General features: G+C 67.6%; 55 protein-coding genes and 3 tRNA genes (1 of these 58 cut by a window edge). 24 read left to right on the plus strand and 34 right to left on the minus strand.

Translation table 11 applies throughout. The features are described from left to right. Positions 1–604, minus strand: partial view of an ABC transporter substrate-binding protein gene (locus tag ACYVII_RS07405; protein WP_460533344.1) — the 5' portion only. 1,100 nt of this gene lie to the left of the window's left edge; only the first 604 of its 1,704 coding nucleotides appear in the window; the start codon lies at positions 602–604; its stop codon lies beyond the left edge, outside the window. Between the two features lie 177 nt (positions 605–781). Between ACYVII_RS07405 and ACYVII_RS07410 the strand changes: the two genes are divergently transcribed. Together ACYVII_RS07410 and ACYVII_RS07415 are read left to right on the plus strand one after the other, a co-directional pair. After that, entirely contained in the window at positions 782–1,987 is a 1,206-nt protein-coding gene (locus tag ACYVII_RS07410) for an ROK family transcriptional regulator (RefSeq protein ID WP_460533347.1), read from the plus strand. 130 nt (positions 1,988–2,117) lie between these two features. Continuing rightward, entirely contained in the window at positions 2,118–2,948 is an 831-nt protein-coding gene (locus tag ACYVII_RS07415) for a cytochrome c oxidase assembly protein (RefSeq protein WP_460533350.1), read from the plus strand. A gap of 225 nt (positions 2,949–3,173) precedes the next feature. Here ACYVII_RS07415 and ACYVII_RS07420 read toward each other — a convergent pair whose 3' ends face one another. From ACYVII_RS07420 to ACYVII_RS07445, 6 genes are all read right to left on the minus strand, one after another. Then, entirely contained in the window at positions 3,174–4,061 is an 888-nt protein-coding gene (locus ACYVII_RS07420; protein ID WP_460533353.1) for a hypothetical protein, read from the minus strand. A 286-nt stretch (positions 4,062–4,347) separates the two neighbouring features. Further along, positions 4,348–5,907, minus strand: a complete 1,560-nt coding sequence (lysS, locus tag ACYVII_RS07425) for a lysine--tRNA ligase (RefSeq protein WP_460533356.1) — start codon at positions 5,905–5,907, stop codon at positions 4,348–4,350. 94 nt (positions 5,908–6,001) lie between these two features. Beyond that, positions 6,002–7,018, minus strand: coding sequence for a 4-phosphopantoate--beta-alanine ligase (gene panC, locus ACYVII_RS07430; RefSeq protein ID WP_460533360.1), 1,017 nt, complete (start codon positions 7,016–7,018; stop codon positions 6,002–6,004). Positions 7,019–7,027: 9 nt separating this feature from the next. Further along, positions 7,028–7,813, minus strand: a complete 786-nt coding sequence (locus ACYVII_RS07435; protein WP_460533363.1) for a Rossmann-like and DUF2520 domain-containing protein — start codon at positions 7,811–7,813, stop codon at positions 7,028–7,030. Beyond that, positions 7,813–9,387, minus strand: a complete 1,575-nt coding sequence (locus ACYVII_RS07440) for a PH domain-containing protein (protein ID WP_460533366.1) — start codon at positions 9,385–9,387, stop codon at positions 7,813–7,815. Before ACYVII_RS07440 ends, ACYVII_RS07435 begins: the two co-directional genes overlap by 1 nt. Further along, positions 9,384–9,878, minus strand: coding sequence for a PH domain-containing protein (locus tag ACYVII_RS07445; RefSeq protein ID WP_460533368.1), 495 nt, complete (start codon positions 9,876–9,878; stop codon positions 9,384–9,386). Before ACYVII_RS07445 ends, ACYVII_RS07440 begins: the two co-directional genes overlap by 4 nt. A 278-nt stretch (positions 9,879–10,156) precedes the next feature. On the opposite strand from ACYVII_RS07445, the gene ACYVII_RS07450 reads away from it, so the two are divergent. After that, positions 10,157–10,777, plus strand: a complete 621-nt coding sequence (locus tag ACYVII_RS07450) for a biotin transporter BioY (protein WP_460533371.1) — start codon at positions 10,157–10,159, stop codon at positions 10,775–10,777. Between the two features lie 154 nt (positions 10,778–10,931). Here the strand turns inward: ACYVII_RS07450 and ACYVII_RS07455 are convergent, their stop codons facing one another. From ACYVII_RS07455 to tilS, 10 genes are all read right to left on the minus strand, one after another. Continuing rightward, positions 10,932–11,336, minus strand: coding sequence for a VOC family protein (locus ACYVII_RS07455; protein WP_460533374.1), 405 nt, complete (start codon positions 11,334–11,336; stop codon positions 10,932–10,934). Between the two features lie 10 nt (positions 11,337–11,346). Continuing rightward, the gene (locus tag ACYVII_RS07460) at positions 11,347–11,754 is read right to left on the minus strand and encodes a helix-turn-helix transcriptional regulator (RefSeq protein WP_460533522.1); all 408 of its coding nucleotides are present in this window, start codon (positions 11,752–11,754) and stop codon (positions 11,347–11,349) included. Positions 11,755–11,835: 81 nt separating this feature from the next. Next, entirely contained in the window at positions 11,836–12,312 is a 477-nt protein-coding gene (locus ACYVII_RS07465) for a DUF3180 domain-containing protein (RefSeq protein ID WP_460533377.1), read from the minus strand. Continuing rightward, positions 12,309–12,821, minus strand: a complete 513-nt coding sequence (gene folK, locus ACYVII_RS07470) for a 2-amino-4-hydroxy-6-hydroxymethyldihydropteridine diphosphokinase (RefSeq protein WP_460533525.1) — start codon at positions 12,819–12,821, stop codon at positions 12,309–12,311. Before folK ends, ACYVII_RS07465 begins: the two co-directional genes overlap by 4 nt. A 17-nt stretch (positions 12,822–12,838) precedes the next feature. Beyond that, the gene (gene folB, locus ACYVII_RS07475) at positions 12,839–13,273 is read right to left on the minus strand and encodes a dihydroneopterin aldolase (RefSeq protein WP_460533380.1); all 435 of its coding nucleotides are present in this window, start codon (positions 13,271–13,273) and stop codon (positions 12,839–12,841) included. Then, positions 13,270–14,115 (minus strand): dihydropteroate synthase, encoded by an 846-nt coding sequence (gene folP, locus ACYVII_RS07480; RefSeq protein WP_460533383.1) that lies wholly within the window; start codon positions 14,113–14,115, stop codon positions 13,270–13,272. The genes folB and folP overlap by 4 nt, the downstream gene beginning before the upstream one ends. Next, positions 14,112–14,684 carry a GTP cyclohydrolase I gene (gene folE / locus ACYVII_RS07485; RefSeq protein ID WP_460533386.1) on the minus strand — a complete coding sequence of 191 codons (573 nt, stop codon included), beginning with the start codon at positions 14,682–14,684 and terminating at the stop codon, positions 14,112–14,114. The genes folP and folE overlap by 4 nt, the downstream gene beginning before the upstream one ends. 86 nt (positions 14,685–14,770) lie before the next feature. Continuing rightward, positions 14,771–16,777, minus strand: a complete 2,007-nt coding sequence (gene ftsH, locus ACYVII_RS07490) for an ATP-dependent metallopeptidase FtsH/Yme1/Tma family protein (protein WP_460533389.1) — start codon at positions 16,775–16,777, stop codon at positions 14,771–14,773. A gap of 189 nt (positions 16,778–16,966) precedes the next feature. Then, complete coding sequence (gene hpt, locus ACYVII_RS07495; protein WP_460533392.1) at positions 16,967–17,518, minus strand: phosphoribosyltransferase; 552 nt, start codon at positions 17,516–17,518, stop codon at positions 16,967–16,969. Positions 17,519–17,547: 29 nt separating this feature from the next. Then, positions 17,548–18,573: a tRNA lysidine(34) synthetase gene (gene tilS, locus ACYVII_RS07500; protein ID WP_460533395.1), complete on the minus strand. Its 1,026-nt coding sequence runs from the start codon at positions 18,571–18,573 to the stop codon at positions 17,548–17,550. 234 nt (positions 18,574–18,807) lie between these two features. On the opposite strand from tilS, the gene ppa reads away from it, so the two are divergent. Together ppa and bla are read left to right on the plus strand one after the other, a co-directional pair. Beyond that, positions 18,808–19,299, plus strand: a complete 492-nt coding sequence (gene ppa / locus ACYVII_RS07505) for an inorganic diphosphatase (RefSeq protein WP_460533398.1) — start codon at positions 18,808–18,810, stop codon at positions 19,297–19,299. 77 nt (positions 19,300–19,376) lie between these two features. Next, positions 19,377–20,282, plus strand: coding sequence for a class A beta-lactamase (gene bla / locus ACYVII_RS07510; protein ID WP_460533401.1), 906 nt, complete (start codon positions 19,377–19,379; stop codon positions 20,280–20,282). A gap of 30 nt (positions 20,283–20,312) precedes the next feature. Here the strand turns inward: bla and ACYVII_RS07515 are convergent, their stop codons facing one another. The 3 genes from ACYVII_RS07515 to melA all read right to left on the minus strand — a co-directional run bounded on the left by ACYVII_RS07515 (position 20,313) and on the right by melA (position 24,599). Continuing rightward, complete coding sequence (locus ACYVII_RS07515) at positions 20,313–21,821, minus strand: C40 family peptidase (protein WP_460533404.1); 1,509 nt, start codon at positions 21,819–21,821, stop codon at positions 20,313–20,315. A gap of 17 nt (positions 21,822–21,838) precedes the next feature. Then, positions 21,839–23,110 (minus strand): peptidoglycan DD-metalloendopeptidase family protein, encoded by a 1,272-nt coding sequence (locus ACYVII_RS07520; protein ID WP_460533407.1) that lies wholly within the window; start codon positions 23,108–23,110, stop codon positions 21,839–21,841. Positions 23,111–23,192: 82 nt separating this feature from the next. After that, a complete protein-coding gene (gene melA / locus ACYVII_RS07525) occupies positions 23,193–24,599 on the minus strand; it encodes an alpha-galactosidase (RefSeq protein WP_460533410.1) in 1,407 nt (468 codons plus the stop codon). Positions 24,600–24,688: 89 nt separating this feature from the next. On the opposite strand from melA, the gene ACYVII_RS07530 reads away from it, so the two are divergent. The 4 genes from ACYVII_RS07530 (at position 24,689) to ACYVII_RS07545 (ending at position 26,067) form a co-directional block, all read left to right on the plus strand. Further along, the gene (locus ACYVII_RS07530; RefSeq protein WP_460533413.1) at positions 24,689–25,651 is read left to right on the plus strand and encodes a helix-turn-helix domain-containing protein; all 963 of its coding nucleotides are present in this window, start codon (positions 24,689–24,691) and stop codon (positions 25,649–25,651) included. Between the two features lie 94 nt (positions 25,652–25,745). Then, positions 25,746–25,818, plus strand: a tRNA-Glu gene (locus tag ACYVII_RS07535). 30 nt (positions 25,819–25,848) lie between these two features. Then, positions 25,849–25,922, plus strand: a tRNA-Asp gene (locus ACYVII_RS07540). Positions 25,923–25,991: 69 nt separating this feature from the next. Further along, positions 25,992–26,067, plus strand: a tRNA-Phe gene (locus tag ACYVII_RS07545). 109 nt (positions 26,068–26,176) lie between these two features. On the opposite strand, the gene ACYVII_RS07550 is transcribed toward ACYVII_RS07545, so the two are convergent. Further along, positions 26,177–26,572: a winged helix-turn-helix transcriptional regulator gene (locus ACYVII_RS07550; RefSeq protein WP_460533416.1), complete on the minus strand. Its 396-nt coding sequence runs from the start codon at positions 26,570–26,572 to the stop codon at positions 26,177–26,179. Positions 26,573–26,646: 74 nt separating this feature from the next. Here ACYVII_RS07550 and ACYVII_RS07555 point away from each other — a divergent pair, with 74 nt between their 5' ends. Beyond that, positions 26,647–27,330: an SDR family NAD(P)-dependent oxidoreductase gene (locus ACYVII_RS07555; RefSeq protein ID WP_460533419.1), complete on the plus strand. Its 684-nt coding sequence runs from the start codon at positions 26,647–26,649 to the stop codon at positions 27,328–27,330. A gap of 133 nt (positions 27,331–27,463) precedes the next feature. Continuing rightward, a complete protein-coding gene (locus ACYVII_RS07560; protein ID WP_460533422.1) occupies positions 27,464–28,636 on the plus strand; it encodes a low temperature requirement protein A in 1,173 nt (390 codons plus the stop codon). A gap of 5 nt (positions 28,637–28,641) precedes the next feature. Here ACYVII_RS07560 and ACYVII_RS07565 read toward each other — a convergent pair whose 3' ends face one another. Continuing rightward, positions 28,642–29,556, minus strand: a complete 915-nt coding sequence (locus ACYVII_RS07565) for a LysR family transcriptional regulator (protein WP_460533425.1) — start codon at positions 29,554–29,556, stop codon at positions 28,642–28,644. 69 nt (positions 29,557–29,625) lie between these two features. Here ACYVII_RS07565 and ACYVII_RS07570 point away from each other — a divergent pair, with 69 nt between their 5' ends. Then, positions 29,626–30,534: an NAD(P)H-binding protein gene (locus ACYVII_RS07570; RefSeq protein ID WP_460533428.1), complete on the plus strand. Its 909-nt coding sequence runs from the start codon at positions 29,626–29,628 to the stop codon at positions 30,532–30,534. On the opposite strand, the gene ACYVII_RS07575 is transcribed toward ACYVII_RS07570, so the two are convergent. Further along, positions 30,528–31,466 carry an AraC family transcriptional regulator gene (locus tag ACYVII_RS07575; RefSeq protein WP_460533431.1) on the minus strand — a complete coding sequence of 313 codons (939 nt, stop codon included), beginning with the start codon at positions 31,464–31,466 and terminating at the stop codon, positions 30,528–30,530. The two genes, ACYVII_RS07570 and ACYVII_RS07575, sit on opposite strands and share 7 nt — an antisense overlap. Before the next feature lie 74 nt (positions 31,467–31,540). Between ACYVII_RS07575 and ACYVII_RS07580 the strand changes: the two genes are divergently transcribed. Beyond that, a complete protein-coding gene (locus tag ACYVII_RS07580) occupies positions 31,541–32,590 on the plus strand; it encodes an SDR family NAD(P)-dependent oxidoreductase (protein WP_460533434.1) in 1,050 nt (349 codons plus the stop codon). On the opposite strand, the gene ACYVII_RS07585 is transcribed toward ACYVII_RS07580, so the two are convergent. The 3 genes from ACYVII_RS07585 to ACYVII_RS07595 all read right to left on the minus strand — a co-directional run bounded on the left by ACYVII_RS07585 (position 32,548) and on the right by ACYVII_RS07595 (position 35,442). Next, entirely contained in the window at positions 32,548–33,561 is a 1,014-nt protein-coding gene (locus ACYVII_RS07585) for an aldo/keto reductase (protein WP_460533436.1), read from the minus strand. The two genes, ACYVII_RS07580 and ACYVII_RS07585, sit on opposite strands and share 43 nt — an antisense overlap. 131 nt (positions 33,562–33,692) lie before the next feature. Further along, positions 33,693–34,610 carry an NADP-dependent oxidoreductase gene (locus ACYVII_RS07590; protein ID WP_460533439.1) on the minus strand — a complete coding sequence of 306 codons (918 nt, stop codon included), beginning with the start codon at positions 34,608–34,610 and terminating at the stop codon, positions 33,693–33,695. Positions 34,611–34,683: 73 nt separating this feature from the next. Continuing rightward, positions 34,684–35,442, minus strand: a complete 759-nt coding sequence (locus ACYVII_RS07595) for an SDR family oxidoreductase (RefSeq protein ID WP_460533442.1) — start codon at positions 35,440–35,442, stop codon at positions 34,684–34,686. 129 nt (positions 35,443–35,571) lie between these two features. Here ACYVII_RS07595 and ACYVII_RS07600 point away from each other — a divergent pair, with 129 nt between their 5' ends. Then, on the plus strand, positions 35,572–36,567 hold the full coding sequence (locus ACYVII_RS07600) for an RNA polymerase sigma-70 factor (RefSeq protein WP_460533445.1): 996 nt from the start codon (positions 35,572–35,574) through the stop codon (positions 36,565–36,567). Between the two features lie 125 nt (positions 36,568–36,692). Next, a complete protein-coding gene (locus ACYVII_RS07605) occupies positions 36,693–37,052 on the plus strand; it encodes a YciI family protein (protein WP_460533448.1) in 360 nt (119 codons plus the stop codon). 51 nt (positions 37,053–37,103) lie between these two features. Here the strand turns inward: ACYVII_RS07605 and ACYVII_RS07610 are convergent, their stop codons facing one another. Beyond that, positions 37,104–37,736 carry a ScbR family autoregulator-binding transcription factor gene (locus ACYVII_RS07610; RefSeq protein ID WP_460533451.1) on the minus strand — a complete coding sequence of 211 codons (633 nt, stop codon included), beginning with the start codon at positions 37,734–37,736 and terminating at the stop codon, positions 37,104–37,106. A 205-nt stretch (positions 37,737–37,941) separates the two neighbouring features. Here ACYVII_RS07610 and ACYVII_RS07615 point away from each other — a divergent pair, with 205 nt between their 5' ends. Continuing rightward, a complete protein-coding gene (locus ACYVII_RS07615) occupies positions 37,942–38,697 on the plus strand; it encodes an SDR family NAD(P)-dependent oxidoreductase (RefSeq protein WP_460533454.1) in 756 nt (251 codons plus the stop codon). Positions 38,698–38,728: 31 nt separating this feature from the next. On the opposite strand, the gene ACYVII_RS07620 is transcribed toward ACYVII_RS07615, so the two are convergent. From ACYVII_RS07620 to ACYVII_RS07630, 3 genes are read right to left on the minus strand one after another with little or no spacing between them, the layout of a single operon-like run. Further along, entirely contained in the window at positions 38,729–39,121 is a 393-nt protein-coding gene (locus ACYVII_RS07620) for a PPOX class F420-dependent oxidoreductase (RefSeq protein WP_460533457.1), read from the minus strand. Between the two features lie 39 nt (positions 39,122–39,160). Beyond that, positions 39,161–39,520, minus strand: coding sequence for a carboxymuconolactone decarboxylase family protein (locus tag ACYVII_RS07625; RefSeq protein WP_460533460.1), 360 nt, complete (start codon positions 39,518–39,520; stop codon positions 39,161–39,163). A 41-nt stretch (positions 39,521–39,561) separates the two neighbouring features. Then, positions 39,562–41,067, minus strand: a complete 1,506-nt coding sequence (locus ACYVII_RS07630) for an APC family permease (protein WP_460533463.1) — start codon at positions 41,065–41,067, stop codon at positions 39,562–39,564. A gap of 256 nt (positions 41,068–41,323) precedes the next feature. Between ACYVII_RS07630 and ACYVII_RS07635 the strand changes: the two genes are divergently transcribed. The 3 genes from ACYVII_RS07635 to ACYVII_RS07645 are packed head-to-tail and all read left to right on the plus strand — an operon-like array spanning position 41,324 to position 44,567. Further along, positions 41,324–42,124: a helix-turn-helix transcriptional regulator gene (locus tag ACYVII_RS07635; protein ID WP_460533466.1), complete on the plus strand. Its 801-nt coding sequence runs from the start codon at positions 41,324–41,326 to the stop codon at positions 42,122–42,124. Then, complete coding sequence (locus tag ACYVII_RS07640; protein ID WP_460533469.1) at positions 42,124–43,290, plus strand: MalY/PatB family protein; 1,167 nt, start codon at positions 42,124–42,126, stop codon at positions 43,288–43,290. The genes ACYVII_RS07635 and ACYVII_RS07640 overlap by 1 nt, the downstream gene beginning before the upstream one ends. Beyond that, positions 43,287–44,567, plus strand: a complete 1,281-nt coding sequence (locus ACYVII_RS07645; RefSeq protein ID WP_460533471.1) for an MFS transporter — start codon at positions 43,287–43,289, stop codon at positions 44,565–44,567. Before ACYVII_RS07640 ends, ACYVII_RS07645 begins: the two co-directional genes overlap by 4 nt. A 44-nt stretch (positions 44,568–44,611) precedes the next feature. On the opposite strand, the gene ACYVII_RS07650 is transcribed toward ACYVII_RS07645, so the two are convergent. The 4 genes from ACYVII_RS07650 to ACYVII_RS07665 form a co-directional block, all read right to left on the minus strand. After that, a complete protein-coding gene (locus tag ACYVII_RS07650; RefSeq protein ID WP_460533474.1) occupies positions 44,612–45,406 on the minus strand; it encodes an SCO1664 family protein in 795 nt (264 codons plus the stop codon). Continuing rightward, positions 45,403–46,086 (minus strand): histidine phosphatase family protein, encoded by a 684-nt coding sequence (locus ACYVII_RS07655; RefSeq protein WP_460533477.1) that lies wholly within the window; start codon positions 46,084–46,086, stop codon positions 45,403–45,405. Before ACYVII_RS07655 ends, ACYVII_RS07650 begins: the two co-directional genes overlap by 4 nt. 139 nt (positions 46,087–46,225) lie before the next feature. Further along, complete coding sequence (locus ACYVII_RS07660) at positions 46,226–46,678, minus strand: universal stress protein (RefSeq protein ID WP_460533480.1); 453 nt, start codon at positions 46,676–46,678, stop codon at positions 46,226–46,228. Positions 46,679–46,760: 82 nt separating this feature from the next. Next, positions 46,761–47,432, minus strand: a complete 672-nt coding sequence (locus ACYVII_RS07665; protein ID WP_460533483.1) for a VOC family protein — start codon at positions 47,430–47,432, stop codon at positions 46,761–46,763. Positions 47,433–47,509: 77 nt separating this feature from the next. Between ACYVII_RS07665 and ACYVII_RS07670 the strand changes: the two genes are divergently transcribed. The 5 genes from ACYVII_RS07670 to ACYVII_RS07690 all read left to right on the plus strand — a co-directional run bounded on the left by ACYVII_RS07670 (position 47,510) and on the right by ACYVII_RS07690 (position 52,679). Then, on the plus strand, positions 47,510–48,088 hold the full coding sequence (locus tag ACYVII_RS07670; protein WP_460533486.1) for an HhH-GDP family DNA glycosylase: 579 nt from the start codon (positions 47,510–47,512) through the stop codon (positions 48,086–48,088). Next, positions 48,085–49,128 carry an aldo-keto reductase family protein gene (gene mgrA / locus ACYVII_RS07675; protein ID WP_460533489.1) on the plus strand — a complete coding sequence of 348 codons (1,044 nt, stop codon included), beginning with the start codon at positions 48,085–48,087 and terminating at the stop codon, positions 49,126–49,128. The genes ACYVII_RS07670 and mgrA overlap by 4 nt, the downstream gene beginning before the upstream one ends. A gap of 37 nt (positions 49,129–49,165) precedes the next feature. After that, the gene (locus tag ACYVII_RS07680; protein WP_460533492.1) at positions 49,166–50,185 is read left to right on the plus strand and encodes a malate dehydrogenase; all 1,020 of its coding nucleotides are present in this window, start codon (positions 49,166–49,168) and stop codon (positions 50,183–50,185) included. A gap of 105 nt (positions 50,186–50,290) precedes the next feature. Next, complete coding sequence (locus ACYVII_RS07685; protein WP_460533495.1) at positions 50,291–51,130, plus strand: hypothetical protein; 840 nt, start codon at positions 50,291–50,293, stop codon at positions 51,128–51,130. A 313-nt stretch (positions 51,131–51,443) separates the two neighbouring features. Further along, positions 51,444–52,679 carry an IS110 family RNA-guided transposase gene (locus ACYVII_RS07690; RefSeq protein WP_460533498.1) on the plus strand — a complete coding sequence of 412 codons (1,236 nt, stop codon included), beginning with the start codon at positions 51,444–51,446 and terminating at the stop codon, positions 52,677–52,679. The last annotated feature ends 192 nt before the right edge of the window (positions 52,680–52,871 follow it).

Genomic DNA, 52,871 nt, shown 5'->3' on the forward strand with positions numbered 1-52,871 from the left:
CTGTGCCGACCGGGCTCGTGTTCGTCACCTTGGTCGGGTCGGAGATCTTCGACCAGATGCTCTGCGGCACGATCGGCTCGTTGCCGAGAATCTGCGGCTCGAGCGTGAACGCCGTGGACGGGAAGGTGATGACGACGGTGTCGTCCGCGGTCTTCTTGGCGACCCACTTGACGCCAGACGTGTTCAACCCCGGATTGTTGGAGATGAGGTTGAGAGAGTAGACGACGTCATCGGCGGACTCCGGCTTGCCGTTCGACCACTTGACGCCCTGGCGCACCTTCACGGTGAGCTGGGTGCCGTCGCTGTTCCAGCTGTACGACGTTCCGAGCAAGGGCACCGGCTTACCTGCGCGTGCCTTGTTGTAGTAGAAGAGCGGCTCGTAGATCACGCCGTTCGTGGGCTGCAGGTAAGCGCCCGTGTTGTTGAGCGGGTTGAAGTTCTCGGTGAAGTTGCCCACCTGACCGCTGAACAGAGTCACCGTGCTGGTGCCGGAGGAACCGTTCGATGAGGCATTCGCCGAGCATCCGGAGAGTGCCAGCGTGGCCGCTGCCGCGACCGCGACGAGCGCGACGCCGAAGCGACGCCGTGTGCTGCGTGGAGACATCCTTGTCCTTTCGTTGACCGGTGTGCGGTGCAAGGTGTTCACCGCTGTCGCCTCGAAGGTGCGCTTCGTTGCGATAGTGTCTTTCTTAGGTCACTTTATAAAGCGTGTCAAGTTAGAATTCCACTGCGAGATCGACCAGAGTGAAGATCGGCACGGAACGAGCGCGAGGAGGCGTAGGTGGTCAGACAGCGTGTCTCGCTCGCGGGCGGAACCAGCAGGGGGCTCGTTCTCGATCTCATCCGCACGCTCGGGCCCATCAGTCGCGTCGAACTAGCCGAGACGACAGGGCTCACGCAGGCGACGATGTCGACCGTGGTGCGTCAGCTGCTCGGCGAAGGACTTGTCATCGAGACCGGTCGCGGCGAGTCCACAGGCGGCAAGCCCCCCGTGATGCTCGACGTGAATCCGGATGCCCGCTTCGCCGTGGGCGTGCAGCTTGGCCGGGAGTCGATCACCTACGTCGTGATCAATCTCTCCGGCTCGATCGTGGGCCGCACGCGTACCGCGGGCATCGGATCGACCGAGCCGTCGGAGATGGTGCAGCGGCTGGCAGCAGAGGTGGATCGCACGCTCGACGGGCTCGGCATCGAGAAGGCCTCCGTCGTCGGCGTCGGCGTGGTGGCGCCGGGACCTCTGGATGTCGGCAAGGGCATGATCCTGCACTCTCCGCACCTGTCGGCGTGGCTCGACGTGCCCATCCGCTCGATGCTGTCGGACGCCGTCGGGCTGCCGGTGATCCTGGACAACGACGCCACCGCCGCGGCGATCGGAGATTTCTGGAGCGGCAAGCTCGACGACGCCGTGGCGCACGCGACGATATACATGGGCACAGGGATCGGCGCAGGGGTACTGATCGACGGCATTGTGTTCCGCGGCTCGAGCTCCAACGCCGGTGAACTGGGACAGGTGGTGGTCACGGGCGTCGACGGGCAGTCCGCCTACCTCGAGGAGATCGCAGACCCCGGCGCCGTCGTCCGGCGTGCGCATGCCACCGGTGAGGCCGCCCGGCTCGGGCTGCCCGACGACGACGACTTCGCCGGGTTCCGAGCCATCGCCACCGCGGCCGCCAGGGGCGACATCGGCGCCACCGCGCTCATCGAGGATTCCGCGGAACTCCTCGCGTCCGGGGTTCTCACTCTGGCGAACCTGTTCGACCTCGACTCCGTATCGCTGGCCGGTCCGGCGTTCGCTGTCGCCGGGCCGACCTATGTGCGGGCGATCTCACGACGACTCGAACGCGACTTCTTCGTGCGCACTCAGCACGGCATCCGAGTGCGACTTTCGACGGATGTCTCGGACGCCGCCGCCGTGGGAGGCGCCGCGCTCGTGCTGCAGACGGAGCTCGCACCGCGCACCATGGGGTTGTCAGCGGTCTCGGGGTGAGCATCCGCCTCCAAGGCTCAAGACGGATAATGGCCGGGCATCCAACGTTTCGTTCGCCCCCACGGAGCCACCCACGCCTGACGTACTGACGTTCCTCACCACGTTCTCGTTCAACCCGTACGCGCTCGGGGTGATCGTCGTCACCGGCGTGCTCTACGGGCTCGGCATCCTCTACGCGCATCGCAACGGCGTGAAGTGGCCGGCGTGGCCGACGCTCGCGTTCTATGTGCTCGGGCTGGGCTCGTACGCCTGGCTGGAGTTCGGGTTCCTCGGCACCTGGAGCGTTGACCTGCGCTGGGCGTTCACGACACGGGTGGCGTTCCTGCTGTTCGTGGTGCCGGGGCTGCTGGCACTCGGCCGTCCGGTCTCGCTGGCCCGCGCTGCCATGTCGGGGCTCTCGGCACGGGTGCTGGAGCGCGTCCTGAGCTCGTGGCCGATCCGGCTCATGGGCAACGCGATCTTCGCACCGGTCGTCGCGCTGATCGGCTTCTGCCTGTTCCTCACTCCCTTCGCGGCGTCGCTCCGCCTCGACCCGGGCTGGGAGGCCGCGATCACGATCGGCGTTCCGCTGGTCGGGCTGCTCATGGTTCTGCCCGTGACCGACAGCGGCCTCTTGCGCACAAGCCTGTTCATCACCGCAGAGTTCCTGCTCGCCTTCGTGGAGCTGGTGATGGATGCCATCCCGGGCATCCTGCTGCGCCTCAATGAGACCGTGCTCGACCACGCCCCCGCGATCACGGGCGCGCTGCCCGGGTGGTTCCCCAATCCGCTGCACGATCAGCATCTGTCGGGGGACTTCCTGTGGTTCATCGCCGAGATCGCGGACATCCCGGTGCTCATCGTGCTGTTCGTGCGGTGGATGCACACCGACAAGCGCGAGGCCAAGCAGATGGACGAGCTCACCGACGAGCAGATGGAACAGCTCACGCAGGAGCACCTGAAGCGCTTCCAGCAGCGGTAGGCCCGCCACCCGAGCCCGCGTGGCCCCACGGCCCGCCCCGGCCAGCCTGACCACAGCCCACCCCGGCCCCGCCAGGCCACAGCCCGCCCCGGCCCGCCTAGCCACAGCCCGCCCCGGCCCGCCTAGCCACAGCCAGCCCCGCCTGGCCGTCTCCCGAAAACAGGCAGGAATGCGCCTTCCTCGCCGGAACAGGCATGAATTGCCTGTTCCTACGTGATCTGCCTGTCATGAACGCCGTCGCGCTCGAGCCTCGCGACGAGCGTCAGGCACGAAAGGGCGTCCTGCCGCCAGGATGTCTGCAACCACCGCGATGCATCCATCGAGGTCGTCCATGATCTGGTCGTGGCCGAACCTGTGCGACCGCATGCCCATACGTACGGCGGCGGCGTCTCGAGCTCGATCTTTCGCGCGCTGCGCTCTGGTCGAGTGAAATGCATCGCCGTCCGTCTCGACGATCAGCCATCCATTGACGACATGGTCCACCCGGCCCATACCGGGGATCGCCACCTGGATCTGCACGTGCCATCCCTGGCCGGTCGCGGCAGCTCGGAAGATCGACTCGATCCCAGACTCGCTGCGGCGATCGACGAGCGCGCGTACGAATCGGAGCCGACCTGGCAGCCGGGCGCAGAGCGCATCCAGCTCCCGCGCGGAGAGCACGCCGATGTGTAATGCGCTGTCAATCGAAGCGATCAAGTGCACAGCGGTCACCCGGGTTGCCAGAACAAGGAGCGCGTCGACCACTCCCATCCGCCATCGGATTCCCTCGGGCCACACGAAGGTGCTTGGATGCACGCGGTACTCGCCTTCACGAAGCTCCGGCAACCGACTGGCCGTCCGTGGCGCAGCGATGCAGAGTCCGGTCTCGCGCGAGACCCACACTCCCATGCTGCGCAGCGCACTCTCGCCGCCGAGAGTTCCACCAAGCTCGACGGCACGGACCGCGTCCGAAGGCGCCTCCTCCGTCGCGAGCCAGGAACGCCGAACTATCCTCGCCGCGCCAGATTCGATGAACACCCGGATCTCGTGATCGGTGCAGCCGTACCGCATCAGTTGGGCACGCGTGGCGAGCCCGTCGAATCGAGCGAGAGCTTTGGCGACTCGGGCATCCATGTGTTCAGCGTGTCAACCACTCTTCGGCCACCCCGGGCGTGAGCGGCTGACTGGGGAGAACCGGGCGAGAGAAGCGGTTGTGGACGGCGATCGTCAACAGGCAGCTCTCGCCGGAACAGGCAACTCTTGCCTGTTCCCGCGAGGTAGGCGCTTTCCTGCCTGTTTTCGCGCGGACGCGGGGATGCGGGGACGCGGGGAAGCGGGGATGCGGGGGCGGGGCCGGGCGGGCGGTCGGGCCAGCCAGCCGGGCCGGGCCAGGCCAGCCGGGCCGGCCAGCCGGGCGGGGCTACTTCACCAGGGGGAAGAGGATGGTCTCGCGGATTCCCAGGCCGGTCAGCGCCATCAGCAGGCGGTCGATCCCCATGCCCATGCCGCCGGTGGGGGGCATGCCGAACTCGAGGGCGCGCAGAAACTCCTCGTCCAGCCGCATCGCCTCGTCGTCGCCCTGCGCCGCGAGCCTGGCCTGCTCGACGAATCGTTCCCGCTGCACGACGGGGTCGACGAGCTCGGAGTATCCGGTGGCGAGCTCGAAGCCTCGGATGTAGAGATCCCACTTCTCCACGACGCCCGGCTTGGAGCGGTGCGCGCGCACGAGCGGCGAGGTGTCGACCGGGAAGTCGCGCACGAAGGTCGGCCGCTCCAGGCCGCCCTTCACGAAGTGCTCCCACAACTCCTCGATGTACTTGCCGTGGATCGGATGCTTCACCTCGAGCTCGAGCAGCTCCGCGAGAGCCGCCAGCTCGTTCAGGGGCGTTTCGGGAGTGATGTCGGTGCCGCCGGTCCATGGCACGCGACCGGATGCGACCGCCTCGGTGAGGGCATCCGTGAGGCTCTCGTACATCGAGACGGAGTCCCACTCGCCGCCGAGGTCGTACTCGGTACCGTCGGCCCACGTGACGACGTGGCCGCCGCTGGTCGCCCACGCGGCATCCTGGATCAGCGTCTGCGTCAGCTCGGCCATCGTGTTGTAGTCGCCGTACGCCTGGTACGCCTCGAGCATCGCGAACTCGGGCGAGTGCGTGGAATCGGCTCCCTCGTTGCGGAAGTTGCGGTTGATCTCGAATACCCGGTCGATGCCACCCACCACGGCCCGCTTCAGGAACAACTCGGGCGCGATCCGCAGAAACAACTCCGTGTCGAACGCGTTCGAGTGCGTGACGAACGGACGAGCGGATGCCCCGCCGTGCATCGTCTGCAGCATGGGCGTCTCCACCTCGGTGAAGCCGCGCGAGGCGAACGTGGCCCGCAGCGACGCGACAGCCTTCGCCCGGTTCACTACGTTCGTGCGAGCCTGCTCACGGGCGATGAGGTCGAGGTACCTGCTGCGCATGCGGGTCTCCTCGGAGAGCTCGTTGTGCAGATTCGGCAGGGGCAGGATCGCCTTGGCCGCGATCGCCCACTCGTCGACCATGACGGAGAGCTCACCGCGCCGCGACGAGATGACCTCGCCGTGCACGAACACGTGGTCGCCGAGGTCGACGAGCTCCTTCCAGCGGGCGAGCGACTCCTCGCCGACGGATGCGAGTGACACCATCGCCTGGATGCGCGATCCATCGCCCGACTGCAGCACGGCGAAACAGAGCTTGCCGGTGTTGCGCAGGTGCACCACTCGGCCGGCGATGCCGACGAACTCGCCGGTGGTGGCATCCGCCGGCAGTTCGCCGTACTTCTCGCGAAGCTCAGGGATGGTGGCCGTGATCGGCACGCCGACCGGATAGGCGCCGCCCGCGGCATCCGCCTCGGCGATCAGCCGCTCCCGCTTGGCGAGCCGCACGGCCTTCTGCTCGCTGATCTCGTCAGCGGTCAAGTCGGCTGTCAGTTCAGCACCGGGCTGGTCGGTCGCCATGGGTCCTCTTCGTGTGTGCGGGTGCGGTTTCGATCCTGCGGCAAGCTCAGGACGGGCCTGACTCAACCGGTGGTGGGGCTCTGGCCCTCGGCCGCTACGGGACCGAAGGTCTTGGTGCGGTTTCGACGGACGGGCTCGCCGGCGCGAGCACGATGCCTGCGTTGTCGATCAGCCGCGTTCCGTCCACTTGCGCTGCGATCAGCGCGAGGGCTGGGCCGCGGTACCGTTCGTCGACGGAACGGAACGTCTGCGGGTCGACGATGGCCAGGTAGTCCAGCTTAACCGCCGCGGATGCCTGGGCGCGCGCGCGTCCCGCCTCGAGCGCCACGGCGGCACCCTGCGACGCCGCGGCGGCGACCTCGCCGAGCGCCGCGGAGAGCGTGACGGCTTCGCGTCTCGCCGTCTCGCTCAGGTAGCGGTTGCGGCTGGAGAGGGCGAGGCCGTCCGGCTCGCGCACAGTAGGGACGGCCTCGATGGCGACCGGGAGGTTCAGGTCGGTGACCATGCGGCGCACGAGGAAGACCTGCTGCGCGTCCTTCTGTCCGAACATCGCGGCATCCGGTTGCACCGAGTTCAGCAGCTTCGCCACGACCGTGAGCATGCCGTCGAAGTGGCCCGGCCGGGACGCCCCCTCGAACAACGTGGCCACCTCGCCGCCCGTGATCCGCGTCTGCGTCGGGCCGTCCGGATACATCTCGTCGACCCCTGGGGCGAACACGACGAGGCGACGCGGCGCGCCCTCCGCGGAGAACCCGTCGTCAGGGATGCCCGCGGCCAGCGCCGCAAGTGCGTCGAGGTCGGCGTCCCAGGTGCGCGGATAGCGATCGAAGTCCTCGTTCGGACCGAACTGCAGCGGGTTCACGAAGATCGAGACGACGACGAGGTCGGCGAGCTCGCAGGCACGGCGCACCAGAGCGAGGTGGCCGTCGTGCAGGGCTCCCATCGTGGGCGCGAGGGCGACGCGGGCGCCGTGCGCACGGGCATCCTTCACAATGCTGCGGATGCCCGCGATCGTCGTCGCCACCGGGGGCCGGTTCGGACGAAGGTCACCGGAGCTCCGGGGGCTTTCGTGCGAACGAGGACGCAGGTCGGGCATGGACTGATCAGACATAGGTCTCCGTCAGTTCGTGGGATGGTCGGGATCGTACGGGTCGGGGGGCTCGGGAAACGGAGACGAGGCCTCCAGCAGCCCGGGCATGTCGAGCGCGTCGAGCTCGGTGGGAGCACCGGCGCGGCGCAGCGCCTCGTCGACGGATGAGCGCACCAGCGACGACAGGAACGCGCCGGCGTTCTCGATGCCGGCCTTGGTCAGGATTCCGGATGCCTGCTCTACGATCGAGCGCGAGAACGTGGTGGCGGTGGCGATCGCCTCCGCGTAGGCGGGGCGGTTCTCTTCCTCGACGATCACCGGTTCGCCGCCCATCTCGACGACGAGTGCCTGCCCGATGGGCTGCACCGGCCTGGGCGCCGTGACCGCGAAGTAGCTCTCGGCGAGCCGGGCAAGATCGAGGCTCGTTCCGCTGAACACCATCGCGGGATGGATGGCGAGCGGGATCGCACCGCGCTGCAACGCCGGCGTCAGCACGCCCGTGCCGTGCTCCGGCGAGGTGTGCACGACGAGTTGCCCGGCCTGCCAGGTGCCGGCGAGCGCGAGCCCGTTGACGAGTTCTGGCAGCTCCGCGCCCGGCACGGCCAGCAGTACGAGCTCGGACCTTTCGATGAGGTCCGGGATGCTCAACACGGGCACCCCGGGGAGCAGCGCCTCCGCCCGCTCCCGGTTGCGATCGCTCGCCGTCGCGATGCCCACGACGGCGTGGCCGGCACCGGCCAGCGCCGCACCGAGCACCGGACCCACGTGGCCAGCACCCACGATTCCGACGCCCAGGCGCCCCGATCGTGCGGGCATCAGGACTCTCCTCGCTCGTGGGGGCGATGAGGCGTCTCGGCGTCCGCCCAGGCGATCGCCCCGGCGCTGACCAGGGCGAAGAGTTCCTCGGCGGCACGGGTATCCATCACCGGAACCTTCGCGTGCACCGGGCCGTCGATGAGGTGAACATCGGCGGAGGATAGGTCGAGGATGCGCCGCGCGGGTCCCTGCTCCACCTCCACGCTCTGCATGCGCGCCAGCGGAACGAACACGATGCGCCTCCACACGGCTCCGTGCCGCAGCACGATGACGCCGTCCGCGATCGTGTAGCCGGTCTTGCGCCACGAGAACGGGCGCAGCCAAGCACCTCGGCGCGGTGCCGACGAGAACACGGACTGGTCGGCGTGGGCGTCCATGCCGGCGTGCGCGATGGCATCCCTCAGCGTGTCGTTCATTCCGGGCAGCAGGAGCGGCAGCACGCGCTGCACATCGCGGATGCTCCCCACCGGCAGGGTCGTGGTGCGCGCCTCCCCCGCCGAGTTCTTGCCGCGGGTGTGGCCGGCGGTGTTCATGCGCATCTGCCACCAGCCGAACGGACGCCAGGCCAGCGGCTGCACCAGCTCGACGGCGTGGATGCGACGCGGCGGAATGGTCTCGCTGCTCGTGGTGAGCAGGCCGAAGCCGATGCGCACGCCCTGGTCACTGCCGGCGATGTTGTAGCGCAGCGCCTTGCTGAACCGGCGGATGAACAGGCCACCGAGGCTCAGCACCATGGGGAAGATGACGATGATCAGCCAGAGGCGTCCCGTCGATGCACCGGCGATCATCGCGATCAGCACGGCGAACATGACCAGAGTTGGCACGCTCAGCAGCAGCGAACCGGCGAGCCTGCCCGGGTGCATTCGCACGATGGATGCCGGTGGCGCGGCATCCGGGTCGAGGTCGGCGGGCGAGACGAATTCGTCGACCCGGTCCGAAAGGATGCCCAGCGTCGACGACTGCCGCTGGGCGGGCGCCCCGCCCGGCACGGCGGCTTGCCCGACTTCCGCTTGATCGGATGCCCGCACTCCCGACGCGAGCCGCAGGATCTCGCGCCGTAGCGTCTCGGTCACCTTCGACGGCAGGTAGCTCAGATACAGGTTCGCGTCATGGCCCGCGACGACGATCTCGAGCTTCGCAGCACCGAAGATGCGGGCGAACACCGGACGCTGCACGTTGATGCCCTGGATGCGGTCGAGCCGCGCCTTGCGCTCCTGCCTGCGAAGGATGCCGCTGCGCAGCTCCACCGCCTGGTGCGTCACGCGGAAGGTCTGCACCCGCCACGACAGAGCGAAGACGCCGACGCACGCGGCGATGACCACGACCGCGATGCCGATCGCGGGCCACACGAAGTTGTGCCGAACGATCGCGTCGATCGGGTCTCCGGAGGGGTAGTCCGGTGTTCCGAGGAAGAGGTTGATGATGCGCTCGCGCAGGTTGGCGATGATGATGCCTGCGACGAAGACGATGGCGATCCCGCCGCGCAGCAGCGGCGTCGCCTTGTGCATTCGATGCCACTCGCCGTCGGCGAGACCCGTCGCCTCGGTGTACGCCTGGCTCACGGTGCGAGTCACAGACCGGACCTGCGCGACTCGGCGAGCTCGACGAGCCGGTCGCGCAGCCAGGCGGCATCCGAGTCGACCAGGCCTGGGATCGACACCCGGCTGGATGCCGCAGCCGTCACGAACCGGAGTTCGGCGAGCCCGAGCATCCGACCGATCGGGCCGCGCTCGATGTCGAGCAGCTGCATGCGTCCGTACGGCACCGCGACGAACCGCTGGAACATGATGCCGCGCCTGATCAGCAGGTCGTCGTCGCGCAGGAAGTAGCCGATCGCACGCGCCCGGCGAGGCGCGATGATGAGCTGCACGATGGTGATGACGGCGATGATCACCAACGCGATCCACGCCCACCACCAGTGCAGCACGAGCCAGGCGAATACCGCGATGGCCGCCGCGACGATTCCGCCGATCAGCGACCCGACGATCACGACCACGACGTACTTCGGCGAGACCCGCCGCCACTGCGCCTTGTCGAGCGCAGCGGCGTCCAGTCGTTGCGACACAGTGGCTCCTCGTTCCGGCGGTCGGGTTGTCGACCCCACGCGGCTCCGATCGCCGTCGGCGATCGTGCAGTCCATGCTAACGACCACACGCCTTCGCGGGGGCGCCAGCAGTCTCTTGTCAACATTGCCCAAAGAATGCCCGGAACGGATGTTCAAACCCTCGGCTCGTCCGACGGCAACTGCCCGCTTAGGGTGGGGAGCGTTCCCCCTGATCCTCAGCGGGAAGCACTCCCCGCCTTCGCGGGGAGCAACCCCTCGTTCGATGCAAGGAGACCCACGTGTCCTCAGCAACCTCGGCCCCACGCCTCGTCCCCACGCTCGCCGATCGTGTGGTGCCACGCGGCGCCGTCGCGAACGCACTCCTGATCGTCGCCGGCACCGCGATCGTGGCGATCTCGGCGCAGATCTCCGTGCCACTGTGGCCCGTCCCGGTCACGGGTCAGACCCTGGCCGTTCTGCTGGTGGGCGCGAGCCTGGGCGCGTGGCGGGGTGCTGCATCCCTCGGCCTCTACATGCTGCTGGGCATGGCGGGCCTGCCGATCTTCGCCGACTTCGCGGGCGGGCCGGCATCGGTACTGCTGCCGAGTTTCGGCTTCATCATCGGGTTCATCCCCGCTGCCGCGCTGATCGGATGGCTGTCCGAACGCGCCTGGGATCGTCGTCCGGTGCTCGCCGCCGCCGGCTTCTTCGCTGCGAGCCTCGTGCCGTTCCTGTTCGGCCTGCCCTACCTCGCGGTGGTGCTCGCGAACCTCGGACTCCCGCACAGCTTCGCCGCGGTCATGGCCGCCGGGTTCACACCGTTCATCGTGGGCGGCATCGTCAAGTGGGCGATCGCCGCGGCGCTGCTGCCGTTCGCGTGGATGCTGGTGCGCCGCATCGACCGCCGCACCCGCGGCTGAGCGCCGGGCGCTCACCGGAGGCCGGTCGCGCTACACCTATCGGCATCCGCCACAGCAAATTCGTGTGGCGGATGCCGATTCGTGTAGCGGGAAGGTTGATGGGTGTAGCGGATGCCGATTTGTGTGGCGCGTACTCCGGCGGAGGGCGCTGCGCTCAGGCCTGCGCGATGCGGATCATGTTGCCGCTGGGGTCGCGCACCGCGGCATCCCGAACGCCCCAGAACTGGTCGGTCGGCTCCTGCAGCACCTCTACGCCGGGCGCTCCGGCGAGCTTGTCGAAGGTGGCTGCAAGATCATCGGTGCGCAGCTGCAGCATCTGCAGTTCGCCCTTGGCGAGAAGGGCGGCCACCGCGTCGCCGTTCTCTTGCGAACGGCCGGCGTGCGGCTGTTCGAGCACGATCTCGATCTCCGGCTGGCTCGCAGTGGTGAGGGTGATCCACGTGAACCCGCCGTTCTCGACGGTGTTCTTGACGGTCATTCCGAGAGTGTCACGGTAGAAGGGAAGGGCTGCCTGCGGGTCATCGACCAGCACGTGCACGCCGCTGATGGCTACTGTCATGACCTCAACGCTAGGCGGATGCCTGCACCGAGGCTTCTCCGAAACTGCTCTCCTCGAGGTGCGCGCGTCCGTCGGCCCGCCGCGGCCTGGTCAGCACCATGGTCTGGCACGAGGCGAACGCGTCCAGCTCCTCGTGGCTGCGTGCGCGGTACGCGGACGGCGTCTCCCCGACCAGCTCGGTGAAGCGCGACGAGAAGGAGCCGAGGCTCGTACATCCGACAGCGAAGCAGACATCCGTCACGCTGAGATCGCCGCGACGCAGCAGTGCCTTCGCACGCTCGATGCGACGCGTCATGAGGTAGGAGTACGGCGTCTCGGAGTACTCGTCGCGGAACCGCCGGCTGAAGTGCGCGGGCGACATGAGGGCCGTCGCCGCGAGTGCCGGCACGTCGAGCGGCTGCGCGAATTCGCGGTCCATGCGGTCGCGCGCCTTGCGCAGCCGCCGCAGCTCGTCCAGGTCGATTCCCACGACTCCAGTGTGCCGCAGTAGACCGCGCCTCTAAACGGGGGCGTGCTCCGCGTGCTCCGCCTTCTCGTCCTTGGGCGGCGGCAGCGTGCAGAAGTACTCGGCGATGAGTCCGCCGACCAGCAGGATGATCGCGCTCACCGCGGCCACGACGCTGAGCCAGACGGAGTCCGACGTGGGCGGCACCGGCCGCGTCAGCACGTAGACGACGACGCCGATCCCGGTGCCGGTGAGCAGGCCGCCGACGAGGCTGCACGCCTTGGCGAGCACGGCGATGCGCATCGCCCGGAACGGGTCGACGTGCACCTTCACCTTGCTGCGCACCGCCCTGCGGATCGGGATAGCCAGCAGCACCACGATCACGCCGATCGCGACGAGCGTGATCGACAACGAGATCGGCGGAATGAGCATGGCCGCTCCCGCCGCGACGAGCGCGATCTCGAGAAGGTAGCCGATGCCGACGCCGATCAGGCCGAGCGCGATCAGCGCGGCTGGTCCGGTGCGCCTCACGATGCGCCTCCGTCCGCGGCGCCACCTGCGGCTGCCCTCAGCTCGGCGAGCAAAACATCCACCCGTCCCAGTCCAGGCAGCTCGGCATCGGGGTCGACGTCGAGCCAGGGCGCGAGCACGAACTCCCGCTCGGATGCCCGCGGGTGCGGCAGCGTGAGCCGCTCGTCGTTCACCTGTCTTCCGCCCATCGCGATGAGGTCGAGGTCGAGCGTGCGGTCGCCCCAGCGCTCCACACGTACGCGGCCGTGGGCATCCTCGACGCGGTGCAGTTCGTCGAGCAGCGCGTGCGGGTCGAGCGCCGTCGAGACGAGCGCCACACCGTTGAGGTAGCGCGGCGCGTGCGCATCGACGCCGTCCAGGCGAACCGCGGCGGTCTCGAGGAAGGGAGAGACGGCATCCAGTCGCACGCCCGGCGACTGTGCGAGGTCATCGAGCGCGGCCCTGATGGTCGCCTCCCGGTCGCCCAGGTTGCTTCCGAATGCGATCACCGCGGGCTCCAGCGGGCGCATCCGCTGCGGCTTCGCGATCACGACAACGCTCCCTCTGCCGTGCCGGCAGAGCCGGCCGAACGGACCGCATCCGCCGGTCCAGCAGCATCCGCCCATGCGCGGTCGCGCACCACCGTGACGGCGACATCTGCGAACGGCACCGCGATCGGCGCGTTCGGCTTGTGCACGGTGACCTCGGTGCGCTGCACCGGGAACGACAGCACGACCCGTGCGACGCGCTCCGCGACGGTCTCGATGAGGTCCACCGGATCCGATGCCACCGACGCTGCCACTGCCTCCGCCAGCTCGCCGTAGTGCACGGTGGCGGCGAGTTCATCGCCGCGCGCAGCAGGTCCGAGATCGAGCCAGGCGATCACGTCGATCACGAACTCCTGGCCCTCGGCGCGCTCGAAGTCGAAGACGCCGTGATGGGCGCGCACCCGGATGCCGGTCAGCGTGATGCGGTCGCTCATGACCCCATCCTCTCGCCATCCGAAGACAGTGCGGCCTCGTCGCCGGGCTCGTCACCCGCCCAGGAGCGCACCACATCAAGCGCGATGCGGGTGGAGACCACGTCGTGCACCCGCACGCCCCACACGCCGTCGCGCGCGGCCAGTGCGGCGATGACGGCGCTGGGCAGGTCGCGGTCCTGTGGAGTCGCGCCCTCCCACATCAGGTCGGCCAGGAAGCGCTTGCGGGATGCCCCGAGCAGCACGGGCAGGCCGGCGGACTCGAACTCCCGAAGGTGACGCAGCACATCCCAGTTGTGCTCCGAGTTCTTGGCAAATCCCAGGCCCGGATCGACGATGATGCGCTGTGCCGCAACGCCCTGTGCCTCCAGAGCGTCCACGCGACGGAACAGCTCCTCGCGGATCTCGCGCGCGGCATCCGTGTAGGTGGCGAGGTCGTTCATGCTGCGGCTGTGACCGCGCCAGTGCATCACCACATAGTCGACTCCGCGTTCGGCCACGAACGGGCCCATCGCCGGGTCGGCCAGGCCGCCGGAGACGTCGTTCACGATCTGCGCTCCGGCGTCCACCGCCGCCGTGGCCGTCTCGCTGTTCATGGTGTCGATGCTGACGCGGATGCCCCGCCCGGCCAGCTCGCGCACCACAGGCAGCACCCGCCCCAGCTCGGCCGGAACGGGCACCCGTTCGGCGCCGGGACGCGTGGACTCCCCGCCAACGTCGACGATGTCGGCGCCCTGCTCGGCGAGCTCCACGCCATGCGCGATGGCGGCATCCGTCGACGCCCAGCGGCCGCCATCGCTGAAGGAATCCGGCGTGACATTGAGCACGCCCATGATGCGCGTCACGCGACTCCCCGGCCGATCAACGCGATGAGTTCGGCACGCACGACGGGATCGCTCAGCTCGCCACGGCTCGCGATGGTCACGGTGGAGGCGTTCACCTGCCTGGCGCCCCGCGTCGTGACGCAGGCGTGCGTCGCATCCAGCACGACGAGCACGCCGCGCGGGTCGAGGCCCTCCACGAACGTGTCGGCGATCTCCTCGGTCAGTCGCTCCTGCAGTTGAGGGCGTGCGGCGAGAATCTCGACCACCTTCGGCAGCCGTCCGAGGCCGACAACGCGATCCCTCGGCAGGTAGGCGAGGTGGGCGACACCCATGAACGGCAGCAGATGGTGCTCGCACATCGAACGGAAGCGGATGTCCCGCAGCAGCACGGTCTCCGCGTCGCTGTCCCCGAGCGGTACCGTCTCGCGGAGAGGCTCGATCGGGTCGAGCGCAAGACCGCCGAAGTACTCCTGGTAGGAGTCCGCGACCCGTGACGGCGTCTGCTTCAGACCCGGGCGGGTGACATCCTCACCGATGGCGGCGAGTAGTTCGACCACGGCCGCTTCGATCCGTTCACGGTCGATGCCCATCGCGCCTCTCTCGGAACGGGTCGTGGTGGAAGAACGTGTCGTGGGCGAGCGGGCGCAGGCCCCCACTGACGTGAGGGCCCTGCACGCTACGCCGTCGCCGGGCGCGGCTTGATCTGACGCGAACGCTTCGGCTTGCCCGGGGTCGAGTCGACGTCGCCGTCCACGACGCCCGGGTCGATCGGAGCGGTCTCGGGCTCGGGGAACGCGATCGGCGGGATGTTCGGGGAGACGCGGTTGTCGGCCGACACCCACTCCGGACGCTCCGGCAGCTTCTTCACGTTCTTGAAGATCTCGGCGATCTGGTGGTGGTCGAGCGTCTCCTTCTCGAGCAGCTCGCGCGCCAGGTGGTCGAGGATGTCCCGGTTGTCGTTGATGACCTGCCACGCCTCGTCGTGCGCCTTCTCGATCAGCGCGCGCACCTCGGCATCCACCCGCTCGGCGATGCGCTCCGAGTAGTCGCGCTGGTGGCCCATGTCGCGACCGAGGAACATCTCACCCGACGACTGGCCCAGCTTCACGGAACCGATGTCGGCACTCATGCCGTACTCGGTGACCATCTTTCGGGCGATCCCGGTCGCCTTCTCGATGTCGTTGGACGCACCCGTGGTCGGGTCCTTGAACACCGTCTCCTCAGCGACACGGCCGCCCATGGCGTACGCGAGCTGGTCGAGCAGCTCGTTGCGGGTCACCGAATACTTGTCTTCGAGCGGGAGAACCATCGTGTAGCCGAGGGCGCGACCGCGCGGCAGGATCGTGATCTTCGTCACCGGGTCGGTGTGCCGCATCGCGGCCGCCGCGAGCGCGTGGCCGCCCTCGTGGTACGCGGTGATCAGCTTCTCCTGGTCCTTCATGATCCGGGTGCGGCGCTGCGGACCGGCGATCACGCGATCGATGGCCTCATCAAGCGCGCGGTTGTCGATCAACTGCGCGTTCGACCGCGCGGTGAGCAGTGCAGCCTCGTTGAGCACGTTGGCCAGGTCGGCGCCGGTGAAGCCCGGCGTCTTGCGGGCGACGACCTCGAGGTCGACTCCGGATGCCAGCGGCTTGCCTCGTCCGTGCACCTCGAGGATCTTCTTGCGGCCAAGCAGGTCGGGCGCATCCACGCCGATCTGACGGTCGAAGCGGCCGGGACGCAGCAGCGCCGGGTCGAGGATGTCTGGCCGGTTCGTCGCCGCGATCAGGATGACGTTGGTCTTGACGTCGAAGCCGTCCATCTCCACAAGCAGCTGGTTCAGCGTCTGCTCGCGCTCGTCGTGCCCGCCGCCGAGACCGGCACCACGGTGGCGGCCGACTGCGTCGATCTCATCGACGAAGATGATGGCCGGCGCGTTCTGCTTGGCCTGGTCGAACAGGTCGCGCACACGGCTTGCGCCGACGCCGACGAACATCTCGACGAAGTCGGAACCCGAGATGGAGTAGAACGGCACGCCCGCCTCGCCGGCGACGGCGCGTGCGAGCAGCGTCTTGCCTGTTCCGGGAGGGCCGTACAGCAGCACGCCCTTGGGGATGCGTGCGCCGACCGCCTGGAACTTGGCCGGCTCCTTGAGGAAGTCCTTGATCTCCTGCAGCTCTTCGATCGCCTCGTCGCTGCCGGCGACGTCGTCGAACGTGACCTTCGGGCTCTCCTTCGAGACTAGTTTCGCGCGCGACTTGCCGAACTGCATGACCTTGTTGCCGCCGCCTTGCATGCCGGAGAGCATGAGCCAGAAGAACGCTCCGATGAGCACGACCGGCAGCAGGATGCTCAGTGCCGACAGCCACCAGCTGGGCTGCGGGACCTGGTCGTTGTAGCCCTTCGGCAGATCGGCGTTGTCCACCGCGTTCACCACCGCTGCACCACGCGGAGCCACGTAGTAGAACTGCACGGCGGTGCCGTTGTTGCCGTCCGCCTTCTTCAACGTCATGTCCACGCGCTGATCGGTGTCCACGATCGTCGCCTCGCTGACCTTGCCGTCCTTGAGCAACTCGAGGCCGTGCTCGGTGCTGACGGACTTGTAACCGTTCATCGTGATCAGGCTCGAGCCGATCCACACGATGATGACCGCGAGCACGATCCACAGAATGGGGCCACGGAAGATCTTCTTGAGGTTCATGGTGCTGTCAGGGTACCGCCACCGCGCTGAGGGCCGTCTGCGTGTTCGCCGACGGCGTTCGCAGTGTTTCATTTGTGCGCCGGTCCCCGCCCGGCGCACCGCAGTTGGCCTTTCGCATGGTTGCGTTTGTTTCGCCGGCGAAGCCGCCGAAACGTGGAGCGTCTTGCGTTGCGGCCGACCGAATCCGCCTTACTCGTAGACGTGCGGGGCTAGGATGCCGACCGAGCGCAGGTTGCGGTAGCGCTCCGCGAAGTCGAGCCCGTACCCCACCACGAAGTCGTTCGGGATGTCGAATCCCACGTACTTGACGTCTACCGTGACCTTGGCGGCATCCGGCTTGCGCAACAGTGCGCAGATCTCGACGGATGCCGGCCCGCGCGAAACGAGATTCTCGCGCAGCCAGGAAAGGGTGACGCCGGAGTCGATGATGTCCTCGACGATGAGCACGTGCCGATCGGCGAGCTCGGAGTCGAGGTCTTTCAGGATGCGCACGACACCGCTCGACTTCGTGCTGGCGCCGTACGAGCTCACGGCCATCCAGTCCATGTTGATCGGGATGCTGAGCGCCCGCGCCAGGTCCGCCATCACCATCACGGCGCCCTTCAGCACGCCGACCAGGAGCACATCTTTGCCCGCGTAGTCCGTGTCGATCTGCGCCGCCAGCTCGTTCAGGCGCTCGTGGATCTGCTCCTCGGTCACGAGCACGGTCGTGAGGTCGCCCTCGATGTCTTCTGGCAGCATGCAGACCATCCTCGCATCATGGCGGAGGGTCAGTGGTCGTGCGGCAGCACCTCCGTCGACCCCGTCGTGGAGAACACGAGGTGGCCGCCGGAGCGAGCGGCACGGATGCCCCCCGGAAGGTCCAGGGGCTTCTGACCGTGCCAGTCGGTCACCAGTCGTGCGACGGCGAGAACGTGCACACGCTCCAGCGCGACGCCGAACTCGCTGTGCACGACGAAGCGGATGATGCGGTTGCGCAGAGCCGTCGGGTTCGCCTCGAGTGCCCGCACCGACACCGCGATGCCGGCTTCGGCCGGCTCGCAGATGTCTTCGATGACCTCCTCGATCATCTCGTCGAACGCTTCGGCGTCTTCCCGCAGCTGCTCGGCCGTGCGTGCGAGCGCCTCCGCGACACCGGGACCCAGTTCGCGTTCGAGCACCGGCAGCACGTCGCGCCTCACGCGCACGCGCGTATAAGAGGGGTCGAGGTTGTGCGGGTCGTCCCACGGCGTGAGCCCCGCATCAAGGCACGCCTGCCGTGTCGTCTCACGGCGGATCCCGAGCAACGGGCGAAGCACGGTTCCGGATGCCGGCGCCATCCCTTGCAGGCTCGCCGCCCCAGAACCTCGTGCCAGCCCGAGCAGCACGGTCTCCGCCTGATCGTCGAGCGTGTGCGCGAGCAGCACGTGCGAGGCATCCGTCTCCCCCAGCGCCTCGGCGAACGCCTCGTGTCGCGCCTCGCGTGCTGCGGCTTCCGGTCCGCCCGTCGTTCCCACCTCCACGCGCTTCACGAGCACAGGGTCGAGCCCGAGGGCCAGCGCCTGCTCGCGTGCGCGGTCGGCGGTCTCGGTCGAGGCATCCTGCAGCCCGTGATCCACGACGACGGCGCCCACCCGGATGCCCGCACGCGGCCCCTCGAACGCCGCTCCCGCCGCCAGCGCGAGCGAGTCGGCGCCGCCGGAAAGACCTACGAGCACGAGCCCGCCGGGCTGCACCGTGGATGCCAGGACCTCCCGCACCGCGCGGCGCACGTCGGCGATGGGCGGGGTGAGGCGCGGGCGGCGGGTCTCGGTCACGCCTCCACGCTATGCGGCATGCCCGCCGTCCGTAACTCCTGCTCGCCGCACGCGACCGCCCTCCCGGCCCGCGACTCCTCGAAGCGTTGGGCAGCGACGGGTCCCTTCCTGCAGGAGTTATGAACCGGGGGGAATCGGGACGGCTCGCACTAGCCCGCTAGATTGGTACGCGCGTGTCCGCTGGCGTGATCGCCGGGCGCGGGCATCCCACCGGCATCCCACGAATGGAGCACCATGGCCGACTACGACGCCGTCATCGAGATTCCGCGCGGCAGCCGCAACAAGTACGAGGTCGACCACGAGACCGGTCGCGTGTACCTGGACCGCGTTCTCTTCACGAACTTCAGCTACCCGACCGACTACGGGTTCTTCGAGAACACGCTCGGCGAAGACGGCGACCCGCTCGATGTGCTCGTGCTGCTGGACTACCCGCTGTTCCCGGGTGTCGGAGTCAAGGTGCGACCGGTCGGGGTTCTGCACATGAGCGACGAGGCAGGCGGCGACGACAAGATCATCGCCGTGCAGTACAAGGATCCGCGGTGGACGCACATCCAGGACGTCGACGACATCCCCGAGTACACGAAGAAGGAGATCCAGCACTTCTTCGAGCACTACAAGGACCTCGAGCCGGGCAAGTGGGTCAAGGTGGATGCCTGGGGCTCCGCCGCCGATGCCGACAAGCTCGTGCAGGAGGCCATCGCGCGGCTCGCCGAGCAGGGGCACTGATCCCGGGTCGCGCTGCAGGGGCGGCCGATCCGCCTCGAACGGATCGCCGCGCTTCTCCACGTCGACCGGCCGGGATTGTGGCAGCGGTAGCCGTCGCGCTCCTGCTGAGTGGATGCGCCGCGGAGCACGGCGCCGCACCACCTACGCCGAGAGCGACCTCGACGCCATCGCCGTCGCGGTCCGCGCTCGACACGGGGGCACTGAACGGCGAACTCGCGGCGCTCGAGCAGCAGTACGGCGCACGAGTCGGCATCCGGATGCTCGACACGGGCACCGGCCAGACGTACGGCTACCGAGACTCCGAGCGCTTCGCGCTCGACTCGACGAGCAAGCTGTTCACGTCGGCCGCGGTGCTGCAGCACGCGACGGACGCCCAGCTCGCCGCGATCATCCACTATGACGCCTCCGACCTGCAGTCGTATTCGCCCATCACGTCGCAGCACGTGGATGACGGCATGCCGCTCTCGGATGTGATCGCTGCCGCGCTGCAGTACAGCGACAACACCGCCGCGAACCTGCTGTACGAGCAGCTGGGCGGGCCGGCATCCGCGCAGGAGCGCGTTCGCTCGTGGGGTGACGCCGTGACGAACCTCGACCGCACGGAGCCCGATCTCAACTCGGCGGTGCCGGGCGATCCGCGGGACACCTCGACGCCCGAGCAGGTCGCGACCGACCTGAAGAGCATCCTGCTCGGAAGCACGCTGCCGGCGAAGCGTCGCGATTTCTTGGTACAGACGATGCTGGGCAACACGACGGGCGGCACGTACATCCGTGCCGGCGTCCCGGTGTCGTGGCGCGTCGCCGACAAGACCGGCAACGGTGGTTACGGGTCGCGCAACGACATCGCCGTGCTCTATCCGCCGCAGGGCGAGCCGATCGTGCTCGCCGTTTACACCACGCGCAGCACCGCGGATGCCACCTCGAACGACGACCTCATCGCGACAGCCACGAAGGACGTCGTCGCCGCTCTGAACCTGGGATGACTGTGCCGAGGATGACTGCGCTGCAGGCGCCTACGCCGATGGGCGAGCGACGTAACCGACCGGCGAGCCCCAGAGCCCCTCGACGGCGAGCGGTTCACCGTAGTCGCGCGCGGCGATGATCTGGTTGTTCCCCAGATAGATCGCGACGTGGTAGAGATCGCCGCCGTCGGCCCAGAAGATGAGATCACCACGCTGGCGCTGGCTGAACGGCACTAGTTGACCATGGCTGGCGGCATAGTCATACTGCAGGCCGACGCTGTGCCCGCCGATGTAGATGCCGGCGGCGCTGTACGCCATCATCGTCAGGCCGGAGCAGTCGTAGTACACGGGTCCTGCCCCGCCGAGATCGTACGGCGCACCCTGATGCGCGTACGCATAGCCGATGGCGGTCTCGACCGCGCTGGTGTTCGGCGAGCCGACTCCCCCGCCACCGCCCGAAGGCGCCGATGATCCGCCTGAGGAGGAACCGCCCGAAGACGAACCAACCGAGGACGAACCACCAGAGGAGGTACCGCCCGCCGACGCGCCGCCCGACGACGACCCGCCCGAGCCGGCGGCCTGACCAACCTGAGGTGCAGCTGATTGCTGTGCAGCCTGTGCGGCCTGTGCAGCCTTCTGCTGTTTGATAACCACGCCCTGCGCGTACTGCTGCGCTACCTCGACCGACGTGTTCTGCAGCGTCGCGAGCTGCGACACCAGCTCCGTCTGCTTCGTCTGCTGGTCCGCGAGCGCCGCCTGCGCTGCCGACGCGGCATCCTTCGCCTTCTGCAGATCGGATGCCGCGGCATCCGCCAGGACCTTCCGCGTCTTCTCCGCGGCCGCGGCTTGGTCCGACAGCGACGCCGCCGTGTTCTTGTCGGTGACCGCTTGCTTGTAGATCGCGCTGGACTGCTCGGTGAGCTGGCTCATGGTGCCGAGCTGGTAGAGCAGTTTGTCGGAGGCATCCGTGTCGCCGCCCGAGAGCAGCAGGTTCACAGAGGAGTCGCCGCCGGTCTTGGCCAGATGGGATGCCAGCAGCCCCGCCCGCATTGCCGAGGTCTTGGCCGTCTTGGCCGCGGCCTTCGCCTTGTTCTGCAGATCGGATGCCTTCGACGTCGCGTCGTCGAGCTTGGCCTTCGTGAGGAGGTAGGCCTCTGCGGCCTTGTCCGCGGCGACGCTCGCGGCATCCGCCTGCTTCTGCAGGTCGCCGATGAGGCCGGTGATCTTGTCGACGAGCGACTGCTGGTCGGCCACGTTCTGCTTGGCCTGCTGAACGTCGTTCCAGCTGGGGTAGTCGTCCGCGTGCGCTGGCGGTACCGCGATGCCGATGGCCCCGGTCATGACGCCGACTACCGCCGCACTCATCGAGAGCGGTACCAGCGATGACGTACGGTTCGTGGCGCGCTTGCGCTTGGCGCCGTCGTCGACATCCGTGACCGGATGCCCTGCGGGACCCCACACCGACGCCCGCTCCCGCTGGCGCCGCTCGGCCTGCAGGATGTCGTTCTCGCGTCGCAGCCGCTCGGCGCGCGCGGTCTCGTTCGGCGATTCGGTTGCCATATCGCCCCCCGCGATACTCAGGTGAGGGGTGCGCCGTGGCTTGCCATGAACGGGATCGGGTTGATCGCGCTTCCGCCTTGCCGCACCTCGAAGTGCAAGTGGCAGCCGGTCGAATGTCCGGTCGAGCCGACCCGGGCGATCGGTTCACCGGCGCCGACCCTCTCGCCATAGCTGACGAGAATGCCTCCGCTCACGATATGTCCATACCCTGTTGAAATGCCACCCCCGTTATCGAGGAGCACGAAGTTGCCGTAGCCGCCGTTCCACCCGGCGTAGGTGACGACGCCGTCGTGAGCGGCGTGTATCGTGGCGCCGCATCCGCTGCCGATGTCCACTCCTTCGTGGAAGCTCGTGCAGCCGGAACAGGGCGAGACTCGCCATCCGAAGTAGTCGGTGATCGGTCCTCCGACGGGCACCGCCCAGCCCTGGGGGCCGACGTTCCCGCCGGCTAGCGCCGCCGCTGCCGCCGCCTCCGCAGCCTTGCGGCGCGCCTCGACGCCTGCCTCGTAACCGGCCACGGTCTTTGCCGTCGTGTCCTGCAGCGCCGCCAGCTGAGCCTGCAGCACCACGGATTGCGCCTGCTGCGTGGCGAGGGCTTGCTGCGCAGCCTGGGCTGCGGCGACCGCCTTCTTGTAGGCGGCATCCGCCTCCGTGCGCAGCTGCTCGCGCTCCGTGCGCGCCGCATTGGCCTGGTCGCTCATCGACTTCGCCGTGTTGCGCGCCTGCTCGGCCTGCTGATAGATGCCGCTCGTGTTCTCCACGAGCTTTGAGGCGGATCCGAGGTGGTCGAGCAGCTTGTCAGCATCCTTCGCGCTCTTCGATCCGCTGAGAAAGAGGTTGGCCGTGAGGTTACCGCCGCCGGAGCGGTAGAGCTCGGCCGCGAGGCGTCCTGCCTGGGTGGTGGCGTCATCCGCCTTCTTCTGTAGTCCGGATGCCTGCGACTGCAACGTCTGCGCCCGCTGGTCGGAGACGTCGAACTTCTGTTGCGCCTCCGCGAACTCGTTGCCGGCTTTGACCGACTCCGCCTGGGTCTGCGAGACCTGCGTCTCGAGGTTGGCGATGAGTCCCTGGATCTTGGTCACCTCGGCCTGAGCGGCAGCCTGATTGGACTTCGCGTTCTGCACGTCCTGCCAGCTCGGATAGTCGTCGGCGTGCGCGGGAGCCGCGACGCCTCCGACGAGCACGAGGCCCGCGATCGCGATCAGCGCGCGGGTTGCGAGGCGGGCATCCGGTCGCCGGAACGCTCGCCTGAAGCGCACGCGTCGTCGCGTACGGTCGTCTCGCGTCATGGCTCTTCCTCGTGTGCGGTCGCGGGGGTGCGCCGGCGGGGTACTCGAGCGACTGTAACCCGGGTGGGGCGCGTGCCCCGGGTCATTCGGCGAGGGTTGCCGGATTCGTCGTGAGCCTCAGTGCGTCCGGCAGCAGCCGGGAGTGCGCCTCGAGCAGTTCGTCGGTCATGGCGTGGATCTCGTCGAGCGTCAGCAGGGCAGCCGTCAGCGGGTCGAGGGCGACGGCGTGGTACACGTTCTGGATGTCGCCGGTCAGCGCCGCGCGCACGGCGAGCGTCTGCACGCCGATGTTCGTGCGGTTGAGCGCCGCCAGTTGCGACGGGAGCTCCCCGATCGACGTCGGCTGAACCCCGTTCTTATCGACGAGGCAGGGAACCTCGACACAGGCATCCGCGGGCAGGTTCGTGATCAGCGACGAGTTCGGCACGTTGCCGTAGATCACGCTCGGCACTCCGGTGACGAGGGAGTTCACGATGGATGCGCCGTATTCGACCGAGGGCGCGAGGTTCTCCTTCAGCTTCTCGAGCTGCTCGTCGATGTCGCCCTGCTCATCGTGCGCCGAGCAGATCTCGAAGTAGTCCCATCGTTCGGGGATGAACTCGGAGACGAGGTCGGGATTCTTGCGGAAGTAGGGCAGGTACTCGGATGCGTGGTGGCTCGATTCCGTTTGGAAGTAGCCGAACGTCTCCATGATCGAGGTGCGGACCTGCTCGTTCCCGCCCTCGTAGTTGCTGGATTCGGCCGCGGCCTCGCTGTGGTCTCCGTCGTCGGAGAGCAACCCTTCGGCGCCACGCCCGCGCAGATGACGGGCACGCATGGTCTCGTGCAGCCGCGGGTAGAGATCCTCGCCGTCGCGTTCGAACCTGAGGATCCATGCCTGGTGGTTGATGCCGGCGGAGACGTAGTTCACGTCCTCGTAGGGCACGCCGAGGGTGCGTGCGAGCATCCGTGTCGTCCCCTGAACGCTGTGGCAGAGCCCAACCGTCTTCAGGCCCTTCGCGTTGAGGAACGCCGTCGCCATCGCCATCGGGTTCGCGTAGTTGATGAACTGGGCGTTCGGGCACAGCTCGAGGGCATCCGCGGCGATCGCCTCGTAGGCGCCGACCGACCGCAGGAAACGGAACACACCGCCTGGTCCGACGGTGTCACCGACGGTCTGGTCGACGCCGTAGCGGCGCGGGATCTCGACGTCATGCCGGTACGACTCGATGCCTCCCACCTGGAAGGTGATGATCACGACATCGGCATCGCGGAGCGCCTCGCGGCGGTCCGTGGTCTCGTCGACCTGGATGTCGAAGTCGTAGTGAGCCGCGAGCTCGCGTGCTGCATCCGCCACGCGCGCCACACGATCCGCGTTGATGTCCATCAGGCAGAGACGACCGCTGCGCAGAGCGGGAAAGCTCATCAGGTCGCCGATGAGACGGAACGGGAACACGAAGCCACCGGCTCCGATGATGGTGATCTTGGGCTTGGCTGCGATGTCAGGCATACCGGTACGGTACGAACCAACTGGGTCGGCAGGCTTCTCGTTCATAAGGCTGTCTTTCCAGAATCCTCAGGTGCGCTTATCGTGATGGGATGCGCCAGCACCGGCCCTCGACGATCACCCCCGAATCGCAGGTTGTGGTGGAAGACCCTGCGATCTGGGCGCGCCTCGGAACGGCGCCGCAGATGGAGAAGTCGCACCGCCACGACGACCTGGAGCTCAACTACGTCGTCGACGGTCATCTCAAGTACCTGTTCGGAGGCGACCGCCTGCTCGTCGAAGCCGGACAGATCGCCATGTTCTGGGCATCCACTCCCCATCGCCTCATCGACGACGAGACCACGCTCAAGGGCAAGAACTACTGGGTGCACATTCCGTTGTCGACGGTCTTCAGCTGGGGGCTCCCCAGCGAGCACCTTCGCGAACTACTGACCAGCCGACCGATCGTTCTTCCGATGGAAGCGGCGGGCCGCGCCGTCGAGCCGATGTTCTCGTCGTGGGTCAGCGACCTCACCGGCGGCCCGACCGAGCAATGCGCTCTTCTGGAGATCCAGGCCCTGGTGCAGAGGCTGCTCTTCCACTTCCTCGAGCACGGCGCGGAGGCGACACAGGCATCCGGCGCCACTCATCTGCACAACGACGGCATGCAGCACATCGTCGAGATGGCTCAGTTCACCGTCGCGAACTTCCGCTCCGACATCACTCCGGCCGACATCGCCAGGGCGACGCACCTGAACCCGAACTACGCGATGACGCTCTTCCGTGAAACCGTCGGAACCACGCTGGGTGCCTACCTGACGCGGTGCCGGATGGCCGAAGCGCAGCGGCTGCTGCTCACCACGACGATGACGACGAGCGAGATCGCGCACGCGGCCGGCTTCGGTTCGCAGAGCAGCTTCTACGCTCACTTCACCCGTTCCTGCAACGTTTCCCCGAGCGCCTACCGGCACGGCGCTCGGGCTGAGCAGCAGGTGCTGAAGTCGCACGGCGCCGGACAGCAGACGATCTGCTCGCCCCAGCCTTTACAGGTCTTATCCGCCCCGAGCGGGCTGTGATCGACATCCAGCGATCCGCATCCCCACCGGTTTGGCGATCGGCCAGCCCTCCCTTATGCTTGACCCTCGGTAGTCATACGCCGTGAGCGCAGACGGCCCCATCGTTTAGCGGCCTAGGACGCCGCCCTTTCACGGCGGTAGCACGGGTTCGAATCCCGTTGGGGTCACGACTACACTGAATAACTGAAAACACACAAGGCCCTGTAGCGCAGTTGGTTAGCGTGCCGCCCTGTCACGGCGGAGGTCGCGGGTTCAAGTCCCGTCAGGGTCGCGCTGGAGAAGCCCTTCTTTATGGAGGGCTTCTTTTCCAGTGGGCATCCTTCCTTGTGCCGGATGCCTCGGCTCTGTAGCTCAGTTGGTAGAGCGTTCGACTGAAAATCGAAAGGTCACCGGATCGATGCCGGTCGGAGCCACCAGTAGAACTCACTCCGGATCCCGTTCGCCGGCAGCCGGCAGCAGCGACAGTGAATTGACGACGGCGGAAGTTGCCGCTGCGGAGCACCCGTCCGTCCAGGCCGACGAAGCCTAGAGCGTGTCGAATTCGCGCCGTGAGGCCTCGATGCGGTCAATGTTGTCATTGGCCCATTGCGCCAGCTCGACGGCGATGTCGCGCAGGCTCTCGCCGAGTGGGGTCAGCTCGTACTCGACGCGTGGGGGGATCTCGGCGTACGCGGTGCGGGTGAGTAGCCCGTCGCGTTCAAGGTGGCGCAGGGTGAGGGTGAGCATCCGCTGGGAGATGCCGGGGATCTGTCGGGCGAGGGTGGTGAAGCGCAGCGGGCCCGAGAGTCCGAGAGTACCGATCACCAGCAGCGACCATTTGTCGCCGATGCGGTCGAGCGTCTCTCGGACGGCACGGCCGCCGTCGGGTGCGGCTGCGCAGGTCGAGGACAGTTCGGTGATCCCGTTGTGCGTGGGTGACATGGAAGTGCCTTTTGTAGAGGTTCCGCAACTTACGTAGCGTGTGCTTACACACAGATCGTAACCAACGGAGCATCATGAACTCGACCATCGCAATCGTTGGCGCCGGCCCCGGAATGGGCGCCGCGATCGCGCGCACGTTTGGCGCCCAGGGCTTCAACGTCGCCCTGATCGCCCGCAACCGCACCAAACTGGATGCGCTCGTCGCAAACCTCGCCGCAGAGGACATCACCGCCGCCGGCTTCACGGCCGACGTGCTCGACCCCGACTCGTTACGCGGCGCGCTGGCCGCGGCAGAGGAGCGGTTCGGCGGCATCGACGTGCTGGAGCACTCGCCGAGCAGCTCGTTGCAAGACGCCAGGTTGACGATGCCGTCACAGACCACGCCTGCAGCGGTACAGCAGCATCTGGAGTTCCAGTTCTACAGCGCACTGACTGCGACCGAGGCGGTGCTGCCGCGCATGAGAGAGCGAGGGTCGGGCACGCTGCTGTTCACCACCGGTGCCGGTTCGGTCGAACCGGTTCCCATGCTGGCAAATGTCAACGCCGCTCACGCAGCTCTACGCAACTGGGTGCTCAACTTGCACAACGAACTCGCCGAGGACGGCATCCAGGCCGCGCACGTCGCCATCGGCGTGTTCATCGGCGATGAAGCGCCGGATGGGTACGCGTCCGCGCCAGCGGACCGGATCGCCCCGGTCTACTGGGATCTGCACACCAAGCGGGAGCAAGCCGAGATCGTCTTCACCGGGGTCTTGTAGAGTCCGACGACGGTCTCGGCCAGGGCATTGTCGTAACTGCCCCGACGGCCCCGATCGAGGCGGGGTGCTCGCCTTGCACCAAAAGGGTGCTTACCCCAGCGCGGCGAGGCCCCGCTACCGGCATGATGTCCCTGTGGACACCCACAACCCGAAGGCCCACGGCCGCGACCCGGAGGCGTCGCAGGCGAACTGGATGGAGCTGTTCTTCGATCTCGTGTTCGTCGCGCTGATCGGGCAACTCGCAAACGGATTGCGCACGCACGCCACGTTCACCGAGCTCGGCATCTTCCTGGCGCTGTTCGCCTCGGTGTGGTGGACGTGGGTGAACCTGACGTTCACCTCGAACATCCAATCCGGCCTCTCCCGGCGGGCGATGGCCGGCTTCGTGCTGGCGGCGATGGCGGGCGTTGGCGTGCTCGCCGTGGCCGCGCCCGAGGCCGTCGGGGAACTCGCGTGGCTCTTCGCGATCGGCAACGCCGCGGTGCGCGCTGTGCTCCTGGCGCTATGGGTGAGACGCAGCTGGGCGACCGGGTTCGGAGCGCGGATCAGGCTGCTCACGTACAACGGTGGAACGGCCATCCTCTGGCTGGTATCCGCATTCCTGCCAGGCCCCGTCGACTACGTGCTCTGGGCGGCGGCCATCCTGATCGAGATCGTGCTGCTCGTCGTGACGGCGCCGAGCATGCTCGCGCGGTTTCGGACGGTCAACGTCGACCATCTCGCCGAGCGGTTCGGCACGCTGGTCATCATCACCCTCGGCGAATGCGTGCTCTCCATCGTGACCACGCTGTCTAAAGAACCCTCCCCGCTGCCCGCGGTGGTTGCGGGAATGGGCCTGGTGATCACGGCAGGACTGGCGTGGAGCCTCTTCATCTACGGGGTCGACGCGATGCGGTCCGGACTGGAGAAGCTTGTGGCTGCCAAGGATTCCCACGGCATCGTCGAGACCTTCGCCTTTCTGCCCTTCCTCCTCGTGGCCGGCATCATGACGCTCGCCGGTGCTCTGTCAGTCGCGATCCGCGAGCCGGTGCTCACCTTGCCGCCTGTCTCGGCCGTATCTCTCGGCGCCGGCGTGGCGCTCGTCTACACAGCGAACGCGATCATCTCGGCGCGGTACGGCACGGATGCTCGCAACGTCGTGCAGTGGGCGGCCCCCGCGATCATCCTGCCGGCCGCCGTCATCCCGGTCGCGCTCCTAGCGCCCGCCATCTATGCGGCGGCAGCGATGACGCTGGTGCTGATCATCATCGTCCTGCTCACCGAGGCACGTTCACGCGCGAAAGCGAGAACCACGCCTGCCGTCTGACCATTTCATCGGGGGTCCCGCGGCACCGGATCTGTGAGCAGCTGTCGTGTACGGTCACGGCCGTCCGCTGTCGCTGGCGTCGACGTGGGCGCCTTCTCAGACGCCGTTGCCGGCTCGCTCTTTGATCCGAGCGCGGCCGCTGCGACCTCGAACAGCTCGCGAACCTTCTCGTGTGCGCCGGACATCCTTACGAGATGAATGCCCAGCGGCGCGCGATCGACAATCGGGCGCAAGACGAGACCCGGGCGCGCGTGCACCGTGGCGACGCTGCGCGGCAGCATCGCCACGCCTCGGCCGGATGCCGCAAGCTCCACAGTTCCCTCGATGCCTGCGCAACGTCGATCCGCTTCGAATGGGCCCTCGCCTTCCAAGTCACGCAGCCGCAGCCGGCGCTTGCTCGCCAGGTGATGGTGCGCCGCGAGGACCGCGACTTTGGGCTCGGCCCCGAGCGGCACGCTGACAAGGCTGTCATCATCGAACGGCTCACGCACCACGGCGATGTCGGCGCGACCGTCGCGCACCGCATCCGCGCCCTCGTACCAGACGAGCTCCATCAGGGCGACATCGAGCTCAGGCGAGACCTCGCCGATCGCGGCTACGGCAGGCGCGACGCGCAAACCGGGAGCGAAGCCGACGACCAGGCGCTCGAGTCCACGAGCCGTTTCATGCGCGTGACGGACGACGGTCGTCGCCGACGCAAGCAGGCTGCGACCTTCGTCAGCAAGTCGCTCGCCGGCCGGGGTGAGTGCGACACGGCGACCCGTGCGGTCGAGCAACCCGACGCCGATCTCGCGCTCGAGAGCCATCACCTGCCGAGACAGCACGGGCTGAGCGATGAGGAGCCTCTCGGCCGCTCGCCCGAAGTGAAGCTCTTCGGCGACCGCAACGAAGTAGCGCAGTTTGCGAAGGTCGAGATCCATACCTTCAGGGTATCGAAGGGCCCAAGAAGGTATTGGACGGTCCGCGGCGGTGGCGCCGAGAGTGAAGTCATGATCGTTCTCACCACCCCCAGCGGCCGCATCGGACGTCGCGTGCTCGAACGAGTGCTCGACCGCACCGACGAGCCCGTTCGTGTCATCGCACGCAATCCCGGCACGCTGCCCGCAGACACAGCCGACCGCGCTGAGATCATCGCCGGATCGCACGGCGACCCCGCGGTTATCGATGCGGCGCTCCGTGGCGCCGACGCCCTGTTCTGGCTCACCCCGCCGCCCTGGCGTGCCGAACGGCTGGAGGACGGCATGGAAGAACTCGCCCGACCCGCCGCAGAGGCAGTGCAGCGCCACGCCGTGTCTCACGTTGTGGCGGTGTCGAACCTCGGCCGCGGCGTCCCGGGCGAATCGGGGCTTGTGCGCCACGGCCTCGCCGTCGAGGACATCTTCGCGGCCACCGGCGCCGCGTTCCGTGCCGTCACCCTGCCCGGGTTCTTCGACAACTTGCTCAACGATGCCTCGACACTGCGCGACGGCTCCTTCAGCGGCGTGCTGCGTGCGGACCTCAAAGTTCCGCTCGTCGCCGTCGACGACATCGCCGATGTGGTCACCGACCTACTCGTCCACCGCTCGTGGTCCGGTCGGGAGGACCGCCCGGTTCTCGGCCCGGAAGACCTCTCGATGTCCGAGGTCGCGGCGATCCTGTCCGACCTGCTGGCGCGTCCGATCGAGTACACACAGATCGACCTCGAGGCGTTCCGTGCGGGGCTGCTCGCGCGCGGGGCGTCGCCCGCGATGGCCGACGGCATGGTCGGGATGATGTCGGCCAAGAACGCGGGGCTCGACAAGGCGGTAGAGCGCACAGCTCGCACCGCGTCGCCGACGACCTTCTGGGCGTGGGCCGAGAGCGAGCTCGTTCCGCTCGTTGAGCTCACCGCGGCCGATGCTTCCGGGCCCGCTCAGTGAACTGCGGATGCTTCCGCGCCGCGGATGCGGTACCTGTAGCGCAGCGGTGACTCGCCGACTTCTCGTTTGAACGCGGTGCTGAACGCGCTTTCCGAGGTGTATCCGAGTTCTGCCGCGAGCGCAGCGACCCGGATGTCCCGGTCGCGAAGGGCGCGCTGGGCAAGGAGCATCCGCCAGCGGTTGAGATAGCTCAGCGGCGGCGTGCCCGCCGTGTCCCTGAAGCGTTCGGCGAAGGTGGTGCGGGACATCGCCGCGGCGCGCGCGAGTTCGCCGAGGCCCCAGCGCTTTCCGGGGTCCGCATGCATCAGGCTGAGCGCCGGGCGTAGTCGTTCGTCGCCCAGCAGCCTCAGCCATCCTCGAGGCAGGTCGGCACCGACGAGCCAGGTTCGGAGCGCCTCGAGCAGCAAGAGCTGGCTGCGGTGCCTGATCGCAAACGCCGAGCCGATCCGGTCGTCGACCACCTCGTCGAGCAGCCGGTCGAGGGTGTCGCGCAGTCCAGGGTTCGGAGACGTCGATGCTCGCACGTGCCCGACCGGCGGAAGCGCCTGCTGCAGCAGCATCCGGCCGGCCGGGTTGAGATCGATCCGGAGTCCGAACACGACGTCATCCACACGGGGATCCACGTCGGCGAAGTGTGCTGGGGAGACATCCGGCTCGGGAGCCACACGGCGCGGCGCATCGTCGCCGCTTCCGGCGCGCAGCTCCATCCAGGACCGGTTGTTGAGGATGGCCACGTCGCCCTGCTCGAGCTCGATCGGCTCATCCATCCCATCAGCGGTGAGCCGGGCCCGCCCGCGCGCCATGGCGAAGAACTTGAGCGCGTCCTGGACCGGAGCCCGGGATACCCATGGTCCTCGGGCGGCGATACCACCGGAGAGCACGCCGCGTACTTCGACGAGTTCGAACACCTCAGACAGCTGATCATCGACCACCTTCCGTACTCTGGCGCAAGAATTACGGATCCACAACTATTCACAGTCCGGAACATTGGGGTCAGGCTGTCTGCATGACACAGACCATCGCAAACAAGCAGCACCCGATCGGCAGCGGTTTCACCGCTTCGACCACGACCGATGAGGTGCTGGCAGGCATCGATCTGTCCGGAAAGAACGTCATCGTCACCGGCGGTCACGTCGGGCTCGGACTGGAGGCCACCCGCGCACTGGCCGGGGCAGGTGCGCGGGTGACGGTCGGATCCCGCGATCCCGACCGTGCCGCAGCAGCGCTCGCCGGTGTCGGCGGAGTCCGGGTCGGACGGCTAGACCTGCTCGACCCGGCATCCATCGACGCCTTCGCCGAATCCTTTCTCGACGCCGGTCTGCCGCTGCACATCCTGCTCAACAACGCGGGGATCATGGGCGGTCCGCTGATCCGGGATGCCCGCGGCTACGAGTCTCAGTTCGCGACCAACCACATCGGCCACTTCCAGTTGACGCTGCGCCTGCTGCCTGCGCTGCGCGCGGCCCATGGTGCCCGCGTCGTCAACACGACATCCGGCGCGACCCGGATGGCCGACATCCGCTGGGATGACCCGAACTTCACCGCAGGCAGCTACGACGGGCAACTCGCCTACGCCCAGTCCAAGACCGCCAACGTCTTGTTCGCCGTCGAGCTGGACCGCCGGTGGGCCGGGGACGGGATACGAGGCTTCGCGGCGCATCCGGGAATCATCGTCGGCACCCAGCTGGGCAATTCGATGCCCGCCGATCAAGTGCGCGCGATGCAGGTGGCGACCGGCCTGGTCGACGAGGCCGGTCGGCCGGTCATCGACCCGGATCGCGGCAAGAAGACTCCGCAGCAGGGTGCAGCCACCATCGTCTTCGGTGCGGTCAGTCCCCTGCTCGCCGACATCGGCGGCGTCTACCTGAGGGACTGCGATGTGTCACCGCTCGACGAGACCGTGGATCTCAACGCGCAGGGGGCGGACCTGATCCGGTCGCAGAACGTCGTGCCGCATTCCATAGACCCAGAGTCCGCTCGCCGCCTCTGGGAACTGAGCGAACGGCTCCTCGGTCAGCGCGGGAGCGGAGCGTCACGGTTGGTCATGGCATCCTGAGCCTCGGGATAGCGGGCGCCGATGATCTGGATGCGGTCGGCCGCAGCGCGTAGCTCGTTCAGCTGGTCTTCGGTCAGTTCGACGGTGGATGCGCCGGTGTTCTCCTCCAGCCGCGAGATGCGCTTCGTGCCGGGGATGGGCACGATCCAGGGCTGCTGGTTGAGCAGCCACTGCAGTGCCAGCTGGGCCGGCGTCGCACCGGTTTCGGCCGCGATCTTGTTGAGCACGTCGACGAGTGCCAAGTTCGCCTGCAGTGCCTCGCCCTGGAAGCGAGGCGTCTGTGCACGGAAGTCGGTGTCGGCGAACGTCGTGGATGCGTCGATCGTGCCGGTGAGGAATCCTTTGCCGAGCGGGCTGTACGGCACCAGACCGATCCCGAGCTCGGCGAGCACGGGAATGGTGTCGTGCTCACGGTCGCGCCACCACATCGAGTACTCGCTCTGCACCGCTGTCACCGGTTGCACCGCGTGCGCACGCCGGATCGTCGCGGCGGCCGCCTCGGACAACCCGAAGTGCGCGACCTTGCCCGCTTCGATCAGCTCCTTCACCGTGCCCGCGACATCCTCGATCGGAACGTTCGGATCGACACGGTGCTGGTAATACAGGTCGATCCGATCGGTGCGCAGGCGCCGCAGCGACCCCTCCACCGCCAGGCGAATGCTGTCGGGTGTGCTGTTCAGTCCGCCGTCCTCGACACCGTTCTCCCGGAACGCGAAGCCGAACTTGGTGGCGATCTTCACCTGGTCACGGAACGGCTCGAGCGCCTCCCCGACGATGTCCTCGTTCTCGAAGCGGCCATACACCTCCGCAGTATCGAAGAACGTGATGCCGAGTTCCACGGCACGACGGATGAGAGCGACCGAATCCGGCCGCGACGGACCGCCGACGTTGCCGTACGCGCCGGTCAGGCTCATACAACCCAGCCCGATCTCCGAGACGGTCAGGCCAGTACCGAGAGTGCGCTGCTTCACGAGATTCCGTTCCTTTCACGCACTTGCCGGCGTACCCGCCGGCGCTGCGTTGTTTTCTCCATTCAAGCTGGCACTCCCGGACCGTGGGAGTCCCCAGTCATCCCGGTACTGACGGGGCCTCCCACGATCCATCAGGGACGAACGGTGATGATGGTCTTGCCCTTGTGCCGGCGGGTCGGATTCAGCGCGGGCAGCGCATCGTCGAGGGGAACGATCGTGCCGATATTCGTGCGCAAGCGACCGTCGCGCACCCGCTGCACGATCTCGCTCAGCTGGCCGCGGTCGGACTCGACGACGAAGTCGACGACACGCACGCCGACCGGCTGCGACTCGGCGGGACCGACGATCGTCACGAGTGCCCCTCCGGACCGGATCACTTCTGCCGACCGCTTCTGCACATCGCCGCCGATGACGTCGAAGACAAGGTCGACCTCGCCGACATCCTCGAGCTCGTCGCTGCCGAGGTCGAGGAACTCGTTGGCGCCGAAGTCCAGCACCGCCTGACGGTCGGCCGCTCGTCCCGACCCGATGACGTACGCGCCGCACTCGCGGGCAAGCTGGACCACCACTGATCCCACGGCCCCGGCGGCGCCATGAGCGATGACGGTCTGCCCGGCCCGGAGGTTCCCGTGCTGAAAGAGCCCTTGCCACGCCGTCAGGCCCGAGATCGGCAGGCTGGCGCCCACGGTGAAGTCGACGTCGCCTGGCAGCGGTGCGAGGTTGCGCGATTCGACAGCCGTGTACTCGGCCAATGTGCCGTCGCGGTGCCAATCGGTGATTCCGAAGACGCGCTGCCCCAGCGAAAGCCCTGTCGTGCCGTAACCCAACGCGGAGACCACACCGGCGACTTCGTGGCCGATCACCGCCGAGGTGCGTGCATGCCCTGCACGATCGGCCCAGGTGGATGGCCACTCCCACTCGGCGGGGACGAAGCCCGATGCGCGCACCTCGACGACGACGTCATTGATCGCCGGCTCCGGCTGTGGAACCTCGGTCAACGTGATTCCTGCAGCCTCCACGGCCCGGTCCGTCGCGATGATCGCCTTCATGAGTTCCTCCTTGTATCGGTGCCGCATGGCCTATCGCGACCCTAGACCGGCCGGTGGTCGATGAGCTGGTCGGCTACCGCGCTGCTGCCCGCTGCGCCGCCAACCACTGGTCGAACGTGGTCGCAGCAACTCGAGCGCCCGGTGCGGGAGTCAGCTCGTCACCGTCGATCACGGCTCCGAAGTATGGGGTTTCCGGGGATCCCACGATGGGGGTGCTTTCACCGATCGCTGCGAAGGCGCGACGCACGAAGTCGTCCTGCGCGATTTTCTCGGGCCCCGCGATCTCCGCGATGCCGTTGGTCGGCCGTGCCTCCGCGGCCATCGCGACCGCAGCCGAGACATCCGCCGCCGCCACAGGTTGCATCACGCCCGAGCTGACCCGGGCGACCCCGTCGACGACACCGGCCGCGCCGATCGCCTTCGCGAACTCGTAGAACTGCGTGGCACGAACGATCGAGTGCGGCTGGCCCGAGTCTCGGATCAACTTCTCCTGGGCGACCTTGGCGCGCAAGTATCCGCTGTGCGGAAGGCGGTCGGCGCCCACGATCGACAACGCGACGTGATGCTTCACGCCCGACGACTTCTCCGCGGAGAGCTGGTTCCGTGTCGAGGTGGTGAAGAACGCGAGCACGTCGTCGTCGGCGAACGACGGCGAGTTCGACACGTCCACGACGACATCGGCGCCCTTGAATGCATCCTCGAGTCCCTCTCCTGTGATGGTGTCGACCCCGGAACTCGGGGATGCGGCAACCGCATCGTGGCCGTGTTCGCCGAGGAGCTCCACGACCCTCGATCCGATGAGCCCGGTGCCGCCTATGACGACGATCTTCATGGTTGATCCTTCCTTTCGGCCGCGGCGATTCCGCGGCCATCAACAGCTCGGACCGGATAGGGCACTCGTCTGTGACACGTTCGCCCGCATCCCATGGTGCCGGTAGCATGCGAGCGGACGGGGGTGGTGATGTCCAGGAAGATCGTTCTGGCCGACCTTCCCGAGCCTCGGATGCCCCGACGGCTGTGGAAGCCGGCTACCCACGCCGACCATGACCGAGGCCCTGACCGAGCCGGCCGCGGACTCGACGATGGGTTGGCGACCTTCCTGACGGTCCGGCCCCGCCTGTTCGGAATCGCCTACCGCATGCTCGGCAGCGTCGCCGATGCGGAGGATCTGGTCCAGGAGGTCTGGCTGCGCTGGCAGCACTATGAGCGCGACCGGGTACGGGAGCCTGCGGCGTTCCTGGCCACCACGACGACCCGCATGGCGATCAACGAGTTGCAATCCGCTCGAGCCCGGCGCGAGTCATACATCGGACCGTGGCTGCCGGAACCGATCGACACCGGTCAGAATCCCGAACTCGCCGCGGAGAACGACGAGACGCTGCAACTCGCGGTGCTCTTCCTCCTCGAGCGGCTGACGCCCGCGGAACGTGCTGCTTACGTTCTGCGTGAAGCGTTCGGTGCGCCATACAGCGAGATCGCCGAGACCATCGACACCACCGAACCGAACGCCAGACAGCTCGTGAGCAGGGCACGACGACACCTTGCGGAACAACGCGGCACACAGGTGAGCGCATCGGAACAACGCCGCTTCATGACCGCATTCCTCGATGCGGCCCGCAGTGGTGACCTCGAGCGCCTCGAATCACTCCTCGCCGAAGATGTCGTCACCTGGGCCGACGGCGATGGCAAGGGCAATGCCGCGCGAATCCCCGTCGCCGGCCGGGAACGGGTGGCGAAGTTCCTCATGGCATTCGGCGCCTGGCTCTGGGAGCTCGTCGACGTGCGGTTCGTGGAGGCCAACAATCGACTGGGTTGCCTGCTCATCTACCAGGGGGTTCCCTTCGCGATGGTCACCGTCACCGCAACCGTCCACGGCATCGATCGCATGTACTGGATGATGAATCCGGCGAAACTCGGCGGCGTCGTCTACACCTTCCGCGACGCAGACGACGCGTAGCTTGTCGGATGCATGGTGATGACACCACTTATGGCGATCCTCGCCGCGTTTGTCGGATCGCCCACTTCCTGTTCGACGAAGAGATGCCGAACGAAACGCGTCCGCATCAGTGAATGGAGTAAGCCATGCCGCAGTACGCAGTCCTCATCTACGGTCCAGCCGATCCGGTCGGCGAGACAACGGATGAGCGGGATGCCCACGACAGCTACGCCGACGATCTCGCCGCATCCGGAGACATGGTGGTCGCCGTCGCGCTTCAACCAGCTGACACCACGGCCGTCTCCGTGCGCCACGGCGAGGTGACGGATGGTCCGTTCGTCGAGAGCAAAGAACTCATCGCCGGCTTCTATGTGATCGAGGCGGATGACCTCGGTTCGGCACTCGAGATAGCGCGCCGCAACCCGATCAATCGCCAGGGCGGGGGCGTCGAAGTGCGCCCGGTCGAGGGCGCTTTCATCGCCGATCGAGCGTTCTCCGGCGACTGAAGCGGCGCATCCGGTAAGTACGCGACTCCACGAAGCCCACGTCCGGCCGGATCAGTGAGCTCGGGAAACTCCTCCGGTGACCTCGCTCAGTACGTCGTCTGCCGCTTCCCCCACCACTCCGGGCAGGAGGAGACGCCACATGTCGAGCACCCAGTCGGTCAACTCGTCCCGGTGACCTAACGCTGTCGCAACCTGCTGAGTGCCGAAGAACGCGGCGACCAGCACCCTCGCGGCAGCCGCGACGTCGAGCCCTTCCACAAGCTGCCCAGCGTTCTCGGCATCCCGCAAAGCCGCTTCCGTCAGTGCGATCCAGTTCACGTACGGCGTCGGCATTTCGACGTCGACCACGTCCACATCGCGCTGCAGGCGCACAGCGGCCCGGACCATCACGTCATCACGGAACTGCGCCGCGACCTCGAGCGACATCGCGACGAGGGATCGCACATCCGTGCTCCCGCCCGTACTGTACCGCTCGACGAGCGCGGGGAGTTCCGCGTAGAAGCGTTCCACGATCGAGAGAGCCATCGAACCCTTGCTCGGGAAGTGGTAGCCCAGCGCGCCCTTCGTCTTGCCGAGCCGGTCAGCGACGCCTTGGAGCGTGGCGGCCGCGTATCCGTGCTCGTCGAACTCCTGAGCTGCAGCCAGCAGCAGCGTCTCCCGCGTCTCGATCGACCTGTTCTGCACGCTGATTCTCCCTTCCGGGCGTTCTGCGGATGTCGCAGCCCACTGCATGATCATCCCAGGTTCAGGGCGGCGGTGTCTCGACTTCGGGTAGGTGCACCGCTGAACTTCGATCGACAGCGGGCACAGTCATTGTGCAACGGTCTGGCATCCGCACGGCGTCCGTGCCACGGTCGGCAGGTGAATACTCAACGCAGAGGGAGATCTGATGAGCGCACTCGCCGGCAAGACGGCATTGATCACTGGCTCCGGTGCCGGCATCGGCCGCGCGGTCGCCGAGCGATTCGCCCGGGAGGGGGCACGCGTCGTCATCGCCGACCGCGACGGTGACACCGCAGCCGCGACCGCGGACCGCATAGGCGAGGCCGCCCGCAGCGTCGTCATGGACATCTCGCAGGAGCCCTCTGTGGAGTCCGCGTTCGCCGAGCTCATCGACACCGGCTGGAGACCGGACGTCGTCGTCGCCAACGCCGGAGTGCAGTTGTTCGGGCAGGATGCCAGGGCTGCCGACCTCGAGCTCGACGTCTGGCGCCGCACCATCGACGTCAACCTGACCGGCACGTTCCTCACCGTGAAGCACGCGGTGCGGGCAATGCGCGGTCACGGAGGAGGATCGATCATCCTCACCGGCAGTCCGACGGGCGTGAACGGCGAGGGCGCTGACTTCACGGCGTACAGCGCGTCGAAGGCCGGTATCCACGGTCTCGCGCGAACCGTCTCGGCCGCCTACGCAGGCGACAACATCCGCGTCAACACGGTCGTTCCGGCCTACACCGAGACGAGTCTCGTCACCGCGATCAGCGACGACCCCGACGCGCGCGCCGCCATCGTCGGACGCATTCCGCTCGGCCGTCCCGGATCACCGCGCGACGTCGAGGGCATCATGGTGTTCCTCGCCGGCGACGACGGCGCCTTCGCCACGGGAGCTTTGTTCGCGGTCGACGGAGGCATGACCACGATCTGAGCATCCGTCTGCTGGCGCACCTCACTCGGCCTCAGCCCCCGAGTTGGCTGACCCTGTCGACCGCGATGGTGAGGAGGATGCGCACCTGCTCGCGACCGCCGTACCAGAGGTACGGACCGCCGGTGTACTTCTGCGACAGCGTCTCAATGTGTTCGGCTGCGCCGTCGTAGCTGAGCGCCGCACGACCCCGGACCTGGTAGTAGCGCCCTTCGTTCTCCGGGTCGGTCACGGTCAGTGCGACACGCGGATCCCGGCGGATGTTGCGCACCTTCAGATGGGTGTCGACGCTGTTGACCAGAACGTGCTCGCCGTCAGTGTCGACCCACACCCGCGTCAGTTGCGGCGACCCATCCTTCATGACCGTGGCGAGGTAGCACATGCTGGCCGAACGCAAGAGGCGAAGAAGATCCGGGGGAAGCTCCACGCCGATCACCTTATCGGCGTGATGCGGGCCGACAGCGGATCAATGCTCCCCGGTCTCGCGCAGGTAGTGCTTGATCGCCTGGAAGCCGTGCGCGATCGCGCCGCCCGCTCGCAGTGCGGCCGCGATGAACACGGTCTCGGAGATCTCCGCTTCCGTCGCGCCCTCCGCGGCTGCGGCCTTCGTGTGTGCCTCGATGCAGTAGACGCACTGCGTCGTCAGCGCGACCGCCAGAGCCATCAGCTCGGTGTACTTGCGCGGAATCGCCATGCCCTCGCGCCGCAGCGCCGCGTCGTCGAACGTCGTGAGCGCAGCGAAGGCGTCAGGCGCGCCTCGGCGGAGCTGCCGGGCGAACTGCTTGTCGCGCGGGTCGTGATAGTGCTCGGCGTAGGCCTCGGTCATGGGACGTCCCTCTCTTGTTGCGATGGTCTTGTGGCGGGTACTCATTCGTCGTCTCGGGTCAGAGTGGGGATCTCACCCTCGTCCCCGAAGCCGACCTTGGGCAGAGCCATGGCATCCATGCTGATCGCCTCGCGCTCGGACCCGACCACGCCCTCGATTGTCCGGGTGCTGCCGGTGACCGTCTCGCCGCGGGCCATCCGGTCCAGCTGCACCCTCGTCGCGTGCCGATACCGCAGTGCGAACACGACGATTCCGAGCGCCACCCAGACGCCGAGAGCGATCCACACCATCGGGGTGACGCCCTCGGTGAGCAGGTAGAACTGGTAGGCGCATACGGCGATGCCGACGATCGTGAACGTCCAGTGCAGCCAGAGCGGCAGCTTGAACGGCGACTGCGCGTACCGCTCTGCGAAGAGGTACCGCATCCGGATCGACGCGAGGATGAGGATCACGAACGTGACCTGGCCGATGAGGCTGCTGACGCTGCCGATCACGCTGATGTCGATGTGCGAGACAGCGGGAACGATGCCGACCACGAACATGATGCAGAGCAGCCAGTGCGGAGTGCCGAAGCGCTTGTTCACGGCCCCGACCTTCTTCGGGAACCAGCCGTCATCCACCGCGGCCAGCGCGCTCTTCGAGCCCCACAGCATCTGCGCGTTCATGGTGCCGATGACAGCGACGACCGCGCCGCCGAGGATGAAGAAGTACCACATCCACGGCGGCATGAACGTCTTCGCCACGACCGAGAGCGGTTCACCCGCCACCTTCGCGATCGGCAGGATGCCCGCAGCAGGCAGCGCGATCAGCACGTACATGATGCCGGCGAAGACGGTACCGCCGATCACCGCGGTGGGAATGGTGCGTCCCGGCTTCTTCATCTCACGTCCGAGCTCGGCGACCACGGTTCCCCCGCCGGTGGCAAAGGTGAGCAGCGCCGCGGCCTGGAACAGCTTGAGCGTGCCGTTCGGAATGACCGGCGGGTATGCGCTCCAGTGCACGTGCAGAAGCCCGAGCACGATGAAGCATCCGAACGCGACGAGCATGATGCCGGCGAGCACGATGCCGATGCGCGCCGAGAAGGATGCCCCCATCAGGTTCGCGACGAAGAAGATGGTGATCAGGGTCACGCACACGACGGTGGGATCGAACCACGCATTGAGGCTGTGCAGGTAGCTGCCGGCCGCTAGCCCGTACAGGCTCAGGCTCGCCATCTGGATGATGAAGAACCACAGATTGACGAAGCCCATGATCGGATGCACGAGCTTCGTCGCGTACGTGTAGGTGCCGCCGACGACGGGCATGGATGCGCCCAGCGTCGCGATCGGCACAGAGACGATGAGGATGGCGATCGCGGCGACGATGAACGCGATCGGCACTCCGCCACCGGTCATCGCGATCGCCACACCGGTCAGGGACACGACTCCGCCGCCGACGATCTGATGGAACGAGATTCCCAGCGCCTGCGGCGTGGTGATCGATCTCTTGAGGTTCTCCTGGTTCAGCGTGCCAGCTGAGTTCAGCGCACCGGCTGCGGGGGCATCCATGTCACTCTCCATTCGAATCGAGCCCGCGACTCTGCGGGCGGAGGATATTGACCGGAAGTCAACATCCCATCGAGTCCTTCAACATCTTGTGCAATCTCCACACATCGTGGACGGTTTGTCAATAGTTTGTTGATGCGGTCCACGGCTCGTTGACTTCCTCGTGCTTTTGACCCATGCTCGTGATGGCACCACTCGCCACAGCTCGTGCACGCCACTGGACAGCTCGTGCAGACCACCGGACAGAAAGAGATCGAATATGGCGCAGAAGCGTTCACGGCCGGCGCCCGCCGGCGGCATCCTCGATCAGGGGATTCGCCCGACGGTCGACGGTGAACGGCTGATCGCCGTGTTCTCGGCGCTCGTCGAACCGCTCGGCCGGTCGCTTCCGCCGTCGACGGAGGTCGTGCTGCACGACCTCAGCAAGCTGCCGAACTCGATCGTCGCCATCCACGGGGAGGTGACCGGGCGCCGCGTCGGTGACCCTGCAACCGACCTGCTGTTGAAGAACCTCACCGAACTCTCCGATGACCACATGGTCGGCTACGAGACGCATCTCGCCGACGGGCGACGCATCCGCTCGTCGACGATGATCATCCGCGACGTGACCGGCCAAGCCGTTGCGGCGCTCTGCCTCAACTCCGACCTGTCCGTGTGGGAGTCGGTGCAAGACATCGCATCGTCGATGCTCGACCTCGGTGGCGTGCGTAAGCCCGCACCGCCCTCCAGCGAGGCGCGCATCGTGCCGGCTCCGGCCATCGAATCGGCCGATCCCGAGGTGTTCGTCACCGACGTGGACCAGCTGGCCGCGCACCTCATCCGACAGGCTGTTTCCGACGTGGATGTGCCGGTCGAGTTGATGCAGAAGCGGCACAAGGTGGCCGTCGTGCGCGATCTCAAAGACCGGGGAATGTTCCACCTGCGCGACGCCATCGACATGATCGCGACGACGCTCGGCGTCACCCGGTTCACCATCTACAACTACCTGAACGAGATCGCCGACGAGGATGCCGACGACGCCACGGACGACGAACCACTGCAGATCGGAAAGGAAGGCTGATGACCAGCGCACACGAATACGACTCCATCGGAATGGACAGGCTGCGCGAGATCGGCAGCCTGAAGTGGACGATGTTCCCGGGCAAGATCGGTGCGTTCGTCGCCGAGATGGACTTCGGATGCGCGCCCGCGATAGCGAAGGCGCTGCACGACACGGTCGACGACGGCCTGTTCGGCTACCTTCCGCCTTCTCTGTCGGAAGCGATGTCGGATGCCTGTGCCGCGTGGCAGAAGTCGCGGTACGGGTGGGATGTGCCCGCTGCTCGCGTGCATCCGCTCCCCGACGTCATCAAGGGGCTCGAGGTCGCGATCGAGCACTTCTCCGCGCCCGGATCGAAGATCGTGCTGCCGACGCCCGCATACATGCCGTTCCTGTCGGTGCCGCCGACGCTCGGGCGCGAGATCATCCAGGTGCCGATGCTCATCCGCGATGGGCGCTACGAGTTCGACCTGGACGGCATCGACCGCGCGTTCCACGATGGTGGAGGGCTGCTCATCCTGTGCAACCCGTACAACCCGCTCGGCCGGGTCTTCACACGTGAGGAGCTGCTCGCCGTGAGCGAGGTCGTCGAGCGCAACGGTGTGCGCGTCTTCTCCGACGAGATCCACGCGCCGCTGGTCTACCCCGACGGCAGGCACGTGCCGTATGCCAGCGTGTCGGATGCCGCGGCATCCCACACCATCACGTCGACCAGCGCCTCCAAGGCCTGGAACCTGCCCGGGCTGAAGTGCGCGCAGATCATCCTCAGCAACGACGCCGATGCCGAGGTGTGGGAACGCATCGGTTTCATGGCCAGCCACGGAGCGAGCAACCCTGGCGTGATCGCCAACACCGCCGCCTACACCGCGGGCGGCGCATGGCTTGCCGACACGGTCGGCTACCTCGACGGCAACCGGCGCCTGCTCGGCGATCTGCTGGCGGAGCACCTGCCCGAGATCCGCTACACCGCGCCGGAGGGCACGTACATCGCCTGGCTGGATGCCCGTGCCCTCGAGCTCGAGGTGCCGCCGGCGGACTTCTTCCGCGAGCGGGCCGACGTGGCCATGACCGACGGTTCGTCATGCGGTGAGGCCGGGGTCGGGTTCATGCGGTTCATCTTCGCCACGCCCCGGCCGATCATCGAGCAGGCCGTCAGGCAGATGGCCGACGCCGTGAAGCGCCGGTGACCGCACCGGATGCCGGAACCGGCTCGGTGACGACCGCGCCGGCCGCCCGAAGCGACCACACCATCGCGAACCGAGTGCGTCTCGTCGTCGCGCAGCTGCTCTGCGGCGTCGGCATCGCGTCGGGCGTGGCGGTCGGGGGCGTGCTCGCCGAGAAGCTCTCCGGCGTGATGGGTGTCGCCGGTTTCGCGCAGACGGCGAGCATCATCGGCGCCGGGCTGATGGCCATACCGCTGGCGCGGCTCGCCGTGCGACACGGCCGCCGGTGGTCGCTCACCCTGGGTTTCACGACGGCGGCCGTCGGCGCGGTGCTCATCTTGATCGCCGCCACGACCGGGCAGTTCTGGCTCTACCTGATCGCGATGGTGCTGTTCGGCTCGGGCACCGCGACGAATCTGCAGTCCCGCTACGCCGCGATGGAGTTCTCCCGGCCAGGAGCCGAGGCGCGTTCGATGTCGATCGTGCTCTGGGCGACGACCGTAGGATCCATCGCCGGCCCGAACCTCTCCGCACCGGGGGCGAACCTGGGCACGGCGCTCGGACTCGTTCCGCTGAGCGGTCCGTACCTGTTCTCGCTTGCAGGCTTCGTGCTGGCCGCGATCGTGACAGTGGGCATCCGTCCGATCGCAGGGCACGCGCCGGGCAACGATCCGACTCCCGCCGGGCAGTCGCCGGTGGGCGCGTTCGCCGCACTCCGGATCGCGCTACGAACACCCCGAGCGGTGTTCGCCATCGCGAGCATCGTCACCGGCCAGATGATGATGGCCGCCGTCATGGTGATGACACCGGTGAGCATGAACAACGACGGGATGTCGCTCGAATTCGTCGGCATCGTGATCAGCGTGCACATCGTGGGCATGTACGCGGCGAGCCCGGTCTTCGGCTGGCTCACCGACAAGACGAGCGCTCAGACCGTCGCGTGGATCGGCGCGGCGCTCTTCGTCTGCTCGTTCAGCCTCGGCGCCTGGGACGGCGCCGGCCACTCGGCCATGCCACGCCTGATGGCGGCCCTCTTCCTGCTCGGCCTCGGCTGGTCCGCGTGCCTCATCGGCGGGTCCGCAATGCTCGTCGAGTCGGTGCCTGCGCACATCCGTGTTCCCCTTCAGGGCGGTGTGGATGCCTCGATGAACTTCGGCGCCGCAGCGCTCGGTGCCCTCGCCGGGCCGGTGCTCGCCCTCGGCGGCTTCTTCGCGGTCAACGTGATGGCCGCTGTGGTGCTCGTGGTGCTCGTATGGGCGGGCGTGCGGGCCCGGCTGCGCCGCGGCGCGGTCGAGGTCTGATCGTCCGTCAGTCCCTCGTTCCCGCTCCGGCCACGGCCGAAGCGTCAGAACAGGGGCCAGGGTGTGGCGGGCATCCATCCGCCCGGCGCCGGGAACCGTCCGACCCCGAGTAATCGGTCGCACCGTTCTGCGAACGCCTCGAGTTCGGCCGCCGACAGCAGAGTGGCCAGCTCCCGCCCCAGTTCATGGCCGAGGGATGCCCGCACTCGCGCGACTCCGTCGGTCTCCTCGGCGGTGAGCGGCTCGCCCACCCACCCCCAGAGCACCGTGCGCAGCTTGGGCTCGGCATGGAACGTGAGGCCGTGGTCGACGCCGAAGCGGTGACCGCCGGGCATCGCCAGCACGTGGCCGCCCTTGCGGTCAGCGTTGTTGACGAGCGTGTCGAAGACCGCCATGCGCCGCAATGCCGGAGAGTCCTCGTGCACGAGCGCGATCCGGCGGTCGTCTTCGTCGGCACCCTCGAAGGCTCGACGCCAGCGCTCCGGAATGCCCTCAACCGGAACGATGTCGACGGCGCTCTGTACCGTGTCGACCTGCTGCCACAACTGGAGCATGCCCTCGCCGAGCGGCCCGTCGCCTATCCATGTCGGCGGCACGACGTTCCAGCCGAGACGCTCCGACACGAGATACGCCGCGTACTCGCGGTCGGCGAGGTCGCCGTCGGGAAAGTCCCACAGCGGCTTCTCACCCTCGCGAGGCTTGTAGACCACGGGCACGTCGTCGATCGCGGCGAGGAACGTCTCGTTCGACGCGGCAGGGATGCGCGCCACCAGCTCGACATTCCCCCGCAGCCCGCGGCCCGCGTCGGCCGGGCATCCGGGCGCCTGCTCCTGAGTCACGAGGCGCTCGCCCCGCCACCGACTGTCTCCGTCTCGGCGACGCCGTCGCGCAGCCAGTCCAGGTCGCCGGCATCCGTGTTCGTGCCGATCACGCGCGGGTTGCCCGCGCCGTAGTGCACGATCGAGACGGACGCCGGGCCGACGCTGATGCGCTGGAAGAGGTCGAGGTGCATGCCGAAGGCATCCGCCAGCACCGACTTGATCACATCGCCATGACTCACAGCCACCCACACCGCCTTCGGCCCGTGCTCCGCCGTGATGACGGCATCCTGGCGCCGGATGGCCGCGACCGCCCGCGCCTGCATCGCAGCCATCGACTCACCGCCGGGAAAGACGACGGATCCCGGCCTCGTCTGCACCTGCGCCCACAGCTTCTCGCGCGCCAGCTCCGCCAGGCGCTTGCCCTGCCACTGCCCGTAGTCGCACTCCGTGATCCCATGCTCGATCGACAGCGGCGGCGACCCGTGCTGCAAGGCCAGAACGATTTCGGATGTCTCACGGCAGCGCTCCAGCGGGCTGGACACGATCGCCGCGAGCGGAACGGCCGCGAGGCGCTGCGCCGTGCGTTCCGCCTGTGCACGGCCCACGTCATCGAGCGCGACGCCGCCGGCGCGCCCGACGAGGATGCCCGCTGCATTGGCCGCGGTGCGTCCGTGCCGGACGAGCATCACCGTGGCCATGTTTTTCAGACTAGGACGCGCGCCCGAGCCTGGGTCAGCGGACCTCGACATCCCACAGCCGGCTCAAGTCGCTCAATCGGCCCTTTTTGTCCAGCCACAAGGGCCGATTGAGCGACTTGAATCAGATTCGGCCGCCCCGTCAGCGCACGATCAGCACCGGGCAGTTCGCGTGCGACGCGCACTCCGAGCTCACGGAGCCGAGCAGCAGGCCGGCGAAGCCGCCGCGCCCTCGAGATCCGAGCACGAGCATCTCCGCGCCCTTGCTCCGTTCGATGAGCACCTGCGCCGGATGCCCGTGCTGCACGACGGTCGTCAGGAGCGGAGGGCGGTCGGATCCGTACGCATCCTTCAGCGCTTCGTCGAGGGTGTCGCGGGCGATGTCTTCGAACGACGGATCGGCCGACATCGCGTACGGCGACACTGCGACCGGGTAGCTCCACGTCGTCACCGCCTCGATGCGTGCACCGAGAAGGCGTGATAGACGGTCGGCCTGCCGCAGGGCGGCGATCGACTGCTCGGAACCGTCGACACCCACGACGATCTTCGGTTTTTCGGACTGCGGCTGCGATGTGTTCTCGCTTGTCTCGCTCATTTCTCCAGCATGTGTGGGAGAACCGGATCGCGCCACCACCAGGACGGGTGAGATTCCGGATGCCGCGCACCTGTGGTCGCGCTCAGTCGGCGTCGTCCTCCCAGACGGTGTCGTCGCCCCACGGCGCGACATCGATCTCGTTGCCCTCTGGGTCCGCGAGCGTCCACCAGTGCGGTGCGTTGTCGTCGTTCGCGATATGGCCGCCCGCGGCGAGCGCGGCAGCGATGCGCTGCTCGGCCTGGTCGCGTGACAGGGCGAGATCGATGTGGATGCGATTGCGTTGCTGGCGCGGAGCATCCATCTGCTGGAACCAGACCGTAGGACCGATGCCGCGCGGATCGACAATCGCCACCTCGTCCCGCCTCCGGTACCCGAGGACCGCCTGCCAGAACGGCAGTACACGGGCAATGTCCATCGCATCGATCGCGATCTGCACGGCGTGCACGCGCGTGTGGTCCGGTTCGACGCCGAGCCGGAGCGCGGCATCCTCGATCTGCACGGCGAGCGCGGTATCACGCTCGCTCAGTCCCCCGACCTCGTGCGTCTGCAGGCGAACGGTGACACCGGAGTAGCGCAGGTCGACGTCGGGATGGTGGTTCGCGGCATCCGCGAGCTGCCCGATCGCCTGCACGAGTTCCACGCCCTTCGCGAACGATCCGGTGGCGAAATACGCGGTTGCGCCGCCGTACACGCGATGCCAGGCGTTGCCAGGAACAGCCTCGTGGAACTGCTTCACCGTGATCTGCTCGACCATGCCGCTCATCCTCCCGCCGACCGCCGACGTTGCGGCACTCCCCGGGTCACGGTCGACACGCGTGCCAGGATGACGGTATGACCGGCACTCTGCACATCACCGGCGATGCTGCCGCCGATGAGCTGCTCTCCACCTCCCCGCTCGCGCTTCTGCTCGGCATGCTGCTCGACCAGCAGGTCGCCATGGAGACCGCGTTCAGCGGTCCGGCGAAGATCCGCGACCGGATGGGCGGCCTCGACGCCGCCACGATCGCGGACGACGACCCGGATGCCTTCGCCAAGCTCTGCGCGACGCCGCCGGCGGTCCACCGCTTCCCGGGTTCGATGGCGGCGCGCATCCAGGCGGTGTGCCGTGCGGTGGTCGCGGACTGGGGCGGAGACGCCTCGGCGATCTGGACCGAGGGAGCCCCTGACGGCGCCGAGGTGCTGAAGCGGCTGCGCACGCTCCCCGGATTCGGCGACCAGAAGGCGCGCATCTTCCTCGCCCTTCTCGGCAAGCAGTACGGATACGACGGCGCCGGGTGGCGCGAAGCCGCCGGCGACTACGGCGAAGAAGGCTCGTACCGCTCGGTCGCCGACATCGTGGACGAGGCATCCCTCACCCGAGTACGAGAGAACAAGCGGGCGGCGAAGGCCGCCGCGAAGGGAGCCAGATGACGTACGTCGCGCACGACGACGACCGCTACGACAGGATGCTCTACCGCCGCACCGGGCGCAGCGGGCTCGACCTGCCTGCGCTGTCGCTCGGTCTGTGGCACAACTTCGGCGACGACCGCCCGATGCAGACGCAGCGCGCCATCGTGCGGCGGGCGTTCGATCTCGGCATCACGCACTTCGACCTCGCCAACAACTACGGCCCGCCGTACGGGGCAGCGGAGACGAACTTCGGGCACATCCTGCGCGAAGACCTTCTCCCGTACCGGGACGAGCTCATCCTCTCCACCAAGGCCGGCTGGGACATGTGGCCCGGTCCCTACGGCCAGGGCGGCGGCAGCCGCAAGTACGTGCTCGCCAGCCTCGACCAGTCGCTGAAACGCACGGGCGTCGACTACGTCGACATCTTCTACTCGCACCGACCCGACCCGTCGACCCCGCTCGAGGAGACGATGGGCGCACTCGACACCGCCGTGCGCAGCGGCAAGGCGTTGTACGTCGGCATCTCGTCGTACAACGCGGATGACACGCGCAAGGCCGCTGCGATCCTCGCCGATCTCGGTACACCGCTCCTGATCCACCAGCCGTCGTACTCCATGCTCAACCGCTGGATCGAGACGGAGGGACTGCTGGATGCCGCGGGCGAGCTCGGCATCGGCGTGATCGGCTTCACCGCGCTCGCGCAGGGCATGCTCACCGGGAAGTACCTGAACGGCATCCCGGCGGGATCGCGCGCATCGAGAGCGTCGTCGCTGCCCGACGAGCTGCTGTCGGATGCCGCACTCGCGCGCATCCGCTCCCTTGCCGACATCGCCGAGGAGCGCAATCAGACGCTCGCGCAGCTCGCCCTCGCCTGGGCGCTGCGCGACTCGCGTGTGACCTCGCTCGTGATCGGGGCGAGCAGCGTCGAACAGCTCGAGCAGAACGTGGCAGCCCTCGATCATCTCGACTTCACAGACGACGAGCTGGAGGCGATCGACGAGCACGCAGTGGACTCCGGCGTCGATCTCTGGGCGACCGCCCGGCGGGGCGAACTGGCCTGACACCAGCCCGGGCATACCGCGGCCATAGTCTGGCGTCATGGCCCCCATCACTCGGCAGCCCGTCACCGTGACCGTCACCGGGGCGGGAGGGCAGATCGGTTACGCGCTGCTGTTCCGCATCGCATCGGGGCAGTTGCTCGGGCCCGATTCGCCGGTGCGGCTCAATCTCCTCGAGATCCCGCTCGGGCTCCGTGCAGCCGAGGGCACCGCCCTCGAACTCATCGACGGCGCGTTCCCGCTGCTGGCATCCGTGGATGTGACGGATGACCCCGCCCAGGCCTTCGACGGAGCCGGCGTCGCGTTGCTGGTCGGCGCGCGGCCCCGCACCGCAGGCATGGAGCGGGCCGATCTCCTCGAAGCGAACGCGGCCATCTTCGGACCGCAGGGGCGCGCGATCAACGAGCATGCGTCATCCGATGTGCGCGTTCTCGTCGTGGGCAACCCGGCCAACACGAACGCGTTGATCGCCTCGGCGCACGCACCGGATGTGCCGCGCGAGCGGTTCACGGCGATGACCCGGCTCGATCACAACCGGGCCGTTGCGCAGCTGGCGCTGAAGGCCGAGGTGCCTGTCACCGCGGTCGATGGGGTGACGGTCTGGGGCAATCACTCGGCGACGCAGTATCCGGATGTCTCGCACGCCACGATCGACGGCCGCCCGGCTCTCGAGGTGGTCGACGCGGCGTGGTGCGAGGAGGTGTTCGTGCCGAAGGTCGCACGACGCGGCGCGGAGATCATCGAGGTGCGCGGCGCTTCCAGCGCGGCATCCGCGGCGAACGCCGCCATCGACCACGTGTACGACTGGGTGCACGGCACAGACGGGCGCTGGACCTCTGCAGGCGTCACGACGAGCGGCGCGAACGCGGAGGCTGCCGCATCGTACGGCCTGCACGACGGGCTGATCTGCTCGCTGCCGGTGCGGTCGCAGGGCGGCGAGTGGCGGGTCGTGACCGGCCTCGAGCACTCGGAGGTTGCGCGGGCGCACATCGAGGCATCCGTCGCCGAGCTCCTCGACGAACGGAAGGCCGTGCGCGCGCTCGGCCTGCTGCCCGACTGAGTCTCCGGTTTCGTACGCGGCCCTCGAGCACGCCGCGTGCTGTCGACCGCGGACTCGCGCCCCGGATTCCGGGGCGTCGTCTCGGGTGGGTGCAGGATCGTGACCATGCAGCTGTCCAGCACGTCCACTCAGCGCACGTACCGGCACCTGCGGTTGGCCGTGATCGGCGCGGCCGTGACGACGCTGGTGACGCTCGTCGTCGTCACGATCACTGTCGGCCCGGTCTCGAGCCTCAGCGCGCTCTACTACACACCGGGCGGAACGGCGTTCACCGGGGCGCTGTTCGGAATCACGCTCGGCCTGGTCGCGCTGTCGGGACACAGCGTCGAGCAGGTGCTGCTCGACATCGCCGCGTGGTTCGCCGCCCTGATCGCGGTGCTGCCCACGCCGATCGCGGCCCGGGATGCGCCGGGCGTCGCAGGGCTGTGCCCGGACGGAACGGTGTGCGTTCCGACGACGGCGGCCGCTGCCGCAACCGTGGGAATCGTCGTGGTGGCCGTGATGGGCATCCTCACCGCGATCGTCGCGGTCTGGCTCGCCGCGGTACGGCACGGCATCACGGCCGGGGTTGTCGTTCCCGCAGCGGTCGTCGCCGCCGTGTCGATCGCCTTCATGGTGTGGCTCGGAGCCGGACAGCAGGCGCTGCTCGCGATCGGCCACCTAGTCGCCACGGGCGTCTTCTTCTGCATCATGATCGTCGTGTCGGCGGTCTCGGCGATCACGGCACGCTCTCCGTGGCGTGCGCTCTACATCGTCGTGACGGTGGGGATGTGCGTCAGCCTCGTCTACCTCGCCGTGGTGTTCTTCACCCACCTTTCCGGCGCAGGTGCCGGCCAGCCGTGGATCCTCTTCGGCGAGGTCGCCCTCATCGTCTTCTTCGCCGTCTTCTGGATCGGGCAGACGACGCAGAAGTGGAACGAGCTCGACCCCGCCCTCAGCCGCTGAACCGGGCCGACGCCGCCCTTCCCCCGCGGTGAGACTAGCTTTCCGGGGGCTTCGCTCCTCCGTGGGGGTGGAAAGTATCGGTGCGGGGTCGCCACTTGTCGGGTTGCGGTGTCGGGGGGATGCTGGGGGTGTCGGTCGCGGTCACGTCGTACGCCTATGGTGCTGTCGAGCCCGGAGACTAGCTTGACGCGGAGGACTGCCACGGGAACCGTGGATTGTTGCTTCGAGCACGTGTACTAGATTCCAACTCTTTGATCCCTGTCCTCCCCGTGACCGGCTTTTCTGGTCACCGTCATGGGAAGGAGCCGGGGAGATGGATGTGGTGCATGAACGCGCCGTGGGGATCGATATCTCCAAACGCGATGCGAAGGTCGCTGTCCGGACACCGGGCGCACGTCAGGGCACGTTCACGACGAAGATCACGACCTGGGGTGCCACGACCTCGCAGGTTCTGGCATTGGTGGACTACCTGGTCGCTCAGCACGTCACGGTCGTGGTGATGGAAGCGACCAGCGATTACTGGAAGCCGTTCTACTTCCTGATGGAAGACACGTTGCCGGTGATGCTGGTCAACGCGAAGCAAGCCCGGAATATCCCGGGACGCAAGACCGATGTGTCCGATGCGGCGTGGTTGGCGCAGTTGGCCGCGCATGGGCTGCTGCGTGCTTCGCTCGTGCCGCCGGAACCGGTGCGGCAGTTGCGGGACCTGACCCGGGCACGCACCATCGCCGGTCGAGATCAGACCCGGATCCAGCATCGACTGGAGAAGTTTCTGGAGTCTTCCGGGATCAAACTGTCCTCCGTCGTCTCCGACCCGACCGGAGTGTCGGCACGGTTGATGCTGGAAGCCCTCGCCAGTGGAGAACACGACCCGGTCGTGCTCGCCAACCTTGCCAAGGGGACGATGCGGAACAAGATCCCGCAGCTTCAGGACGCACTGATCGGCCGGTTCACCGAGCATCACGCGTTCATGGTGCGTCAATACCTGGCCCAGATCGATCAGGAGCAGCAACTGATCGACGCGCTCACCGAACGCGTGGAAGAGCTGATCGCCCCCTTTCGCGCAGCCCGGGACGTCCTGGTGACGATCCCGGGAGTGTCTGTCCTGGTCGCTGATGTGATCATCGCTGAGACCGGCGCCAACATGACCGCGTTCGACACCGCAGCGCATCTGGCCTCCTGGGCCGGAGTCTGCCCCGGCCAGAACGAGTCCGCAGGGAAGATGAAGTCCTCACACACCACCCATGGGAACAAATACCTCAAAGGTGCGCTCGGGATCGCGGCGTTGGCCGCGAGCAAATCCAAGAACACGTTCCTCGCCGCCCGCTACCGGCGACTGGTGACCCGGCGCGGGAAACCGCGCGCGGTTGTCGCGACCCAACACAGCATCCTCGTCGCGGTCTGGCACATGCTCCGAAACGGTGAAGCCTACGACGAACCCGGCGCCGACTACTACACCCGGCACAACCCCCAACGCACCCGAACCCGCGCCATCAGAGACCTCGAATCCCTCGGCTACCAGGTGGCGATCACCCCAGTCGCCGCCTGAACCTCACGTCCTACTCTCGTACTAGGTGTATGCGCCGAGACCGGGCGCCATGCACCCAGTTTCGGCGCATACACCTAGTAGCGTGTCGCGTCTAATGTAGTGGGTATGGCTGGTTGGCTGTTCTCGATTGATACTTGATCGGGAGGAGGCCGTGGCATGCCCAGGCCGAAGGAATTCGTTGTCACGTTGAGT

It is taken from the genome of Humibacter ginsengiterrae (genome assembly GCF_054780115.1).

What these genes read in the sequence shown, in the direction of transcription:
- ACYVII_RS07435 (WP_460533363.1), bottom strand. Translation starts at nt 7,813, where the DNA reads ATGCCCGCACGATCGGGGCGCCTGGGCGTCGGAATCGTGGGTGCTGGC.
- ACYVII_RS07680 (WP_460533492.1), top strand. Translation starts at nt 49,166, where the DNA reads ATGGCCCCCATCACTCGGCAGCCCGTCACCGTGACCGTCACCGGGGCG.
- ftsH (WP_460533389.1), bottom strand. Translation starts at nt 16,777, where the DNA reads ATGAACCTCAAGAAGATCTTCCGTGGCCCCATTCTGTGGATCGTGCTC.
- ACYVII_RS07600 (WP_460533445.1), top strand. Translation starts at nt 35,572, where the DNA reads ATGTCCAGGAAGATCGTTCTGGCCGACCTTCCCGAGCCTCGGATGCCC.
- folE (WP_460533386.1), bottom strand. Translation starts at nt 14,684, where the DNA reads ATGGGCATCGACCGTGAACGGATCGAAGCGGCCGTGGTCGAACTACTC.
- ACYVII_RS07590 (WP_460533439.1), bottom strand. Translation starts at nt 34,610, where the DNA reads ATGAAGGCGATCATCGCGACGGACCGGGCCGTGGAGGCTGCAGGAATC.
- ACYVII_RS07550 (WP_460533416.1), bottom strand. Translation starts at nt 26,572, where the DNA reads ATGTCACCCACGCACAACGGGATCACCGAACTGTCCTCGACCTGCGCA.
- melA (WP_460533410.1), bottom strand. Translation starts at nt 24,599, where the DNA reads ATGCCTGACATCGCAGCCAAGCCCAAGATCACCATCATCGGAGCCGGT.
- ACYVII_RS07595 (WP_460533442.1), bottom strand. Translation starts at nt 35,442, where the DNA reads ATGAAGATCGTCGTCATAGGCGGCACCGGGCTCATCGGATCGAGGGTC.
- folB (WP_460533380.1), bottom strand. Translation starts at nt 13,273, where the DNA reads ATGAGCGACCGCATCACGCTGACCGGCATCCGGGTGCGCGCCCATCAC.
- ACYVII_RS07570 (WP_460533428.1), top strand. Translation starts at nt 29,626, where the DNA reads ATGATCGTTCTCACCACCCCCAGCGGCCGCATCGGACGTCGCGTGCTC.
- folK (WP_460533525.1), bottom strand. Translation starts at nt 12,821, where the DNA reads ATGCGCCCGCTGGAGCCCGCGGTGATCGCATTCGGAAGCAACCTGGGC.
- ACYVII_RS07580 (WP_460533434.1), top strand. Translation starts at nt 31,541, where the DNA reads ATGACACAGACCATCGCAAACAAGCAGCACCCGATCGGCAGCGGTTTC.
- ACYVII_RS07640 (WP_460533469.1), top strand. Translation starts at nt 42,124, where the DNA reads ATGACCAGCGCACACGAATACGACTCCATCGGAATGGACAGGCTGCGC.
- ACYVII_RS07670 (WP_460533486.1), top strand. Translation starts at nt 47,510, where the DNA reads ATGACCGGCACTCTGCACATCACCGGCGATGCTGCCGCCGATGAGCTG.
- ACYVII_RS07555 (WP_460533419.1), top strand. Translation starts at nt 26,647, where the DNA reads ATGAACTCGACCATCGCAATCGTTGGCGCCGGCCCCGGAATGGGCGCC.
- ACYVII_RS07635 (WP_460533466.1), top strand. Translation starts at nt 41,324, where the DNA reads ATGGCGCAGAAGCGTTCACGGCCGGCGCCCGCCGGCGGCATCCTCGAT.
- ACYVII_RS07460 (WP_460533522.1), bottom strand. Translation starts at nt 11,754, where the DNA reads ATGGACCGCGAATTCGCGCAGCCGCTCGACGTGCCGGCACTCGCGGCG.
- ACYVII_RS07515 (WP_460533404.1), bottom strand. Translation starts at nt 21,821, where the DNA reads ATGGCAACCGAATCGCCGAACGAGACCGCGCGCGCCGAGCGGCTGCGA.
- hpt (WP_460533392.1), bottom strand. Translation starts at nt 17,518, where the DNA reads ATGCTGCCAGAAGACATCGAGGGCGACCTCACGACCGTGCTCGTGACC.
- ACYVII_RS07420 (WP_460533353.1), bottom strand. Translation starts at nt 4,061, where the DNA reads ATGGATGCCCGAGTCGCCAAAGCTCTCGCTCGATTCGACGGGCTCGCC.
- ACYVII_RS07665 (WP_460533483.1), bottom strand. Translation starts at nt 47,432, where the DNA reads ATGGTCGAGCAGATCACGGTGAAGCAGTTCCACGAGGCTGTTCCTGGC.
- mgrA (WP_460533489.1), top strand. Translation starts at nt 48,085, where the DNA reads ATGACGTACGTCGCGCACGACGACGACCGCTACGACAGGATGCTCTAC.
- ACYVII_RS07655 (WP_460533477.1), bottom strand. Translation starts at nt 46,086, where the DNA reads ATGGCCACGGTGATGCTCGTCCGGCACGGACGCACCGCGGCCAATGCA.
- ppa (WP_460533398.1), top strand. Translation starts at nt 18,808, where the DNA reads ATGGCCGACTACGACGCCGTCATCGAGATTCCGCGCGGCAGCCGCAAC.
- ACYVII_RS07530 (WP_460533413.1), top strand. Translation starts at nt 24,689, where the DNA reads ATGCGCCAGCACCGGCCCTCGACGATCACCCCCGAATCGCAGGTTGTG.
- ACYVII_RS07660 (WP_460533480.1), bottom strand. Translation starts at nt 46,678, where the DNA reads ATGAGCGAGACAAGCGAGAACACATCGCAGCCGCAGTCCGAAAAACCG.
- ACYVII_RS07690 (WP_460533498.1), top strand. Translation starts at nt 51,444, where the DNA reads ATGGATGTGGTGCATGAACGCGCCGTGGGGATCGATATCTCCAAACGC.
- ACYVII_RS07520 (WP_460533407.1), bottom strand. Translation starts at nt 23,110, where the DNA reads ATGACGCGAGACGACCGTACGCGACGACGCGTGCGCTTCAGGCGAGCG.
- ACYVII_RS07605 (WP_460533448.1), top strand. Translation starts at nt 36,693, where the DNA reads ATGCCGCAGTACGCAGTCCTCATCTACGGTCCAGCCGATCCGGTCGGC.
- ACYVII_RS07685 (WP_460533495.1), top strand. Translation starts at nt 50,291, where the DNA reads ATGCAGCTGTCCAGCACGTCCACTCAGCGCACGTACCGGCACCTGCGG.
- panC (WP_460533360.1), bottom strand. Translation starts at nt 7,018, where the DNA reads ATGTCTGATCAGTCCATGCCCGACCTGCGTCCTCGTTCGCACGAAAGC.
- lysS (WP_460533356.1), bottom strand. Translation starts at nt 5,907, where the DNA reads ATGGCGACCGACCAGCCCGGTGCTGAACTGACAGCCGACTTGACCGCT.
- ACYVII_RS07625 (WP_460533460.1), bottom strand. Translation starts at nt 39,520, where the DNA reads ATGACCGAGGCCTACGCCGAGCACTATCACGACCCGCGCGACAAGCAG.
- ACYVII_RS07565 (WP_460533425.1), bottom strand. Translation starts at nt 29,556, where the DNA reads ATGGATCTCGACCTTCGCAAACTGCGCTACTTCGTTGCGGTCGCCGAA.
- ACYVII_RS07615 (WP_460533454.1), top strand. Translation starts at nt 37,942, where the DNA reads ATGAGCGCACTCGCCGGCAAGACGGCATTGATCACTGGCTCCGGTGCC.
- ACYVII_RS07630 (WP_460533463.1), bottom strand. Translation starts at nt 41,067, where the DNA reads ATGGATGCCCCCGCAGCCGGTGCGCTGAACTCAGCTGGCACGCTGAAC.
- ACYVII_RS07455 (WP_460533374.1), bottom strand. Translation starts at nt 11,336, where the DNA reads ATGACAGTAGCCATCAGCGGCGTGCACGTGCTGGTCGATGACCCGCAG.